Origin of the sequence: Pseudomonas jinjuensis (assembly GCF_900103845.1) — a bacterium.
Taxonomy (GTDB): Bacteria; Pseudomonadota; Gammaproteobacteria; order Pseudomonadales; family Pseudomonadaceae; genus Pseudomonas; species Pseudomonas jinjuensis.
Genome location: NZ_FNIJ01000004.1, coordinates 337,255 through 393,861, shown reverse-complemented (window position 1 = coordinate 393,861; position 56,607 = coordinate 337,255). Strand labels below are relative to the sequence as shown.

Below are 56,607 nucleotides of genomic sequence, written 5' to 3'. Positions count from 1 at the left end.
GATCCCGATCCAGGCCGTGCGGTTGTGGCTCTCGTCGAGGTAGCCGGCGAACAGGTTGGGTCCGCGCAGGACGACGACGCCCACCTCGTCGATGTCGGCGTCGCGCAGGTAGCGGCCGTCGTCGTCGAGGATCACCGCGCGCATCGGCTGGTAGGGCAGGCGCAGGCCGATGGAGCCGATGCGCCGGTCGCCGCTCACCGGGTTGCACGACGACACGCAGGTGCCTTCGGTCAGCCCGTAGCCTTCCAGGATGCGCACCCCGCTGACCCGCTCGAAGTCGCGGAACAGCTCGACCGGCATCGGCGCCGCGCCGCACAGGGCGTAGTTCAGGCTGGAGATGTCGGCGGCGCCGACCGGCTGCTGCAGCAGCGCGGCGTAGACGGTGGGCACCCCGGAGAAGAAGCTGATCCGGTAATGCTCGACGATCTGCCAGAAGCGCTGGATCAGCCCCGGGCTGCGGTATCCCTGCGGCGTGCCGAGGATCACATGGCCACCCTGCAGCCAGGGCCGCAGGCCGGTCACCAGTTGCGCGTTCACATGGAACAGCGGCAGGCCGCAGAAGTAGCGTTCGCTGGTGGGGTCGCCACCGAGCATGGCGCCGAACGCCCAGGCGTCGAAGACCTCGGCGCCCTGGGTGCGCACGGCGATCTTCGGCAGGCCGGTGGTGCCGCCGGTGCAGAAGTAGGAGGAGTGGTCCGTGGCGCGGATGGTTCGTCCGCTGGCGAGGCGGTCGTCCGGCTGAGCGGCGAGCAGCTCGTGCAGGTCATGGATGCGGCGCTGCGGGAAGCGCTGCCGTTCCTCGTCTGCGCATGCACGCGCCGCATGGGCGCTCCGGGCATCCAGATAGGGCGCGCTGCTGACCCAGACCAGCTCGCGGATGGCGGGCAACCGCTCCAGCTGCGGAGCGATCCGTTCCCAGGTGTCCTGGCCCGGGGTCGGCGCCAGGGTCACCAGCACGCTGGCATTGGCCGCGCGCAGCAGCTCGGCGATCTGCGCGCCGTCGAGCAGGGGGTTGATCGGCATGACGATGCCGGCCGCTTCGCCGCCCCAGGTGCAGAAATGGGTTTCCGGCAGGTTGGGCAGCACGAAGGCCACGACGTCGCCGGGACCCACCCCCAGGGTGTGGAAGGCGTTGGCTGTGCGGGTGATCGCGGCGAACAGCTCGGCATAGCTCCAGTGCCAGGCCTGCTGGTAGTGTTCGGCGTCGAAGAAGAAGCTCAGCGCGGGAGCCTCGGGGCTCTGCCGGGCGCTGCGCTGCAGGGCGGCGTAGGTGCTTTCCGGCAGGTCGTGGCGGGCGAGCGGAGTACTTTCGAGGTGCACGATATTGGCAAGGGCACGGAGGCCTGAACTTGGCATTGGCTGCCTGCTCCATTGTTATTGTTTGTAAGCTGGAAATGAAGGTATTTCAAAAATGAAGGATTTTCAATAGCTGATCGAAAAGCTATTCTTCGCCCTACGCAGACGGAGCATTTATGGCCATTGGCAAAAGAGACAGGACGCGCAGCAAGCTGCTGGTCGCAGCGCAGGAACTGGCCGTGGAAGGCGGCGTGGGCGCCCTGACGGTGTACAACCTCACCGAGCGGGCCGAGGTGGCCCTGGGGACTTTCTACAACTACTACCGGACCCGCGAGGACGTCCTCGACGACGTCTGCGACCTGCTGGTGATGGCCTGCCGGGAGCCCATCATCAAGGTCACCGAGGGCATGACCGACACCCAGGGGATCGTTGCCACCTCGGTACGGCAGATGTTGCGCCTGGGTGCGCCGGAGGAGGGTATCGGCCACCTGCTGTTCGATTCCGGCCTGCCGACCCAGCGCTTCGTACTGGGCTTGCGGCAGTTCTTCAAGGACGACGTCGAAGCGGGCATGGCGAACGGCGCGTTTCGCGTGGACAACGAAGCGGCGGTGATCTCCATGGCTTCCGGCAGCAGCATCGGGGTGATGCTGGACCTCTACCAGCGCAGGCTGCCGCTGGAAGTGATCGAGGACGTGGCGGAAATGACCCTGCGCCTGCTGGGCGTGGAACAGTCCATCGCCGCGGTCCAGGCGCGGCTGCCGGTCGACTTCTGTGCACCGCCGGCGCTGCCGCTGCTCGCCACCGAACTGCTTCCGCCGCTTGGAGCTGCTGCGCGATAGGGAACCAGCCAGCCGGTGCCACGAATGCGGATCGGCGCCGGCAGCTCAGGCATGGGCGGTTCCAACCGGCGCTTCCTGCAACCGGGCTGGCGGAACTCCATGTCTTCGGTCTCCAAAGCACATCGGCTGGCCGGACCCGCGCGCCGGCCATCTTCGACGATGCCCTGAATGCCGCGGGTTGCGCCGTCACCATTTGCCCGAAGGAAACCCCGATGAAACTCGACCACACCCATGACAGTTCCCGCCGCAGCTGGCTCGAACAGGCCAACCTCCCTGGCTGCGACTTCCCGCTGCAGAATCTTCCGCTGTGCGTCTTCCGCCGCAGGAACACGGCGGAGGCCTGGCGCGGTGGCGTCGGCATCGGCGACCAGATCGTCGATCTCGCTGCCCTGCAATGGACCGGCTGTCTGGAAGGCCTTGCCGCCGAAGCGCTGGCGGCGGCTTCCGCGGCGGAGCTGAATCCGTTGCTGGAACTCGGTCCGGAGGCCTGGAGCGCATTGCGCAGGGGGCTTTTCGACCTGCTGGAAAGCGGCAGTGCCTGCGAGGAGCGGGTGCGCAGTACGCTCGTTGCGCAGGCGGATGCCGAATACCGGGTGCCGGTGCGGATCGGCGATTACACCGACTTCTATACCTCCCTCGACCACGCCGTGAATTGCTGCCGGCAGTTCGGGCAGGAGGTGTATCCGAATTTCGACTGGCTGCCGATCGCCTATCACGGCCGGGCCTCGTCCATCGGCGTGAGCGGGCAGCAGGTCTTCCGTCCCGGAGGACAGGTCCGGCCGACGCCGAACGCCGATCCCGTGCATGCACCCTGCCGGGGCCTGGATTACGAACTGGAAATCGGCGCCGTGATCGGCGTCGGCAATCAGCGCGGAACCACTATCCCGCTGGCCGGCGCCCAGCAGCATATCTTCGGCCTGTGCCTGCTCAACGACTGGTCGGCACGTGATATCCAGGCATGGGAAATGCACCCGCTCGGACCGTTCCTGGCGAAGAACTTCGCCACCACCCTGTCGCCCTGGATCGTCACTCTCCAGGCCTTGCTGCCCTATCGCACGCCCTGGAGCCGCTCCCCGGAACGGCCACAGCCGCTGGAATATCTCGCCGCGCCGGAAAACGAGCAGTCCGGGGGATTCGATATCCAGCTGGAGGTGTCGATCCAGAGCGCGGCGCAGCGCGCTGCGGGGCGGCAGCCACGGCCGCTGACGCGCACCAGCTTCCGCCACCAGTACTGGACCCTGGGCCAGATGATCGCCCACCACACGATGGGCGGCTGCAACCTCCAGGTGGGCGACCTGCTGGGCAGCGGGACGATTTCCGGGTCTGCCGCAGAGGAGGCGGGGGCGCTGATCGAACTCACCCTGGCGGGCTCCCGGCCGGTTGATATCGGCGACGGCGAACGGCGCGGCTTCCTCGAGGACGGCGATACCGTGACGTTCCGCGGCTGGTGCGAGCGCGAGGGATTCGCGCGCATCGGCTTCGGAATCAACTCCGCGACCGTATTTCCCTTCCCGACGCCGGCCTGACGACGGATAGCTGACGCCCTGGCTGGCCTCACCCGAGGGGCGCTGGAGAGGCCGGTGGCAATCATCAGGACCATCGGCGGATCGAACCAGAGGGGGGGCCGCTTGGAGCCCTTCGCCCACGTCCGCCGGCAGGTCCGGTGCTCGCACGATGCCGGCGCGCTATGCTCAGGTGAACCGGATCTGCCTCGATCGCATCGCGCAGATCGGTTGCGGGTTGCCCGTGATCTCCCTGGAACGGGCCGCGGGGCAACCTTTCAGCCACTCCAGATGCCTGTCGGATGGTGGTCTTCTTGCGCAGCCTGCAATCGCTCGAAGCCTTCCTGTGGAAGGTCGCGACCTGGCCCATTGCCTTTCCGCGAACGCTCTGGCGAGTGCTGCGCAACCCCCTCGACGTTTCGCTCTATACCCGCCGACAGCTCGAGCAGCAGCCTGACCGGCGCTTCAGCGGCATGCTCAGCCCGCCGCTGATGCTGATCCTTTCCATCGTCCTTGCCCATCTCGTCGGCTTCGCCATGCCGGATCGGCCTTCGCCACTGGTTTCCGGCGAGTTGCCGAGGCTGCTGGTGCGCAGCCTCGGCTACGGCCTGTACGCGCTGATGCCGGCCATGGCCATGCTGCGGGTGCGGCGAGTCCGCGTGAGCCGCACCGCCCTGCGCGAACCCTTCTACATCCAGTGCTACCTGGCCTCGCCGCTTTCCATCGTGCTGATCGCGGCCAACCTGCTGGCGGGCATCCAGGTGGCGCTGGCGATGTCGCTCACCAGCGTCGCCTGCATCTGGTACCTGTTCTCGCAGATCGCCCTGCTGCGCCGGTTCCTCGACCTGCCACTGCTGCCGGCCACCTTCATCGCCATTTCCAGGTTCATCGTCGCCACCCTGATCATCCTGGCTCTGATGGATCTGCTGCGGACCACGCCGGTCGCAGCGTAGCGGCCGATCCATCGTTCGGCCGCGCCCGATTGCCGCCGGCGACGACGCGCGATTGCCTGCCCGCGACCCGCGCCGCCGGACCCCGGGCGTTGCGGGCCGGGGGTATGGTTCAATGCATGCCCTACGCTCCCGCCAGGAGACCCGGATGCAGGTCGAGTTGATCGAAATACGCGACCACCTGAGTCGCTTCGCCCCCTTCGACGGGCTGCCCGACGAAACCCTCGACGAGATCGCCCGGCAGGTCGAGGTCGGCTATTTCAAGGCCGGTAGCGACATCCTCCGCTATGGCGAAGCGATCGGGGAGCTGCACTACATCCGCAGCGGCGCGGTGGAGATCTACCGGCGCAACGGCGAGCTGTACAACCGCCTGGCCGAGGGCGAGGTGTTCGGCCAGTTCGGCCTGCTGCGCGGGCACAAGGTGCGTCTGCCGGCACGGGCGATCGAGGACAGCCTGATCTACTTCATTCCCGGCCAACTGTTCGAGCAGCTGTGCGAGGCACATGACGCCTTCGCCGACTTCGTCGAGGCCGAAGGCCAGTCGCGCCTGAAGGTGGAGGAGCCCCAGGGCAAGGCCAGCAAGCTGATGAAGATCAAGGTGCGCAAGCTGATCACCCGGCGCACCGTCAGCGTGCCGCTGGGCACCAGCGTGCAGGAGGCGGCGCAGGTGATGACCGAGCATGGCGTGTCCTCGCTGGTGATCCTCGGCCCGGCCGAGACGCCCCAGCGGCAGATCATGGCCGGCATCACCACCGACCGCGACCTGCGCATCCGCGTCCTGGCCGAAGGCCTGGCGCTGGATACCCCGGTCGACCGGGTGATGTCGCCCAACCCGGTCACCATCCAGGCCGACGACTCGGTGTTCGAGGCGATGCTGTGCATGCTGCGCCACAACATCCATCACCTGCCGGTGGTGCATCGGCAGCGCCCGGTCGGGGTGATCAACCTGTCGGACATCATCAAGTACGAGTCGCAGAGCAGCCTGTACCTGGTCAACAGCATCTTCAACAAGCAGTCGGTGGCCGAGCTGCAGGCCTTGCTGCCGGACCTGCGCGCCACCTTCCTGCGCATGGTCAACGAGGAGGCCACCGCGCACATGATCGGCCGCGCCATGTCCGGGATCGGCCGCAGCCTGACCCAGCGCCTGCTGGAACTGGCCGAGCAGCAACTGGGCCCACCCCCGGTGCCCTACTGCTACATGGTCCTGGGCTCGATGGCGCGCGACGAACAACTGATCGTCACCGACCAGGACAATGCCCTGGTGCTCGACAACCGCTTCGATCCGCGGGTCCATGACGAATATTTCCTCCAGTTGGCAAGCTTCGTCAGCGACGGCCTGGCGGCCTGCGGCTACAGCTACTGCAAGGGCGGGATCATGGCCAGCAACCCCAAGTGGCGCCAGCCGTTGCGGGTCTGGAGGAGCTATTTCACCCAGTGGATAGATCAGCCCAACCCGGAAACCCTGCTCAACAGCTGCATCTTCTTCGATCTCGACGGCATCTACGGCGAGGCCGAACTGGTGGAAAGCCTCAAGGACCTGGTCGCGCAGAAAGCCGGCAGCAACCCGCTGTTTCTCGCCAGCTTGGCGCGCAACGCGCTCAACCGCACTCCGCCGCTGGGCTTCTTCCGCACCTTCGTGATGGAGAAGGACGGCCAGCAGAACAACATCATCAACCTCAAGGGCCGCGGCACCGCACCATTGACCGACCTGATCCGGGTGCATGCCCTGGCCGCCGGCTCCAAGGCGCAGAACTCGCTGGAGCGCCTGGACGCCATCGCCGCCACCAAGCTGCTGACCGAAGACGCCATCACCCAACTGCGCAACGCCCTGGAGTTCCTCTCCATCGTGCGCATCCGCCATCAGGCCATGGAGCTGCTGGAGGGGCGCGAACCGGACAACTACATCGAACCGGAAAAGGTTTCCGCCAACGAACGGCACAACCTCAAGTCGGCCTTCCAGGTGCTGAGCAATGCGCAGCAGTTCCTGCGTTTCCGCTACCCGGCGCACGTGCCGGGCCGGCCGCTATGAAACCGTTCCGCGCCCGGCGCCAGGCCTCCACCGCGACACCCGACTGGCCGGCGCTCTTCGCCCAGCTGGCGCAGAGCGCCCGCGACCCGCGCCTGGTCGAGTTCTATCGGGCCGGCACGGTAAGCGCCGACACGCCGCTGGAGCGGGTGCCCTTGCTGGCACTGGACGTCGAGACCACCGGCCTGGACAGCCGCCGCGACTCGATCGTCAGCCTTGGCCTGGTGCCCTTCGACCTGCAGCGCATCCGCTGCCGCGAAGCCAGTTACTGGGTGGTCAAGCCGACCTGCGAACTGAGCAGCCAATCGGTCACCTTCCACCACATCACCCACTCGGCCGTCCACGATGCACCGCGTCTGGACGTCGTGCTCGACGAACTGCTGGAGAGGATGGCCGGCAAGGTCATGGTGGTGCACTACCGCCACATCGAGCGCAGCTTTCTCGACCAGGCCGTGCGTGAGCTGCTCGGCGAAGGGTTGCTGTTCCCGCTGATCGATACCATGCAACTGGAGGCGCGCCTGCACCCGCGCCAACGCCGGCCCGGCTGGCTGCGCCAATTGCTCGGCAAACCCTCGGTGTCGATCCGCCTGGCCGACAGCCGCCTGCGCTACGGCTTGCCGCTGTACCAGTGCCACCATGCCCTGAGCGACGCCCTGGCCACCGCCGAGCTGCTGCAGGCGCAGGTGGCCAGGCACTATCCGCCGAGCACGGCGGTGGGCAATTTGTGGATTTGAGCCCTTTCGGGGACGAGCGTCATGGCTCCGGCGCGGGATCGCGCCGGAAGGACGTCAGCGCGGCTCGCTCAGCAGGCCCTTGATGATGGCCACGCAGCCCACCAGCAGCACGATGGTGAACGGCAGGCCGGTGGATACCGCCATGGCCTGCAGGGCGACCAGGCCGCCGCCGAGCAGCAGGGCGATGGCCACCACGCCCTGGAGGATCGCCCAGAAGGCCCGCTGCGGCACCGGTGCGTTGATCTTGCCACCGGCGGTGATGGTGTCGATCACCAGGGAGCCGGAGTCCGACGAGGTGACGAAGAACACCACCACCAGGACGATGCCGACGAAGGAGCTGATCTGGGTCAGCGGCAGCTCGCCGAGCATGGCGAACAGCTTGAGTTCCAGGGCGGCCTCCTGCACCCCGGTGAAGTCGTCGCCGATGAGCTGGCCCAGGGCGGTGCCGCCGAACGCGGTCATCCATAACACCGAGACCAGCGACGGCACCAGCAGCACGGCGATCAGAAATTCACGCACGGTGCGGCCGCGGCTGACCCGGGCGATGAACATGCCGACGAACGGCGACCAGCTAATCCACCAGGCCCAGTAGAACGCCGTCCAGCCCTGGCTGAAGTTGGCGTCGGCGCGGCCGATCGGATTGGACAGCGCCGGCAGGTAGGTCAGGTAGCTGCCCAGGTTGCTGAAGAAGCCGGTGACGATCGCCAGCGTTGGCCCCGTCACGACGATGAACAGCAGCAACAACAGGGCCAGCACCATGTTGATTTCCGACAGGCGCTTGACCCCCTTGTCCAGGCCGGCCAGCACCGACATCAGGGCGATCGCGGAGATGCCGACGACCAGCAGCACCTTGCTGGTGTCGTTGGCGGGGATACCGAACAGGTAGTCGAGCCCGGCTGCCGCCTGCTGGGCGCCCAGGCCCAGCGAGGTGGCCAGGCCGAACAGGGTGGCGAACACCGCCAGGATGTCGACCACATGCCCCGGCCAGCCCCAGACCCGCTCGCCGAGCAACGGGTAGAAGATCGAGCGGATGCTCAGCGGCAGCCCCTTGTTGAAGGAGAACAGCGCCAGCGCCAGGGCGACGATGGCGTAGATCGCCCAGGGGTGCAGGCCCCAGTGGAAGATGGTGGCAGCCATGCCCAGGCCGACGGCCGTCTCGGCATCGCCGGCGGCCGCGCCCAGCGGCGCCCAGTCGCTGCGCGCACCATCCTCGCCAATGCCGATGCCGCCCATGGCCGCGGAGAAATGCGACATGGGTTCGGCCACCCCATAGAACATCAGGCCGATGCCCATGCCGGCGGCGAACAGCATGGAGAACCAGCCGGAATACGAATAGTCCGGCCTCGCTTCCTTGCCGCCCAGGCGCACCCTGCCCAGGGGCGAGACGATCAGGCCCAGGCAGAGCAGGACGAAGATGTCCGCCGAGCCGAGGAAGAACCACGCCAGATTGCCGGTCAGCCAGCCGCGCACGGCGGTGAACAGCGGCTCGACCTCGCTCTGCAGGGCCAGGGTCAGGACCACGAACAGGACGATGGTCAGCGCGGAAATGCTGAACACCTTGCCATGGATATCCAGGTTGAAGAGAAAGCGTCCCTTGATGTTGTCCTGGCCGACCACGTAGTCGGTGTCGATCAGGTTGGCCGCGCCGCTCGGCGCGGGGATGCTATTCGCGCTCGGGGACGTAGCCGCTCCCCGTAGGGAATCGTTCGCCATGTGCTGGTCTCCTTGTTCTTGGTTCGATGTGCCTAAACAACGGGCTGAAGGACGGGGACGCCCTCCGATCTGGAAACCGGGCTGACTCCGCTCTGCTCAATGCTAATAGCCAGGGCATCGGGCGCCGGTCCGCAGACCGGCATCGACCGATCCAGAACCGCCATCGGCGCGTTTCCCGGCGGCATTCCCATGACGGTGCGACGCCGCAAGCGTGCCGAGGTTTGCTGGTGCATTCGCCTTTCATGAGGTGCTATCAGGGTTCAGGTAACCGGCAGTGGCGTCCGACGCGAGTGTGGGACGCCGCGCTGCCGCCGCAGGGCGAACTAGGGTTTCGACTTGACGGGCTGGACGAGCGCCTCTTCGCCGTCGGACAGTAGCCAGGCCACCAATGAAGCTGGCTCCGAAGCGCTGGCATTGCGGGTGATGCGGTGCAACTGCATGGGGCTTTCGTACCATGCGTCGCCTGCCTTGAAGCGCCGTGGAGCCTGGCCGTCGAGGGCAGATTCCACTTCACCGCTCAGCACTACCACGAAGACGTGTCCGGGGTGGCGATGGGGCATCGAGGTGGCGCCGGGGGCAAAGTCCACGCGGAGCGCGGTGGCTGTCCTGTATTGCTGAGGCGGCAGTGCGGTCTGCGCGAGCGATGTGACGACTTCTTCTCCGGCACCGCCGCTCCCGTGGGCTTGGGCGGCTGCACTGAGAAACGCCATGAAGGTGATTCCGATGGCCTTGGCGAGCAGGTTCATGGCTCTTGCTCCGGTTGCACCGCAAAGCCGACGCCGAAGCGGTTCCAGGCGTTGATCGCGGCGATGACGAAGGTCAGTTCGGCCAGTTCCTGCGTGGTGAAAACAGCGGCCACTTGCTCGTAGATCTCATCCGGCGCATGGCGAGTGGCGACCAGGGTCAGCGTCTCGGTCCACAGCAGGGCAGCGCGTTCGCGCTCGTCGAAGAACGGCGTTTCCTTCCAGGTACTCACTGCCATCAGGCGGCGGAGACTTTCGCCTTCCCTGGCCGCATCGGTGCCGTGCATGTCGACGCAGTAGGCACATCCGTTGATCTGCGAAGCGCGAATCCGCACCAGTTCACGCAGGGAACGCGGCAGCACCGATTCGGCGGCGGCCTTCTCGAGGCCCAGCATGGCCTTCATGGCTTGCGGGGCGGCCTGGTAGTAGTTGAGGCGCTTGGAACTCATCGTTGGTTTCTCCAGATTGGCCGAAGGCTTTCGGCTCTGGAGTGAACTTTATTGGTCGAGTATTCATGGATAAACTGGCTTTATTCGTTTTCATTGTGCGAAAAGCGGGACAATAATGGCCTTCGATCGATTGGAAGCAATGCGGGCCTTCTGCCGGATCGTGGAGGTGGGAAGCTTTACCCGGGCAGCGGAGGCGTTGAACGTGGCGAAGACCACGATCTCCGGCCAGATTCAGGGCCTGGAATCGCTGCTGGGCGTGAAGCTGCTGCACAGGACTACGCGACGAGTCACGCCGACGACCGACGGCGCGGCCTACTACGAGCGTGCACGTGCGGTGCTGGACGATCTCGATGAGCTGGAGGCCTCGGTTGCCCAGAGCCGCAGCGTGGCACGTGGCAGGGTAAGGGTTGAGATGCCTTCTGCCGTCGCGACCTGCCTTGTGATTCCATCACTACCGGAGTTCACGGCACAACATCCGCAGATTCAGCTGGATATCGGGTGCAGCGAACGGGTGGTCGATCTGGTCCAGGAAGGCATCGACTGTGCCTTCCGGGGTGGTCTGGTCGCGGATCAGGACCTGGTGTGCCGCCCTGTGGGGCTGATGCGCTTCTGCCTCTGCGCTTCGCCTGTGTACCTGATGAACGCCGCGCGCATTCTCAAGCCCGGCGACTTGCTCCATCAGCGGTATCTCGGCTTCACGTTTCCCGGCTCAGGCAAACAAATGATCCCGACGCTACGGCGAGGCGACGACAGCTTCAGGATCGAACAGATGCCGACAATGCAGTTCAATAATGGCGGCGCATACATCGCGGCCGGGTTGGCAGGACTTGGCATCGTTTCGGTTCCACGCGCGGAGGCGAGCCCCCATTTTCAGTCGGAGACCCTGGTTGAGGTCCTACCTGACTGGGAGATGGATGGCATGCCGATCAACCTCGTGTATCCCCCGACACGACATTTGTCTGCGCGGGTCCGCGCATTCGCGGAGTGGGGGGCGGCGCTAATGGCCAACGATCCGCTCTGGACGACGAAACGCTAGTGTGGTGGATCGCCATATGGCGATCTCGCACAGGCAATATCAGGGTCGCACCGGCGCCACTCGAGATGATCCGATCCGCGTTGCCACCCATGTGCTCCGCCACGAATGGAAGCCAGGAAGGCGAACCGCCGCCGGCGGATCCAGGCAGCCGGAAGGTTCGGCGGTTCCCATCGGCGAGTTCGGGAGGGGACAGGCCTTGAATTCAACAAGGGCGCGATGCGTTTCTCCACTGCTGTGGGGAGCATCCGGTCCAGACCTTGAAGGCGCGGGAAAAGGCGTTCGGATCCTGATACTGCAAAGACTGGGCAATGACTGAAACTGACAGGTTCGTGTGCGCAAGGAGCTGAATGGCGAGGCTCTGTCTGGACTCGCCCGCCAGCAACAAGGAGTGAAGCTGGTGTCGGATCAGTTCCGAAGTCGTCACACACTCGCGTTGAACTGTACCGGGCAGCGAAACGCCCGGGTGTAGAGCGCGGTGTCGGCTGGCTTGTGGTAGGCCAGCTGCACTCGGACGGGGGGCCAGTGGGGGCCTATCAGCTCCCCCAAGATCTGCAAGCCAATCATGACCGCCGTATCAATGAGTGGCCTGGGATCGGTCAGGTCGACGAGATCGTGCAGGGCCTCTTCCGCCGTGGCGGCGCATTGCATGAGCTGGCCAACCGGACCCAGGTCTTTGAGGCAGGGGCGTCGACCCACCAGAATCCCGAGATGGGTGCATTGCGCATGTTGATTCGCGTCGGGCTCAACCATGGGAAGCGGCTGGTCGAGTGCCTTCGGCTGGGAGCCTTTTTCAGTGAGGATCATTTGTTAATAAATGATTGTCAACCATCAACCATGGTGGTAGGTTTTGCTCATTCCGCCGAGAGAGCGGACCTTTGAGCAACAATAAGTGGAGGAATAATCGATGGCAGAGTTCGAACGGGCCACGTCGGCCAAGCCGCGTTTTACCCAGGAAGAATGGGATGTCCGTGTGGACCTGGCGGCAATGCACCGTCTGGCGAACGTGTACGGGTACGACGACATCGTCTGGAACCACATTACCGCGCGTGTGCCGGGAACCGATCATCACTTCCTGATGAACCATTTCGGTCTGCACAACACCGAAATCACCGCATCGAACCTGATCAAGATCGACGAACACGGCAACGTGCTGGATGGTCCGCCCGAAGTGAACACCGCCGGCTTCGTGATCCACCGCGGCATCCACATGACCATCCCGAATGCCTTGTTCGTGTTCCACTCCCACGCTCCTGCCGGGCTGGCCGCCACTGCGATTCGCGACGTGGTCCACTACGTGCAGGACTCCTCGATGCTCTACGGCAAGATCGGCTACCACGACTGGGAAGGCCTCTCCGTGGATACCGACGAGAGCCTGCGGATCGCCGACAACCTGGGCGACAACAAGTGCCTGATCATGCGCAACCACGGTTTCCTCACCGTAGGTGAGACCGCTGGCGAGGCCTTCATGAACATGCACTACCTGGTGCGTGCCTGCGCCAACATGCTGCAGGTCGCCGCTACCGGCCTGCCGTTGGCCGAGACCAGTCCGGCCATGTGGGAGAAGGCTGCCAGGCAGTACGCCGCCTTCGTTCCGGGCAAGTACGAATGGCCGGCACTGCTGCGCCAGATCGACCGAATCGATCCGTCCTACAAATACTGATCAACGAAAACCGGCAGTCCGATTCCTGAGAGAGCGCGTTATGAAAATCGCTTTTATTGGTCTGGGTAACATGGGCGGGCCGATGGCCGCCAATCTGGTCAAGGCTGGCTTCAACCTCAACGTCCATGACGTCGACCGCGGCAAGGCGGAGAAGCTGGAGCAGGCAGGTGCGCAATGGGCCGACAGCATCCAGGCTGCCGTTCGCGACGCCGACGTGGTGATGACCTCGTTGCCGTCGCCCAGCATCATCAAGCAGGTTGCCGGCGGCCTGGTGGACAGCATGCGCGAGGGCGCCATCTGGATCGAGCTGAGCACCAACAACCTGGATGTCTGGCGCGAAGTGCGTGCGCTGACCGATGCGAAAGGTATCCGCACGCTCGACGCGCCGATTTCCGGTGGCTCGGAAGGCGCCGCCGCCGGCACGTTGACCATCCTGGTCGGTGGCGACAAGAAGGTCTTCGAGGAGTGCAAGCCGATCTTCGCGGCCATCGGCAAACGCATCGACTACCTGGGCGACTCCGGTGCCGGCTATGTCGCCAAGATCGCCCAGGTGGTGCTCTGCTACCTGCATTCCGTGGCGCTGTCCGAGGCGCTGATGCTCGGGGTGAAAGGCGGCGTACCGGCCGACAAGATGCTCGCCATCATCCAGAACAGCACCGGCCGCAGCTATGTGGCCGACCGTTATGGCCCGTGCATTCTCAATGGCGACTACGACCCGACCTTCGATCTGGGACTGGCCCTCAAGGACATGCGCCTGACGCTGGAACTGGCTGGCCAGGTCTCGGCCCAACTGCCGATGTGCGAGCAGGTCGAGAAACTCTACGAGGAGGCCGTCGGCCAGTTCGGCGAGAAGGCGCCGCACCTGATGGCCGTCAAGTTGCTGGAGATTGCCAACGACAAGCCGCTGCGTGGCTAGAACACAGCATGAGCCGCTCGTTGACACCACGTGAGTGGCGGTCATGCGTTTCAAGCCCTGGGTAGCCAGGGCTTTTTTTATTTTGATCGTGGCAAGGGCTGTGTTTGGATCGTACCTCTTGCATTTTTGACACGCTGGATGACAATTGTTGACAATCATACGATAATGATCGCTGTAGAATGTGCTTGCGGGGATCGCGGTTTTTCCAGCTCGACGCCCCTCATATCGATCACTGCCGCCTAAGACGACCATCCAGTTCCTGGCGCTGGGTCGTCCTGGTGAAAGTTCCGTTTACTGCCTTTTCATTGGAGTGACCAAATGCCTGGAAGCAGTGCGATTTCAAAGGAAAGCTTTGATGTGCAAACGGCCAATATCCTTCGCGAGATGATCGTGACGGGGAACCTGGAAGCCGGCTCCCGATTGGTCGAGGCCAAGCTCACCGAACAGTTCCACGTATCGCGGGGCACCATCCGCGCCGCCTTGCAGAAGCTGCACAACGAGGGACTGGTATCCCAGGTTCCCTACACCGGCTGGCATGTCATTGCCATCGATGCCCAGGATGCCTGGGAACTGCACAATCTCCGTCGCGTTCTGGATGGTCTGGCTGCGCGCCTGGCGGCGGAGAGAATCGATCCGGCGGGAGCCAAGCTGCTGAAAGCGGCGTACCAGCGTCTTTGCCAGGCCTGCGAAGTGGGTGATGCCAAGGAAATCGCCGACGCGGACTTCGAGTTCCACAAACTCATCGTGTCCCTTTCCGGTCACCGTCGGCTGCAGGAACACTACAAGCTGACCGAGCAGCAAATTCGCGTCTTCATCGCATCCTGCGATTCCGAATTCTCCGACTATCAGAATATCGGCCACCGCCATGAGGGGCTGGTCGAGGCCATCCTGGCCGGCGATGCGGACGGCGCGGAGCGCCTGGCCAAGGAACACAATGCCACCCATGGCGACGCGCTGATCAACAGCTTGCGGCAGATGGAAAGCCAGGCGTAACGCACCCGCACCATCGCTTGCCTATCCGGCAAGCGTGGCAGCGGAACACACCTCAAGGCCGCATCTGCGGCCTTTTGTTTCAAGGACCACCATCAGGTCCTGAACCGCATGACCAGTTGGTTCAGCTCTTCGCTCAAGCCGGTCAGGCTCTTCGCGTCGCCACTGGTGGAGTCGGCCAGCTCGGCTACACGCTGTGCGTCCGTGTGGATACGGGCGATGTGGCGGTTGATGTCCTCGGCGACCTGGTGCTGCTCTTCCGCTGCGGTGGCGATCTGGCTGTTCATGTCGCGGATCACGTCCACCGACTCGCGAATCCGCTCGAAGCTTTCTCGGGCCTCGTTGATCGAGCCGACGGTCTGCTGCGAGATATCCAGGCTGGCATGCATTTGCCGTCCCATCTCATGTGTCCGGCGGGCTAGATTGCCCAGCAGGTTATCGATTTCCTCGGTGGAACAGGCAGTACGCCTGGCCAAGGCCCGTACCTCGTCCGCCACCACCGCGAAACCCCGGCCTTGCTCGCCAGCGCGGGCGGCCTCGATTGCGGCGTTGAGCGCCAGCAGGTTGGTCTGGTCGGCGATGGCGTTGATGGTGCCGAGGATCGACTGGATGTCGTTGCTGTCCCGTTGCAGCTGCTGCATGGCAGATGCGGAATGCGTGATCTCCTCGCTCAGGCGCTTCACATTGGCCACCGCGTCGTCGATCTGTCGCTGGCCGTCATGGGCCTGTCGCTGGCCGCTGTCGGCAGAATCGGCGGCTTGACTGCAGGAGCGCGCGACCTCATTGGCAGTGGCCACCATTTCGAGGAAGGCGGTGGACACCATGTCCACGGCTTCGCGCTGGCGTGATGCGGCCTCGGCCATTTCCACCGAACGTATGGTGGAACTGCTGGAGGTGTTGTGAATCTGTGCCGCCGCCAGGCCGATGCGCTGGATCAACAGCCGAATGGCGCCGAGGAACTGGTTGAACCAGCCGGCCAGCTGCGCCGTTTCATCGCGCCCCCGTACAGGGAGGCTGCCAGTCAGGTCTCCATCGCCCTGGGCGATACCCTCCAGCCCGCTGGCCACGGCACGAATAGGGCGGACGATCAGGCTGGCGAAGAACGCTCCAACGAAGGCAAAGGCCGCTGCACCGAGTACGGCGATCAGGCCGATCAGCCAGGTGAGTCGGTTGGCGCCGGCGATTACCTCACCTTCGCGGATCAGGCCGACGAACTTCCAGCCCAGCTTCTCCGAGGAATAGACATTGGCCAGGTAGCGTTCATCGCCCAGTTCTACTTCCACCAGCCCCTGCTTCGCCGCTACCAATTGCCCATAGCCTTCGCCCAGCTCCGCGAGCTTCCTGAAATTGTGGCCCGGGTCGTTCGGGTCCACCAGCACGGTACCGTTGCCTTCCATGAGCATCAGGTAACCGCGGTCACCCAGCCTGATCTGCCGAACCATGTCGGTGAGCTGCTTGAGCGATACATCGATGGTCACCACGCCGCCCTGGGCTCCCAACCGGTTGGAGACACTGCGCACAGTGCTCACCAGCACCACATCGTCGGCCTCCCAGTAATAGGCCTCGCTGCGCAATGTCTTGCCTGGTTGAGTCATGGCGCGCTGATACCAGGGGCGGCTTCGAGGGTCGTAGTTGGCCAGGCGCCGGTCGACTGGCCAGACGCTGTAGCCGCCTTCCCGGGTGCCCAGGGCAAGATAGGCATACGCTGGATGGCTGGCCTGCAGGCTGCCGAACAGTTGCTGCAGGGCGCGGTCCTGCTCGCCTTCCGGGATATGCCTGGGGTCGGCGCTGGTATAGCGCTTGAGCCCCGTATCGACACTCTTCATTAGTGGATGGTTGGCGAGATAGTCCACGTCTTGCGAAATGCCCTCGAAAAACAGCTGCATGGCGTTGTCCACCTGGCGGATTTCGCGGCCGCTGCTATCGAGAAAAGCCTGCCTCGCGTCGTCGCGAAGATTGAGGATTACCAGTAGCGCAACCAGCAGCACCGGAACACTGGCGATCAATGCGAACGCCACGGTGAGTTTGCGTTTGATGTTCATCTTCTCTCCCTGAAGGTTGTTGTTCTGGTGGCGAAAGCGCTTCACGTGCTTCGGCGGGCTGGGGATGGCTGTACAGGGAAGGGCGCTGAAGGGCGATGACTGGAGAGCATGTTCGAGGCAGCTCGGCATTCGACGGGGGGCGGAACAGAATGTCGGCCGGACTCCAACGCACTCCCATCGGGAAGCTTCTGAACCGTCGATATCGGGCCAGGGCCTGTTCAGTGCCTTGTCTTGATGGGGCGGCGGTTTCGCTCAGCGAATGCTCCCGCCGCTGAAGGCCTGGCCTTTCGGAATATCGCGGTACTCGGCGAAGACCTGTTCGAGCGGCACCGCAAGGGCATCCGCGACCACGTTGGCGGTGGCGCGCAGAACCGCTGCCTTGAGTTCCGCGGTGCGGCCTTCCAGGGCGGTGATCGAAGTCCACCAGCGCCTGGAATCGCCGGCGCTGGCCACATCCGCCCGGAAGAACAGGGCTCCGCCGTCGACGCCATGCGCCCGGGTTCGCTGCGTCCTGCCACCGCCACGCGTGCTCCCTCGGCCAGGAAGCGTCCGGCGATGGCACGACCGATACCACGGGTGCCGCCGGCGACTATCGCGACCTTGTCCGTCAATCTGCCGTTCATCTCGTTCTCCCGGGCTCAGTAGCCGCGCACCGGATCATAGATGGGGAAGGGCGGCTCGCCGGACTCGACCCGCTTGATGTTGTCGGCCATCAACCTGGCGGCGGAGTGGGCGTAGTTGATACCGGCGATATGGGGCGTGACGAACACCCTGGGGTGATCCCAGAGCGGACTGTCCGCAGCCAGGGGTTCGCTGCAGAACACATCCAGCGCCGCGGCTTTCAGGTGGCCGCTGTCCAGGGCTTCCACCAGGTCCTGTTCCACGAGGATCGGCCCGCGGCTGATGTTGATCACGCAGGCATCGGCCGGGAGCTGCGCGAATCGCCTGGCATCGAGCAGGCCTTCGGTTTCCGGGGTGAGCGGCAGCACGTTGATGAGGATGTCCGTCCGCTGCAGGAATTCCTCCAGGCAGTCGTCGCCATGGTAGAACTCGACGCCCTCGATGCTGACCGGATCGCGCGCCCAGCCGGCTACCGGGAATCCCAGATCGCGAACGAATTTCGCCGCTACCGCCCCCATCGCGCCCATGCCCAGGAAGCCGACCCGGCGCTGGCTCGGGGCCAGATGCGGGTGGCGGCGCCAGTGCTTCTGCGGCTGGTCCTGCTGGTAGAGGTGGTAGTTGCGATGGAAATGAATCACCCAGTGCACGGCATGCATGGCCATGTCGCGTACTACCAGGTCGTCCACCAGGCGCACGATCGGCACGCCCTCCGGCAGATCGGGGTCGCGAATGATGTGCTCCACGCCGGCGCCGAACGACAGGATCATCCTGAGGTTCGGGTAGCGGCGAAGATCGCCCAGCGGGTGCATCCACAGCGCCACGTACTCGATCTCGGCCGGGTCCCCGACTTCGGGAAAGACGCGGAAATCCAGATCGGGAAGATGCTTCTCGAATTCGCGCCGCCAGGTTTCGGGGTCGGCGCCTGCGTAACTGAACAGCAATGCCATATGAGCCTCCGCTGCTGGTTGTCAGGTTGAAATCAGCGGACGCGGAAGCGATCCACGGCATCCGGGTCGAAGGTGAAGCCCAGGCCCGGGCGCTGGGGAATCTCGATCCTGCCCTCGACGATTTCCATCTTTTCCTTGTAGAGCGGCGAGAACCAGGAAACGTGCTCGACGGAAATGCAGTTGGGGGCCGAGCCGGCGATGCTGAGGCTCTGTTCGGTAAAGATGTGGGTCGAAACGGGCAGGTTATGGGCTGCCGCCAGATTGGTGGCGCGGCGGAACTCGGTAAGCCCGCCAATCCGTTGCAGGTCGGGCATCAGGATGTCGGCCGCCTTCGCCTCGATCATCGCGCGCATGCCGTGACGGGTATATTCGGTCTCGCCGGAAGCAACCGGTATGTCCAGCGCGGCAGCCACGGCCGCGTGACCCTGGTGGTCGTAGGACGCAACAGGCTCTTCCAGCCAGCCCAGGTTGAACGGCTCCAGCATGCGCCCCAGGCGAATCGCGGCATGGGTAGTGAAGGCCTGGTTGCCGTCCGCCAGAAGCTCGATGTCCGGGCCGATCGCTTCACGCACCGCGGCGACGCGAGCCAGGTCTTCTTCCGCGCTCGGCTTGCCCAGCCGGATCTTCATCGAGCGGAAGCCCTGGGCGAGGAATCCCCTGGCCTCGTCGACCAGTTCATCGATGCTCTGCGAAAGCCACAGGCCGCTGCTGGCATAAGCCTTCACCGAATCGCGGTAGGCGCCGAACAGCTTGTAGACCGGCTGGCCGGCGGCCTTGCCGATGAGGTCCCAGCAGGCGGTGTCCAGCGCCGACATGGCGCCGATGGTGATGCCCTCGTGGCCGATAGGATTGATCTCGCGCCACATGCCATCCCACATCCGTTCCACGAAGTGAGGGTCCTGGCCCACCACGTGGTGCGCGAGGGTCCTGATCATCGTGTCGAAGATGCTGAGGCGGGCCGAATTGAGGGAGAAGATGTAGTTCTCGCCCACCAGGCCGGTGTCGGTTTCCAGATAGACCAACACACAGCCGATCGACCGGGTCTCGTGGATGGCCGTGATCATCGGCTTCTCCAGGGGCACCTCGACTAGCACGGTACGCAGATTCGTAATCTTCATTTTCTTGTTCCCGATTCCTGGTTTTGAGCGCACCACCGCGGCGGAGCATCTGCCATGCAAGGGGCTCTGGCGTCCGCGAAACGGAGCCGAGGAGCAAACCCGGTTGCCTGCGGTCGCAGAATAGCTCCGTTGATAATGGTTGACAATCATCTATCATCGATCTACAAAAGTACTGTCGATGCACCGACTGCGCCTCTACGCGACGACGGGAGCCCGGCTTGCTCACTCACCAAAAAAATAACTAGGGCACTTCAGGTGCTGGAGGAGGGTTCGAAGATGATGTCCACCGCTCCCGCGGCGACGGCGATCGAATGTCGCAACGTCTGGAAGATTTTTGGCTCTCGGGCCAATGAGGCTCTCGCCGCCATCAAGTCCAAAGGGCTGGGCAAGGAGGAAGTCCTCGATCAGTACGGATGTGTCGTTGGGGTGGCCGATGCCAACTTCAGCGTCAGGGAAGGCGAGATCTTCTGCATCATGGGGCTGTCCGGCTCGGGCAAGTCGACCCTCGTCCGCCACATCAACCGGTTGATCGAGCCCACCGCCGGCGAGATCCTGATCGATGGCACGGATATCAACCGGCTGAACGCCAGGGCGCTGCGCAAGGTGCGCGCCGAGAAGATCGGCATGGTCTTCCAGCACACGGCCCTGCTTCCCCACCGCACAGTGCGAGACAACGTCGCGTTCAGCCTCGAACTGCGCGGCGTGGACAAGGCCACCCGCGACCGCATCGCCCGGGAGAAATTGGCGCTGGTATCGCTGACGGGTTGGGAAGACCGCTTTCCTACCGAGCTTTCCGGCGGGATGCAGCAGCGTGTCGGACTGGCACGCGCGATGGCGGCGGACCCCCGCGTCCTCCTGATGGACGAACCGTTCAGCGCCCTGGACCCGCTGATCCGCCGACAGCTCCAGGACCAGTTCCTGCAGCTTGCCGCGGTGATGAAGAAAACCACGCTGTTCATCACCCATGACCTCGATGAAGCCATCCGCATAGGCAACCGCATCGCCATCATGAAGGACGGACGGGTAGTGCAGATCGGCACCCCCGAGGAAATCATCACCTGCCCGGCGGACGACTATGTCGCCCGTTTCGTCGAGGGCATTTCCCGTCTCCATCTGGTTTCAGCCAGCTCGGTCATGCAGCCGGTCGAGCGCTATCGCGCCGCTCACGGCGAACTTCCCGCGGACTGCCCGATAGCCGCCCCGGACTCCGATCTCGGAGAACTGATCCGCCTCGCGGTATCCGGCGACAGGCCGATCGTCATCGCAGCCAATGGCCGGACCCTCGGCGTAGTCACTACCCGGGACCTTTTGCGCGGCATCCAGGGCAACGACTGCTCCGAGCCCGACATCTCCCAGGCGTCAGTGGACTCGGCAGCCGCGAAAGTCGCCGCCGCGTCATCCGAACGGTGACCGGGAAAAAGCCGGAATCCAGTTCACACCGAATCTGAAACAGGAAATTCCCCATGAGCGCGTCCGACAAAATCCCCAACCCGTTCGACTATGTATCGATCCCTCTCGGTGAGTGGGTCGCATCCGGCGTCGACTGGATGGCCGAGCACTTCAGGCCCTTCTTCCAGGTGGCGAGGGTGCCGATCGATTTCATGTTGAATGGCATCGAAAGCAGCCTGCTTTCCGTTCCGCCGCTGATCATGCTGATCTTTCTCGGCCTGCTTGGCTGGCAGGTATCGGGGCCCCGCCTCGGGATCACCCTGTTCGCCCTGATGTTCGGCGTGGGCGCCATTGGCGGATGGGACCCCGCCATGACGACCCTGGCCCTGGTCATCACGTCCGTGCTGCTGTGCATTTTCATCGGCATCCCGCTCGGCATCCTGATGGCCAAGAGCGATCGCCTGGAAGCTCTGGCACGCCCGGTTCTCGATGGCATGCAGACCATTCCCGCCTTCGTTTACCTGGTGCCCATCGTCATGATCATGGGGATCGGAAACGTCCCCGGTGTGATCGTCACCATCGTCTTCGCCATGCCGCCGCTGATCCGCCTGACCAGTCTCGGGATTCGCCAGGTTCCCAGCGAGGTGACCGAAGCCGGGGCGGCATTCGGCGCCACCCCCCTGCAGATGCTGGTGAAGATTCAACTGCCAATGGCATCCCCGACCATCATGGCCGGCGTCAACCAGACCCTGATGCTCTCTTTGTCGATGGTCGTGATCGCTTCGATGATTTCGGTAGGCGGACTGGGATTGATGGTGCTTCGCGGAATCGGCCGGCTGGATATGGGCCTGGCCGCCGTCGGCGGATTGGGAATCGTACTGCTCGCCATCATGCTGGACCGCCTCACCCAGGAGCTGAGCAAACCCTTCGAGAAGAAAGGCCGCAAGCACTGGTACGAAGGAGGCTTCATCGGCCTGATCGTCGCCTGCTTCAGGTTCAAGAAGACATCCACGGGTTTCTGATGGTTGCAAAAGCCGGCGCGCATACAAGTGAACAATAAGCACAATAGCGGGAGAGCACGATGAAAGATGTCATTGCTTCAGCACTGAGTTTGAAGAAGGGCCTGCTCCTGGTTGCGGCCATTGGCGCAACTACTCTGTCGTACGGCGTCATGAGTGCCGACTTGCCGGGCAAGGGGCGTACTGTTTCTCCCGTGGGCATTCCGCTCGATGAAGAGGTTTTCCAGTATCAGATCGTCACCATCGGCCTGGAAAAGCTCGGTTATAAGGTCAACGAAGTAAGTCAGGTACAGACTCCGATTGCCTACCTGTCGGTCGCCAACGGCAATGTCGACTTCAATGCCGATGCCTGGCTTCCGCAACATACCGCGTTCTACGAAAAAGCCGGTGGCGACTCGATGATGGCCAAGTTCGGTCCTTTCTCGACGGGAGCGCTGCAAGGCTATCTGATCGACAAGAAGACCATGGACAAATACGGGATCAAGAGTATCGATCAACTCAAGGATCCGCAGATTGCGAAACTCTTCGATATCGATGGCGATGGAAAGGCCGATCTGACCGGCTGCGAGCCTGGCTGGGGCTGCGAGAAGATCGTCGAGAAACAGCTGGACGCCTATGGACTCAGGGCGACGGTAAGCCACAACCAGGGCTCCTACTTTGCCCTGATGGCCAACACCATCGCCCGATACAAGGAAGGCAAGCCCATCCTCTATTACACCTGGAGGCCGCTATGGGTGAGTGGGGTGCTGGTTCCCGGCAAGGATGTGGAGTGGCTGACCGTGCCCTTCACGGCATTGCCGGATGATCTGAAGAACATCCCGACCACCTTGCCCGATGGCCGCAATCTGGGCTTCCCGGTCAACGATCAATATATCGTCGCCAACAAGAAGTTCATCGCCGAGAACCCGGCGGCGAAGAAGCTGTTCGAAAGCATCAGGATCCCCGTCGACGATATCAACGCACAGAATCTCAGGATGAGAGATGGCGAGAACAGTCCGGCGGATATTCGCAAACATGCAGAGGAGTGGGTCAGCGCGCATCAGAGTGAATTCGACCAGTGGGTCAGCGAGGCAAAAGTGGCTGTGCAGTAAAACGCACCAAGGATTACACCCCTAACTTCGGCATAGTTTGAGAGATTGTCATGAGCGATAAGAAAACCGTTGGCTTCATTGGTACTGGTCGTATGGGTCGCCCCATGATCCAGGAGCTTCTCAAGAAGGGCTATCTGGTAAAGGTCTACGACAAGTTCAAATCCACCGCCGATTCCGTCGTCGCTGCCGGCGCAGTCTGGGCGGACTCGCCCAGGGAAGCCGCCACCGGCAGCCACATCGTCATTACCTGCCTGCCGCTGCCGGAACATGTCCTGGAAAACATGATGGGTGAGAACGGTGCGCTTGCCGGCATGGCTCCGGGCAGCACCTGGGTGGACACCTCGACCACGGATTATCACAACACGCTCTACCTCGCTGGCGAGGCCAAGGCGCGCGGCGTGTACAGCATCGAAGGCCCGGTCAGCAACCTGTCGCACATGGGCGTGGACTTCGCCAACAGCAGCATCTATTGCGCCGGCGACAAGGAAGGCTACGACGAGGCTTCCGAAGTACTGAACACCATCACCAAGATCGCATTCTTCACCGGTGACAGGATCGGTACCGCGCAAACGACCAAGTTGCTGACCAACCTGCTGTTCTACGGACCGGTCTCGATCGTGGGCGACTGCTTCGCCATCTCGCAGGAAGCGGGCATCCCGAACTACTGGATGTGGGAATTCGCCAAGAAGTCCAAGGGGCATTCAGTCGCTTCGGGGCAATTCATGCCGTTGCTGCTGGACGGTAGCTATGACTCTTCCTGCACCCTGGAAATCGGCGTGAAGGACATGAGCCTTACCGAGTCGCTGGCCGACGAACTGGGTGTAAGCCTGGAACTCGGCCGCGTCATCAACTGGCGCTACGCAACTGCCGGCCGTGTCTATGACCAGCAGGACAATCACCTGAAGGTCATCAAGCTCACCGAAGACTCCAACGACATCAAGATCCGCATCCCGGATTTCAAGGCGCCTTCGAAGTACGGGATCGACAAGTCCTATGTTCCGTCCGGCGAAGTGGTGGTCGATCAATATGGTCGCCAGACCCCCAGACTGCCGGACTACATCAAGGCTCCGGCGTTCACTCCCACTCCGGAACAGCTTGAACTCGCCAACACCCTGACAGGGTTCATGGAGCACACCAACTACGTCTTCGTAGAGGAAGCTTACGCTCTGGGTCAGGCCATTGGCCTCAGCCGCGAGCTCATCCAGAAGATGATTCTGTGGAGCGTCGGCACCTGCTGGGTCTTCGAAAACTTCGAAGACTACACGCCTTCGTATTCCAACGTGGAAAGGATGAAGAAGGTGTCGACCAGGCTGTACCTGCCCCTGATCAGCGCCTGCATCGAGGCTCTCGACAAGATCGAGGCCAAGCGCTGATCCAATGATGAAGCGAAGCCCGTCAATGATCCTCACGGGAAAGTTGCGGGCTTCCTTTACGCGGAGATGGGAAGACTCCGCGACATGAACAAGCTGTACGTCCCACCCACCTGAAATACAACGACCGTGGCCTGCAGTGGAAATCAAACGATGAGCTCATCTCCATTCTCGATTCCTTCGAACCAGCGCAAGATCGATCCCGGCAAGAGGATTTCCACCGCCCTCAAGGCCGATGGAACAGAGGACAACAACGACCGGGTGGAGATCGGCCCGACGCCTTTGGCCATGGCCGAGTGGGCCGAGCTGAATCTCGAAATTCCCCACCTGCCGACGATGCGCGAATACCGCCTGGAGCGGTTGCGTGAGCAGATCGTGGCTCGCGACCTGGGCGGGATTCTGCTGTTCGATCCGCTGAACATTCGCTACGCCACCGACACCACCAACATGCAGCTCTGGATCACCCACAATCCGGCGCGCGCCTGCTTTGTCTCGGCCGATGGCTACGTGGTGCTGTGGGACTTCCACAACTGCGATCACCTGTCCGCACACCTGCCGCTGGTCCGCGAGCTGCGCGGCGGCGCGGCCTTCTTCTACTTCGAGTCCGGCAATCGCACGGAAGAGCACGCCAGGAAATTCGCCCAGCAGGTCGATAGCGTGTTGCGGGAGCACGCGGGGAACAATCGCCGCCTCGCGGTCGACAGAATCGAGATGGCCGGTCTGCGCGCGCTCGAGAAGCTGGGCATCGAGGTTTCCAATGCCCAGGAAGTGACCGAATTCGCGCGGGTCATCAAGGGACCGGACGAGATCAAGGCCATGCGCTGCGCCATCGCCTCCTGCGAAGCGTCGGTGGCGGAGATGCACAAGGCGCTGCGCGCCGGGGCGACCGAGAACGACGTGTGGGCGGTCCTGCACGCCGAGAACATCCGCCGGGGCGGGGAGTGGATCGAAACGCGCATCCTGAGTTCCGGCCCCCGCACCAATCCCTGGTTCCAGGAGTCGGGGCCGCGGATCATCGGCGACGGCGACCTGGTTTCCTTCGACACCGATCTGATCGGCGTCTACGGCATGTGCGTCGATATCTCTCGCGCCTGGATCTGCGGAGGCCGGGAGCCGACCAGGGAACAGAAGCGGCTCTACCGGATCGCCCACGAGCACATCACCACCAACGCCAGCCTGGTCAGGCCGGGCGTCAGGTTCACCGAGCTGACCGCCAAAGGCCACCGGCTGCCGGAAGAGTTCCGGGCCCAGCGCTATGGCGTCATGTTCCATGGCGTCGGGCTGTGCGACGAGTACCCCTGCATCCGCTATCCCGAGGACGTGGAGTCCTACGGTTACGAAGGCGAGTTGCAGCCCGGGATGGCGCTCTGCGTCGAGGCCTATGTGGGGGCGGTGGGCGGCAAGGACGGGATCAAGCTCGAGAACCAGATCCTCGTCACGGAGGACGGTTGCGAGAACCTGACCTCGTATCCCTTTGACGAAAGCTTCCTTGTCGACTGACGCGTTCGGCGAGATGGGAAAGCTCGCAAGACTGGGTTTTCTCCGAGCGCCTCGGGTTCTTTTCGCCTGGAGGAAAAATGTCGCCAATAGTGCAAGGGAAAGAGGGTGCGAAGTTTCAACTGAGTCCGGCGTGAAACTCCCTGCCGGAATGGATGTTGAAGTAACGAAGTGTTCATGTCTTTCCCATGGCCCCAGATCTGTATTTAGCCAGCAAAGCCGATTCTGGGGAATCTGACGGGACGTTCATCCTGGAGAATTATCTTGTTCGCCCTGACTAGGGAATTTGGAGCACTCTACGTTGCAACCATGTCGATGCAACTTGGATTTACACTGCTGATCACTTACTTCGCCTTGCGCCTGGAAGCTGACGGCGTGGGAGAAGTCTGGGGCGGCGCCCTCATGGCTGCGAGCGCCTTGGGAATGGTTGCCGGAGCTCGCGTGGGTTACTGGCTGATCGACCGCGTGACCCACATGCCGGCATTCGTCGCGAGTGCTGGAATCATTGTCAGTACCGTCCTCTGCCTTCAGCTCAGTGACTGGCTGCCACTGTGGCTCATGCTGAGATTCGTTTTCGGATTGGCAATAACCTGTCAGTTGATGGTTATGGAAAGTTGGCTAAACGACTGTGCACCTAGTGGTCGTCGTGGCAGTGCGATGTCGCTTTATATGGTGGCTGTCTACGGTGGCATGATCGTGGGACAACTGTTGCTCAGCATCGGTGATGGTCTCGATGCTCGCATCTTGACTGGAATAGCGATTGCCTATGCGATCGGCATGGTTCCTCTGGCACTGCATCGAGGCGTCCGGCCGAGGATTACCAGCCAGCAACGAGTTCGTCCTTCGACGTATTTGAATCGTCTCAGGCAATCGTTGGGCACCGCTCTGGTGTCTGGAATCCTAAATGGCAGTTTCTTCAGTCTGACCCCTGTATTCATCGCGCAATTAGGGTATGCCCCTGCACAGGTAGGCCAGCTCATGGCTCTGACTGTTGCGGGCGGCTTACTTGCCCAATTCATCTTGGGCAGACTGTTCGATCTGTATTCTCGTGTTGCGCTAATTCGATTGATTGCGACTCTTTTGGCCCTCGCTTATGCGCCGTTGGCTTTCCTGGATATTTCAGGATACGCCCATCTGTTGATCGCAGGAGGCGTCATCGGATTCTTGCAATTCTGTTTCTACCCACTGGGTGTTGCGCATGCGAACGAAAACCTGGAGCAAGAGCTCAGGATTTCTGTGGCCGGTATGTTGATAGTGATGTTCGGCATTGGAGCCACCATTGGTCCATTGGTAGCAGGGGCGCTAATGGACTATGTCGGACCACAGGCACTCTATCAGTTCGGAATTGCAGTGACAGTCACATTGGCAGTGCTGGTGGGAATAACACCACACGCAGTGAAAACAGGGCGTCGCTCACTGGAATGCGCAGATTAGATCCGGAGTATCTGCCGTGATTGGTGAATAACAGCATGCCTCGATTTGACGTTGCATACCCTGCTTACCTTGAGGGCCGAAAGATGACACAGATGGACCAGAAGACAGATTCCCTCCCGATGGGCTGCGGGCCACAATCCATCGGGTTCCTCTTGTTGGATGACTTCACCCTGATTTCACTGGCCTCCGCGGTGGAGCCATTGCGCATGGCCAACCAGCTGTCGGGCAAGGAGCTGTACCGCTGGTTCACCCTGAGCAGGGACGGCAGGCCGGTAAGTGCCAGCGACGGCCTGCAGATCACCCCGGATGCCAGCCTGGATACCGCTCCGACCCTGGATACGGTGATCGTTTGCGGCGGCGTGGACATTCAGCACCGGGTAAGCCGCGAACATGTGAACTGGCTGAGATTGCAGGCCCGCCATGGCCGCCAGATTGGCGCCGTCTGCACCGGCAGCTGGGCGCTGGCCGAGGCCGGGTTGCTCGATGGCCACCTGTGCAGCGTCCACTGGGAGTGTCTGGCCGCGCTGCAGGAAACCTTCCCGCGCACGGCAGCCTGCACCCGTCTGTTTTCCATCGACCGCAACCGCTATACGGCGTCGGGCGGTACCGCGCCGATGGACATGATGCTGCATCTGATTGGCCGCGCCCATGGCCGGGACCTGTCGGCGGCCATCTCCGACATGTTCATCTACGAACGCATCCGGAACGAGCAGGACCAGCAGCGTGTGCCGCTCAGGCACACGCTCGGCACCAACCAGCCGAAGCTGCAGGAAATCGTCATGCTGATGGAAGCCAACCTGGAGGAGCCCATCGACCTCGACGAGCTGGCCTGTCACGTGGGCGTTTCACGCCGTCAGCTGGAGCGCCTGTTCCACAAGTACCTCCAGTGTTCGCCGTCGCGCTATTACCTCAAGCTGCGGTTGATCCGGGCGCGCCAGCTGCTGAAGCAGACGTCCATGTCCATCCTGGAAATAGGCTCGGTGTGCGGCTTTGTTTCCACTCCGCATTTCTCCAAGTGCTACCGCATGCATTTCGGCATCTCGCCACGGGAAGAGCGCGCCGGGCAGGAGGCCAATGTGGTGGCATTGCTGCCTGTTCCGGAAGGCCTGGCCCATAACGCGGCCTCCGCGGCGGGCGTGGCCCTGAACCGTGCACAGGGCGAACCCACCTTTGCCAGCGTGAAGATTTGAGAAACGAGCGCTCCCAGGCCTGGTCAGGTGCGCTGTGCTCATGACGTGTTACTGATGATCAATGGTCATCAATCGAGCCGAAAAAATCGTTTGTCGACCGCGGCGCCTCTTGCTGGAATCAGGCGCCGTGCGCCAGGCAGCAGCGCGCCGGAATTTCGTTGGTGACGCCCAATCCTTTCCTCAGATACAGAATTCAGGAGATTGCCTTGGCATATCGAACAGCAGGGGAGGCCTTCTGGGACGGCGTCCGTGTTCTGGGGTCCTCGATGCTGGGGATCATTCCCTTCGGCCTGGTTACGGGCATTACCGCAATCGAAATGGGGATGTCGCCCGGCACCACCATAGGCATGACGTTGCTGTTCTATTCCGGCTCCGCCCAGATGGCCGCCTTGCAACTGCTGCGCAGCGATGCCTTCGGTCTCGTCATCATCCTCACGGCGCTGGTGATCAACCTGCGCTTCGTGATGTACAGCGCCTCGCTGGCGCCGCATCTGAACCATCTGCCGCGTCGCTGGACGTGGCCGCTTTCGTACATGCTCGCCGATCAGTCCTACGCCCTGAGCATTTTCAAACTCTCCTCCGGAGAACTGGGAAAGTTCGGGCATCACTACTTTGCCGGTGCCACGCTGAACATGTGGCTGACCTGGCAACTGTCGGTGGTGGCTGGCGTCTGTCTGGGGACCGGCATTCCCAGCGACTGGTCGCTGGATTTCGCGATACCGCTGGTATTCCTGGCATTGCTGATACCCGCGATACGCAACTCGGCGAGCCTTTGCGCCGCACTGGTCGGCGGGGGAGTGGCCGTGCTGGCGGTGGACATGCCCTATAACCTGGGGCTGGTCATGGCCTCGCTATGCGGCATTGCCGCCGGCCTTCTCGCCGAACGTTTCAACAGCGCGCGCTCGGCGTCGACCGAGCCCCGGCTGAAGGGAGGAGCCACCGTTGATTGACTGGTCGCTATGGGGATTGTTCCTGGCTGTTGGCGTGGGGACCTTCGTTCTCCGGCTCTCCTTCATCGAGCTGTACGGGCGGCTGTCGATTCCGCCGGTCCTGCAGCGTGCCCTGGTTTACGTACCGGCCAGCGTGCTGGCGGCGCTGGTATTGCCCGCCGTCACTCTCTCGCATGAAGGCGGCGAGTTCTCGCTCGATAATCCGCGACTCTATGCAGCGGCAGTGGCCGCTCTCGTGGCCTGGACAAGCCGCAGCACTATCCTGACCCTGGTGGCTGGGATGGGCGCCGTATGGGGGCTGCAGTATCTGGGCTGGTGATGGCCGCAGCGCTTTCGCTGTGTCAGGGCAATCACCGACCCTTATGCCTCGAGATGGTCATCGATCCGATTTGTGGTATTCCTGGCCGCCGAGCTCTTCCCAACTCATCTTCGGTGAGCGCCCATGCCAACTGAGTCCACCGCGCCGTTTTCGCTCCTGATCGTCGTCTTCCCGCACTACAACCTGGCGGCGACGACAGCCTTCATCGATCCTTTCCGGGCCGCGAACTACCTGAGTGGGCACGCCCATTTCCATTGGGAAATCGTGTCGATGACAGGCGGTCCGGTCGTGGCCAGCAATGCCATGACCACCGACACCAGGGCGCTGGCAGAAGTCCAGGGCAGGCCGAGCCTCGTCATGCTGTCCTCGAGCTGGAATCCCGAAACGCATAACAGCCCGGCGCTGCATGCAGCGCTGCGGATGTGGGCGCGGGACGGCGTAGTCCTTGGCGCGCTCGACACGGGCACCTATCTGCTTGCGGAGGCCGGACTCCTGAACGGGAAGCGTGCCACCGGCCATTACGAGCACATCGACTCGTTGAAGGAACTCTACCCGGACGTCGATATCTGCGAGGACATGCTGGTGATGGACGGCAAGCGCATCACCTGCTGCGGTGGCGCTGCATCTGCCGACTGCGCCTTGCACATCATCCGCTCCCTGCATGGCGATACCCTCGCCAACGAGACGGCCCGCTATCTGTTCCACGAGCGCTTGCGTCCTCTGGGAACCCGGCAGAATCCGGAAACGCCGCAACCCTTGGGCAACACGGTGCCGGTCCTGGTGAAGCAGGCGATCAGGATCATGGAGGAAAACCTGGAAGAGGCGGTGAGCATCCCGGAAATCTGCAGGCGCATCGGCATATCCCAGAGGCAACTCGACCGGCTGTTCGACCAGATCGTCCAGAAGAGCCCCGCGCTCTATTACCGCGACATTCGACTGGATCGCGCGCGCTGCCTGGTCACCCAGACCGACATGTCGCTGATGGAAATCGCAGTGGCCTCGGGCTTTCCGAACCAGTCGCATTTCAGCCGGATATATCGCCAGCGCTTCGGCCTGACGCCCCGCCGCGACCGGCTCGACGGGCGTATCCCGTTCGAGTTCAGAGCCTGGCCGATGCACCAGGTCACTCCCTGACTTTCCCCGTCTCCGGCTTCATCCAGTCGCCGCTACGCCGGTCAGGGCTCTCGTCCGGGAGGGCCGGTTCCGCTCGCTCCTCCGGCCCCGAAGGTCGCAATCCAGCACGTCATGCCTGAAAACGACGCTGGCTGAAAAAGAAAAAATCACGGCGAATCCTGCATGTTTCCACCCCCGGTGGAAGACCAATATCGGCTCCGAGACAGGAACAACCATCCAGAAAATTCTTGTATTGGAAGGCCGCCGATATGCCCGAAGTCATCTCCAGAGCGCAGTTCGAAAACATTGCCAGGGGGTATCACCCGGATCCGCTGATCTCGCAATCCCTGCGTGCGGATGCCTACATCGATCCCCAGTGGTTCCAGCTGGACCAGCAGCAGATCATTGCCCGCTCGTGGCAGTGGGTCTGCCATGTGGAAAAGGTCCGGGAGCCCGGCACCTACACCACCACCGAGATCGCCGGAAACCCGATCGCGGTGGTGCGCGATCATGACGGCAACCTGCGGGCCTTCTACAACGTCTGCAAGCACCGCGCGCATCCGGTGCTGCAGGGGGAGGGCAAGGTCAACCGCATCATCTGTCCGTACCACTCCTGGTGCTACGGCCTGAACGGCCAGCTCACCGGCGCACCGCACGTCGGCGGGCTGAAGGAATTCGACAAGAGCGAGATCCACCTGAGTCCGGTCCAGGTGGAAGAGTTCTGCGGCTTCATCTTCGTCAACCTCGATCCCGCTGCGCGCCCGCTGAGCGAGCAGTCCGGGGAGCTGCGGGACGAAATCCTGCACTGGGCGCCGGACATCGCCAACCTGACCTTCGGCCATCGCCTGACCTACCGGATCAGGTCCAACTGGAAGAACGTCGTCGACAACTTCCTCGAGTGCTACCACTGCCCGACGGCGCACAAGGACTTCTGCACCCTGGTGGACATGAACACCTACAAGGTGCAGACCCACGGCATCTACTCCAGCCACATGGCCGAAGCGGGCAACGGGCAGAACAGCGCCTACGACACTTCCCAGGCCAAGGTCCGCACCCATGCGGTCTGGTGGCTGTGGCCCAACACCTGCCTGATGCGCTATCCGGGGCGCAGCTCGATGATCGTGCTGCACATCATCCCCGCCGGCCCCGATCTCACCTACGAAACCTACGACTTCTTCCTCGAGACCCCCGAGGCCAACGAGATGGAGAAGGAAGCCATCCGTTACCTCGACGAGGTGCTGCAGGTCGAGGACATCTCGCTGGTGGAAAACGTCCAGCGGGGCATGCGGACCCCGGCGTTCGAGCAGGGACGCATCGTCACCGACCCCGCCGGCTCGGGGAAATCGGAGCATGCCCTCCATCATTTCCATGGCCTTGTCCTCGATGCATATCGCCAGGGGGTGGAGCAATGAGCCAGGCCCTGGAAGGAAAGGTCGCCTTCGTAACGGGTGGCCTGGGCGGAATCGGCCGGGCCATCTGCGCGCGGTTCGTGAAGGAGGGCGCCACGGTATTCGCGGCGGACCGGGTGGAATCCGCGCCCGTCGCCGGCAGCCGCTTCGTCCCGCTGGACGTGAGCTCGGAGGAGGGCGTTCGTCAGGCCATGTCCGCCGTCCGGGAGCACGCCGGCAAGCTCGACATCCTGGTGAACGCCGCGGGTATCGAGATCGAGAAGACCATCGAGGAAACCAGTCTCGAGGACTGGAACCGGGTCTTCTCGGTCAACGTCACCGGCACCTTCCTCGTCTCGAAGTACGCGCTGCCGCTGTTGCGCAGGAGCGGGTCGGCCAGCATCGTCAATTTCGGCTCCTACGACGGTTTCATCGCCGATCCCGGCCTGGCGGCGTATTGCGCCAGCAAGGGCGCCGTGCATGCGCTGACCCGCGCCATGGCCTGTGACCACGGGCCGGAGGGCATCCGGGTCAACGCGATCTGCCCGGGATATATCGATACGCCCATGCTGCGCAGCTTCTTCCGCGACCACGGCGACATCCAGAGCCTGGAAGCCGCCGTGCGCGATGTGCACCCGGTGCGCCGCTACGGCACCCCGGAAGACGTTGCCAACCTGGTGAACTGGCTCAGCTCCGACGAAGCCAGGTATGCCTCCGGGCAACTGTGGGTCCTCGATGGCGGGCTTACCGCCCAAGTCCAGCAAATGAAACTGTGAGCGCCAGCATGCCTAAATCCGTAATCATCACCTGCGCCTCCACCGGTGGCGTGCACACCCCGAGCATGTCGGAATACCTGCCGATCACGCCGGATGAAATCGCCCTCTCGTCGATCGAGGCGGCCGAGGCCGGCGCGTCGATCATCCATCTGCACGCCCGCCATCCGCAAACGGGAAAGCCGGATCCGCGGCCGGAGCTGTTCCGCGACTTCATGGGCCAGATCAGGAGCCGCAGCGACGCCGTTCTCAACATGTCGACCGGCGGCGGCCTTGGCATGACGCGCGAAGAGCGTCTGCGCGCGGCCTTGAGCCTCAGTCCGGAAATGGCCTCGTTGAACGTCGGCTCGATGAACTTCGGCATCTTCCCGATGAAGGCCAGGTACACCGAGTGGAAGCACGAGTGGGAGCCCGCCTTCCTGGAAAGCACGCGGGACTTCATCTTCCGCAACACCTTCGCCGACATCGAATACATCCTGAAGGAACTGGGCGAAGGGCACGGGACGCGCTTCGAATTCGAGTGCTACGACCTCGGCCACCTCTACAACCTGGCGTGGGTCATCGACCAGGGCTGGATCAAGCCGCCGTTCTTCGTGCAGATGGTGTTTGGCGTGCTCGGCGGGGTCGGCGCCGACCTCGACAACCTGATGCACATGCACACCATCGCCCAGAAGCTGTTCGGCAACGACTACGAGTGGTCCGTCCTGGCCGCGGGCAAGAACCAGATGCAGTTCGCCACACAGGCGGCCCTGCTCGGCGGCAACCTGCGCGTCGGCCTGGAAGACAGCCTCTACATCGGCCCCGGCGAGAAGGCGAAAAGCAACGCCGAGCAGGTGCGCAAGATCCGTTCGATCGTCGAAAGCCTCGGCCTGAAGGTCGCCACTCCGGCGGAAGCCCGTGCGCGCCTGGGCCTCAAGGGCGGCGACAGGGTCGAGTTCTGACGCGGAGGAGTCCCCATGCAAACCCGAATGCTGATCAACGGCGAACTGGTGCCGGGGGAGGGCGAGGCGCTGTGCGTGCTCGATCCCGCCACCGGCGAACGGATTGCCCAGGTGCACGAGGCAAGTGATGAACAGGTCGCCGCCGCCGCCCGTTCGGCTGAGGAGGCCTTCCTCTCCTACTCGCGCTCGACCCCGGCAGCCCGCTCCGCCCTGCTGCTGGAAATCGCCGAACTCATCGAGGCCAATGCCGAGGAGCTGGCCGCGCTGGAAAGCGCCAACGTGGGCAAACCCTGGCCGTCGGCGCTGAACGATGAGATACCGCTGACGGTCGACACCTTCCGCTTCTTCGCCGGAGCGGCGCGGACGCTCTCCGGCGTCGCCGCCGGGGAGTACGTCGCCGGGCATACCAGCCTGATCCGGCGCGACCCGCTGGGTCCGGTGGCCGCCATCGCGCCGTGGAACTACCCCTTGATGATGGCGGCGTGGAAGCTGGCCGCACCGCTGGCGGCCGGCTGCACGGTGGTGCTCAAGCCTTCGGAGCTCACGCCGCTTTCGACCCTGCGGTTGGCCGAGCTGCTGCGGGACATCCTGCCTCGCGGCGTGGTGAACGTGATCAATGGGAGAGGAGGGAGTGTCGGTGATCGTCTTGTCAATGCTGCTGGCATGGAGGGAATCAGCATCACCGGCTCGCCCGCCACGGGAGCCGCTGCCATGCGCGCGGCGTCGCGACAGCTGCGCCAGGTTCATCTCGAACTGGGCGGCAAGGCGCCGGTGATCGTCTACGCCGACGCCGACATCGAAAAGCTGGTCGCCATACTCCGCGGAACGGCGTTCTTCAATGCCGGGCAGGATTGCGCCCAGCCGTGCCGCCTGCTCGTCGCCGACGAGGTCTACGAGCACGTGGTGGCCGACCTGGCGGATGCCGTGAGTTCGATCCGCACAGGTGCGCAGCGGGAAGAAGGCGCCGAGATGGGACCGTTGATCAGCGAGTCGCACCGGCAGCGCGTGGCGGGCTTCGTCGAGCGTGCGCGTAGCCGTGCGGAAGTCGTTACCGGCGGGATGGCGGGGGATCGCCCGGGGTTCTTCTATCGCCCCACGGTGGTCGCCAACGTCGACCACGATGCCGAAATCGCCACGAGCGAAATCTTCGGCCCGGTGATCACGGTGTCGCGCTTCAGCAGGGACCAGGACCCGGTGGCGATCGCCAACGCCGGCCGCTACGGACTGGCCTCGTCCGTGTGGACGCGGGACAGCGCCAGGGCGATGGAGGCCACCAGCCGCCTGCGCTACGGCTTCACCTGGGTGAACACCCACGGTGTGGCGACGCCGGAGATGCCCTGGGCCGCCATGAAAGGGTCGGGCCACGGCTGCGACATGTCGGTGTTCGCGCTCGATGCCTACACCGCCGTCCGCCACGTCATGTTCGCTCACGGGTAACGCGTATGACTGAAGACATTGTGATTGTGACTGGCGGTGGCCGGGGAATCGGCCGCGCAATAGTCGAGAAGTTCCTCGGCCAAGGTGCGCGAGTGGTGACCTGCGGTCGTGGTGCTCGCCCTGACGATCTTGGCGGTGAGGTCATGTGGCTCCAGGCCGATGTCTCCAGGCCGGAGGACGCCACGCGCATTCTGGAGCGAACCCTCGAACGCTTCGGCATGCCGACGATCCTGGTCAACAACGCAGGCGTGCAGGTCGAGAAGACCCTGATCGACACGACCGACGAGGACTGGGATCTGCTCATGGGCGTCAATGCCAGGGGCACTTTCAACATGTGTCGCGCGGTATTGCCGGGCATGCGGGCAAGCGGCGGCTGCATCGTCAACCTGGGCTCGATTTCCGGCCTGAACGCCGATCCCTCGATGGCCCTGTACAACGCCTCCAAGGCCTTCGTCCATGGCCTGACGCGCTCCATCGCCGTGGACCATGGCCCGCGCGTGCGCTGCAACGCCGTGTGCCCGGGCTGGATCATGACGGCCATGGCCGAGGACGGTTTCGCCCTCGCCAGGGACCCCGAAAAGGCCAGGGCCGATGCCCTTGCCAGGCACCCCGCCGGCCGCTTCGGCCGACCGGAGGATGTCGCCGAACTGGTGGCCTGGCTCGCTTCCGCACAGGCCGCGTTCATCACCGGCCAGTGCTATGTGATCGACGGCGGTCTGACTGCCGCTTCCCCACTCCAACCGAGGTTTTTCTGATGAGTGAATTCCAGAATGTTGCGGTATTGGGCGCCGGCGTCATCGGTGCCAGCTGGACGGCGTTGTTCCTGGCCTCCGGCCGTAACGTGGCGGTATTCGATCCCGCCGAAGGGATGGAAAAGGATGTCCGCGAGTATGTGAAGAGCGCCTGGTCGACCTTGCAGGAACTGGGGCTGGTGAAAGAGGGCGCGCCGGGCGAGCTGAGCTTCCATCGCACCGCCGCCGAGGCGGTGAAGAACGCCGACTTCATCCAGGAAAGCGTGCCCGAGCGCATCCGGATCAAGCATGCGCTCTACGCGGAAATCGAACCGCTGCTCAAGCCGGGCGCGATCATCGCCTCGTCCGCTTCGGGCCTGCCGCTGAGCGAGATGCAGGCCGGCTGGATCGATCCGTCGCGCTTCGTCCTCGGTCATCCGTTCAACCCGCCGCACCTGATTCCGCTGGTGGAAGTCATGGGCAACCAGCGCACTGCGCAGGATGCCGTCGAGGGCGCGGAGCGCTTCTACGAACTGGTCGGCAAGGTGACCATCCGCGTACAGCGTGAAGTCCCCGGCCATGTCGCCAACCGGCTGCAGGCGGCGCTCTGGCGCGAGGCCATCCATCTGGTGAAGATCGGCGCGGCCAGCGTCGAGGACGTGGACACCGCCGTGTGGGCAGGGCCCGGTCTGCGCTGGGCGGCCATGGGGCCCACCATGCTGTTCCACCTCGGGGGCGGTCCGGGCGGCCTGAAGTCCTTCTGCGAGAAGTACACCGAGAGCTTCCACCGCTGGTGGGAGGACCTGGGCGACCCGCGTCTGGATGCCGAGACCGCCGCGCTGCTGGTGCAGGGCGTGGCCGCCGAGTCCGCCAACGGCAGCCAGGCGGAACTTTCGCAGGCACGGGACGACCTGATCAAGGCGATGCTCAAGACTACCGCGCACCTGCGGCGCAAATGATGTTCTGGATGCCGGCAGGGGAGCACCGCTCCCCACCGGCTGGTGATGGGCAGGAAGCCCCAACCCTGGATGCAGAGGTAATCATGTCGGTCGAACGTCTGACACTGCGGGTAGCGAACATCGCCAGCGCCGCCAGGGACGCACTGGTCATCGAGCTGTGCGATCCATCCGGCGGCGAGCTGCCGGCATACACAGCCGGTGCGCACATCGAGCTGCACCTGCCCAACGGACTGGTGCGCCAGTACTCCCTGTGCGGCGATGCCCGGCAACGGGATTGCTACCGCGTCGGTGTGGGACTGGCGCCGGCCAGCCGGGGCGGTTCGCGCTACATCCACCAGTCGCTGCGCGTCGCCGACCTGATCCGGGTGACGCCGCCGCGCAACAACTTTCCGTTGTTCGAGGATGCCGTCGAGTTCGTCTTCTTCGCCGGTGGCATCGGCATCACGCCGATCCTTTCGATGATCCAGTGGTGCGAGGCGAATGGGCGTCCCTGGCGCCTGTTCTACCTGGTGCGCAACCGCGAGCGGGCCGCCTTCCTGGAACAACTGGAAAGCTACGGTGACAGGGTCACGCTGCATGCGGACGAAGAGGCCGGAGCCCTGTTCGATGTCGCCGCTGCCGTGGCCCGCTTGCCCGGGCGGGCGCATCTCTACACCTGCGGGCCGACGCCCCTGATGCTGGCGGTGGAGGAGGCGGCGAAGTCCTTTCCCGCCGGGCAGGTGCACTTCGAATGGTTCGCTCCCAGGCAGGTGGAGAAGACCCGGGCCGATGGCGCCTTCACCCTGAAGCTCGCGCGCAGTGGCAAGTGCCTGGAGGTGCCGGCCGACAGGAGCATCCTGCAGGTGCTCGAAGCCAATGGCGTGCGGGTGGAAAGCTCGTGCCGCGAGGGCACCTGCGCCTCCTGCGAGACCCGCGTGCTGTCCGGCACGCCGGACCATCGCGACAGCGTGCTGAGCGAGGCCGAGAAACGCTGCAACAACACCATGATGGTCTGCGTTTCCCGGGCGCTGTCCGGCACGCTCGAACTGGACCTCTGACGCCATGATCTCCGACTGCGGGGGAATCACCCGATGCTGACCTACCGAACGCCGGTCCTGCGCGAATGGATCGATTACAACGAGCATCTGCGCGATGCCTTCTACTTCCTGATCTTCAGCTACGCCACCGATGCCCTGATGGATCGCATCGGCCTGGACGAGGCGGGGCGCGCCGAGACCGGGCACACGCTGTTCACCCTGGAGGCGCACATCAACTACCTGGCGCAGGCGAAGCTGGGCGACCCGCTGGCAGTGCGCACGCGGTTCATCGATCGCGATCCGAAGCGCCTGCACATCGTGCACGACCTTCATCTGGAGGGCAGCGATGAGCCGCTGGCAGTCAGCGAGCAGATGCTGATGAACATCGATTTTCAGGCCGGCAAGGCCTGTGCCTTCGCCGACGCGGTGGACGCCCGGATATCCGAACTCTTCAGGCAGTACCAGGGCGCCAGCCATCCTGGCTACTGCGGGAGAACCATCGCCATTCGCCGGTGATGCGGGCCTCTGTTTCGGGGGCACAACAAGAAGCAAACAACAACGACTGCCTTGAGGATTCACCAGATGAGAGCTTCATCCTTCCTGTTCCTGGGCGCACTGGCTTGTCTTCCCGTTCTGACCCAGGCCGCCGAGCCCGCCCAGTGCCACACCGTCAGGATGTCCGACCCCGGCTGGACGGACATTCAGTCCACCACGGCCATCGCCAATACCCTGCTCAAGGGGCTGGGCTACAAGACCAAGGTCACCCTGCTGGGCGTTCCGCTGACCTACAAGGCGCTGGCCGAAGGCAAGAACATGGACGTCTTCCTCGGCACCTGGATTCCGACCATGGAACCGGACCTCAAGCCCTACCGCGACGCCGGCAGGATCGACATCGTGCGGGCCAATCTGCAGCACGCCAAGTACACGCTGGCGGTGCCGGAAGAGTTGTGGAACCGGGGGCTGAAGGACTTCGCCGATATCCCGAAATTCAAGGACGAGCTGAACAGCAGGATCTACGGCCTGGAGCCGGGCGATGGCGGCAACAAGGCGGTGCTCAAGGCCATCGAGCAGAATGCCTTCGGCCTCGGGGACGCCGGCTTCAGCGTGGTGGCGTCGAGTGAATCGGGCATGCTGTCCCAGGTCGAGCGGGCCATCCGGCGTAACAACGCCATCCTGTTCCTGGGCTGGGAACCGCACCCCATGAACACCCGCTTCAAGATGAAGTTCCTGACCGGCGGCGATGAGTTCTTCGGGCCCGACTTCGGCGATGCAACCGTCTACACCAGCACCCGCAAGGGCTATGTGGGCGAGTGCCCGAACGTCGGCCAGCTCCTGAAGAACCTGAGCTTCACCCTGGACATGGAGAACAACATCATGGGCTCGATCCTCGAAGACAAGATGGAGCCCGAGGATGCCGCGCGGGCCTGGCTGAAGAAGAACCCGCATGTCCTGGAGGACTGGCTGGCAGGCGTCACCACCCGTGATGGAAAGCCCGGCCTCGAGGCTGTCAGGCAGAGCCTTTAGTTCGGTCTGGAGGCGCTGCCGGGGGCAGGCTCGATGGCCGTCCCCTGGCAAGCGCAGCACGTCCTTCACCCAGAGATTCAGACCGCCCGGGTGATTCCGCCATCGACGCGGATGTTCTGCGCCGTGATGTAGGCGGCGCCTTCCGAGGCCAGGAAGGCGATGGTCGCGGCGATCTCTTCACTGGTTCCGTAGCGCTGCAGCGGCACGCTGTCACGCCGTTCCTCGGTGGCCGGCAGGCTGTCGATCCAGCCGGGGAGGACGTTGTTCATGCGGATGTTGTCGGCGGCGTAGGTGTCCGCGAAGATCTTGGTGAAGGACGCCAGGCCCGCGCGGAACACGGCGGAGGTGGGGAACATCGCGCTCGGCTCGAAGGCCCAGGCGGTGGAGATGTTGATGATCACGCCGCTCTTCTGCCGCTGCATGAGTGGCGTCACCAGGCGGGTCGGGCGGATCACGTTGAGCAGGTAGGTGTCCATTCCGCGATGCCAGTCCTCGTCGCTGATCTCGAGGATGGGCGCGCGCGGGCCATGGCCGGCGCTGTTCACCAGCACGTCGATGCGGCCCCACTGTTCGCTCACCGCGTCGACCAGGCGCTTCAGGTCGTCGTTCGACTGGTTGCTGCCGGTCACGCCGATACCGCCGAGCTCCCGGGCCAGCGCCTCGCCCTTGCCGGAGGAGGAGAGGATGCCGACCCTGAAGCCGTCCGCCGCGAGGCGCCGGGCTGCGGCCGCTCCCATGCCGCTGCCTGCGGCGGTGATGATCGCTACTTTTTCTACTGACATCGGGCGTTCTCCCGGGCTGGCTGAGTGAGTCCCGAGCCTAGCACCGCGTAGCGCCGGCAGAGAGTCAGCCGGGGTTTCGCGATGCAGTAGACAAACTATCGATAGAGCGGGTGGCCTGGTCGATCAGCCATTGGCGCACCAGCGCCTGTGCCGCCGGGTGTCGGGACTTGCGCGGCCAGACGAGGTAGAAGCCCGTATCCACCCGCAACTCCCGCGCGGCGACGCAGGCGAGGCGCCCCGCGCGGATGTCGTCCTGGACGAAGAAGTGGCTGGCCAGGGCCAGGCCCTGGCCGGCGATGGCGGCCTCGATCGCCAGCGAGGTCTGGTTGAAGCGGACGTTCTTCGGGGCGACCTGCACCGGGTGGTCGAAGACTTGCGCGATGAACTGCGGCCAGAAGTTGTGGGCGTCGTGCAGGAGCATGAAGCCTTGCAGCTCGGCGAAGCTGCGGGGCGTTCCCATGGCCTGCAGCAGCGCCGGGCTGCCCACGGCCACGATGCGCTGTTCGAACAGCAGCTCGGCGTTCAGCCCGGGGCCGAAAGGCGGGCGGCCGTAGCGGACGGCGATGTCCACGCCATCGGTCTGGAAGTGCGACAGGCGCTCGGTGGCGAGCACCCGCAGATCGATTTCCGGGTGGGTCCCGGTGAAGTCGGCCAGTCGGGGGATCAGCCACCTGGAGGCGAAGCTGGGCGTCACGCTGACGGTCAGGTGCGTCGGCTCCGGGCGCAGCGAGCGGGTGGCCTCGTCGATGAGTTCGAACGCCTTGCGGACGCTGACCACGTAAGCCCGTCCCGCCTCGGTCAGGGCCAGCCCACGGGGCAGCCGCTCGAAGAGCTTCAGCCCGAGGCTCGCTTCCAGGCCGCGAATCTGCTGCGCCACCGCAGCCTGGGTGACGCCCAGTTCTTCGGCGCCGAGACGGAAGTTCGAATGGCGCGACACGACTTCGAACACCCGAAGCGCATTCAGCGACGGCAGGCTCTTGAACAGCTCCGACATGGCGATGGGATTTCTACTGGCTCACGGTGAGTCCGAAGCTACTGCTCCCGGGGAGAAAAGGAAACCGGAGGCAATGGACGTCGGCCGGTTTCAACCCCGCCCGTCGCCACCATCCGTCGGCACGGCAAGCCCCGTCTTCACGTTGCTCATGGACACCAGCGTCCTGAAGCGCTTGACGTTGTTGCTTTCGAAGAACAGTTCCCGGGTCAGCTGGGTGTACTGCTCCATGTTCCTGACCAGCATGATCAGCACGAAGTCGCATTCGCCCGCGACGTAGTAGCACTGCTGGACCTGGGGGCACGCCAGGAAGGACCTTTTCATCTCGTCCAGCAGATCCAGGCGCTCGCTTTCCACCTCCACTTCCGCGATCACCGTGAGCGTGTAGCCAAGCGACGCAGGATTCACCTGGGCGACGGTGCGCTGGATGACGCCGTCGGCGCCCATTTTCTTCAGTCGCCGGTTCACCGCGGCGGACGACAGGTTCACCCGTTCCCCCAGCTCGAGCTGGGAGGTCGTGGCGTCCTGCTGGACGGCTTCCAGCAGCGCGCGGTCGAACTGATCGAGATTCATCGGGGCGCTCGTAATGGAATGACGGTTGGCTGGCCAGAAACGAAATGAAAATACGCAATTGGCGGTGAAAACAGGATTTCGCTGCAAGTCACAGGAATAAGATTTACACATCCACCACCAGAGTGCGACCGGATGCGCTTCCTTCCCGCATCCGTATCGTCGCGGAGAACCGATGAGCAAGTTGCCTGAGCTGCGTTTGAACGGCCCGATCCTGCTGCAGCAGATTCACGTTCTTGGCGGGATTGGCGTCGACCCCGTCAACGGCGGAAGGACGCGCATCGCGCTCACCGATGCCGAGAAGGCGGGCCGCGACCAACTGGTCGCCTGGATGCGCGAGCTGGAACTGGAGATTCGCTTCGATCGCATCGGCAACATCTTCGGCACCCTGCGCTCCGCAGGCGATAAGGGTGACCAGGCGCCCCTGATGATCGGCTCGCACATCGACAGCGTGACCAACGCCGGGGCCCTGGATGGCTGCTACGGAGTGCTGGCGGGGCTGGCCGTGCTGCGTGCGTTTCGCGAGGCCGGGGCGCTGCCGGAACGCTCCATCACGGTGGCCGCCTTCACCAACGAGGAAGGCGTTCGCTACCAGCCGGACATGATGGGTTCCCTGGTATATGCCGGCGGTCTTCCGCTGGAGGAGGCGCTGGCCAGCATCGGCACCGACGGCACGCGCCTGGGCGATGAGCTGCGGCGCATCGGCTATGCCGGCGATCTGGAGCCGGGCGCCATGGTCCCGCACGAGTACCTCGAACTGCACATCGAGCAGGGGCCGGTTCTGGAAGCCGGGAACACCCTGATTGGCGTGGTCGAGAACCTCCAGGGCATTTCCTGGCAACAGGTCACAGTGCAGGGCAACGCCAACCACGCAGGCACCACCCCGACTCGCCTGCGGCACGATGCCGGCTACGTGGCCGGCGCTGTCGTCGCCGAGTTGCGCCGCATCGCCCGGGAAAGCGGGACCACGCTCGCCACCGTCGGCTGCATGAACTTCGAGCCCAATGTCATCAACGTCATCCCGCGGCGCGCGACCTTCACCGTCGACCTGCGCGATCCTGACGAGGGCAAGCTCGTCCAGGCGGAGGCGCGCCTGGCGCAATTCCTGGAGCGGATCGCCGGGGAGGAGGGCGTCACCATCGGCACGGAGCGGCTGGCGCGCTTCCAGCCGGTGACTTTCGATGCGGAGCTGGCCCGGGAGATCGAGTCCTCCGCCCGGCGCCTGGGTTTCAGCCATCGCCGCATGACATCGGGCGCAGGGCACGACGCCCAGATGATCGCCCGCATCGCGCCTGCGGCGATGATCTTCGTCCCCAGCCGTGGCGGCATCAGCCACAACCCGCGCGAGCACACCGACGACGACCAGTTGCTGAAAGGCGCGGAGGTGCTGCTCGACGTCGTCGTCCGGCGCCTGAACCCGGCCCGCTGATTCCTTCGCCCTTCATCCCGCCGGTACGCTGCCGGCCCTGCCACCGGAGCCCGACATGCTGATTGCAAACCCCAACGCTACCCGCCAGCCCTATCCCGACGCCCTGCGGAACATCATGAGCATCCGCAAGGCCGACGAGAGCCGTCAGTGGCTGGCGCAATGGCCGCGTCTGAACGGCGGGGGAACGCCGCTGTACTCGCTGCCCGACCTGGCCAACGAACTGGGCGTGGCTGAAATCCTGGTCAAGGACGAATCGGTACGTTCGGAGCTGGGCAGCTTCAAGGCGCTGGGTGCGCCGATCGCCCTGGTTCGCCTGATCCTGCGCACGTTCCCGCAGCACGACTTCACTGCCCGCGACCTGCTCGCCGGCCGGCACGCCGCGGCCCTGGCGCAGTTCACCGTGATCAGCGCAACCGACGGAAACCACGGCCGCGCGCTGGCTGCGGCTGCACGGAGCGTCGGTTGCCGCTGCGTGATCGTGCTCCATGCCAATGTCAGCATCGAGCGGGAAGCGGCCATCGCCGCCTATGGTGCGGAGATCGTCCGCATTGCCGGCAACTACGACGATTCCGTCGAGGAGGCGGCGGCGCTGGCCGCGAAGAATGGCTGGCGGGTCGTCTCGGACACCTCCTACGACGGCTACGAGGAAATCCCGCGGGATGTCATGCAGGGTTACGGCACCATCGCCGCCGAAATCGTCGAAGCGGCCGTGCCGGCGTTCACCCATGTGTTCCTGCAGGGCGGCGTGGGCGGACTCGCCGCCGGCATCGCCAGCTACCTGTGGGAGCTCTGCGGGGAACGCCGGCCGACCTTCATCGTGGTCGAGCCGGAGCAGGCCGACTGCCTGTACCAGAGCGCCATCGCCGGAAAGGCCGCCAGCGCCACCGGCTCGGTCGACTCGCTGATGGCGGGCCTGGCCTGCGGCGAAACCTCGCCGCTGGCCTGGAAGTTCCTGCAGCCGAGCGTCGACTTCTTCATGACCATCCGGGACGACGAGGCCGTTGCCGCCATGCGCCGCCTGGCCGTTGGCAGCGGTCGCGACATCCCCCTGGTCGCGGGCGAGTCGGCCGTAGCCGGCCTCGCCGGGCTGACGCGGCTGGTTGCCTCGGGCAGCCAGGCGACCGACGTCGGCCTCGACGGGAAGTCCCGCGTCCTGCTGATCAGCACCGAAGGCGACACCGCGCCGGGCGTGTACGCCGGGCTGGTGGGCGAGTCCGGCGAGTCGGTGCGGGCTCGCCAGGAAGCCTGGTCGCCTCGAGCCTGAGCGCTCAGCCTTGCAGTGCGCGCGGCCGCTGGCTGCGCTGCTCGTCGGCTGAGTTGCCGGCCTTCTGCAACTGGAAGCTGAACTCGATTTCGGCGAAGCGGCCACTCACGCCGCGTTTGGCGCACTCCGCCGCGTCCTCGACGAAGTTCACCTCGCCGACCAGTCCGTCGCGGGTGGCGTAGGCGAAGTCGTCCCACAGGTACTGGTCGCCGGACAGGTTGATCTGGGTGGTCAGGTGGCGATAACCCGGCGCGGAGATGAAGAAGTGGATGTGCGCCGGGCGCTGGCCGTGGCGGCCCAGCTGGTCCAGGCACTCCTGGGTCGGGCCGTCCGGCGGGCAGCCGTAGCCGCTCGGCACGATGCTGCGGGCGCGGTAGCGGCCGTCGGCGTCGGTGAGGATGCGGCGGCGCAGGTTGTATTCGGACTGGCTCTGGTCGAAGTAGGAGTACAGGCCCCTGGTGTTGGCGTGCCAGAGATCGACGGTGGCGCCGGCGACAGGGTTGCCGTCCAGGTCGAGGACGCGGCCTTCGAGGAACATCACGGTGCCCGGGTCGCTGCCGTCGTCCATCCGCGCCTCGCCTTCGCTCAGCGGCGCGCCGGCCACGTACAGCGGGCCTTCGATGGTGCGCGGGGTGCCGCCGGTATGGCCGCTTTCGGCGTCCCTGGCGTCGCTCAGCAGGTCGAGGAAGTGCTCGATGCCGAGGCCGGCCACCAGCAGGCCGGCTTCGCCGCGCCCGCCCAGGCGGTTCAGGTAGTCCACCGCGGTCCAGAACTCGTCGTCGCTGATCTCCAGGTCTTCGATCAGCTTCGCGGTGTCCTGCAGGACGCGCAGCATGATCTGCTTCACGCGCGGGCTGCCCTGGTTGTTGCCGAAGCCGGCGGCTTCCTCGAAGAACTTCCGGACGTCGGCAGAGTGGGAAATCCTGACAGTCATGTGGCACCTCATCGGTCGTTGTTGTTATGCGGGGTGCAGACCCTTGAGCAAATCTGGTGCCACTCTCTCACCGCATTGATATTCAAGGGATTTTTCGTGAACAGGGATAAGGGAGGCGGCGCGCGATCGATCATTTGATCAATGCGCGCCGCAGGGATTGAGCAAATGCTCAAGGCTTGCCGGCGGCGCCTTCGCCCGGAGATTTCTTCAGCCGGTAGGCCAGGGCAGGGCGGGTCATGCCGAGCAGGCGCGCGGCCTCCGAGACGTTCTGCTTGCAGCGCGCCATCGCCTCCTGCATCAGGGCGTCTTCCACGGCATCCAGGCTGGTGCCGCTGTCGATGATCTGCGCGATCCACCCCGGGGCGGCCTGCTCGGCGGAAGCCACCAGGCGGCCGTCGCTGGCCAGGCCGATGCTGTCGGCCGGCGGCGGGGCGTGGGGGAAGAGGGCGTCGAGGCCGATGCTCTGGTTCTCGTCGGTGATGATCACGCCGCGCTCCATGAGGTTTTCCAGCTCGCGGATATTGCCCGGCCAGGCGTACTGCAGGCAGGCCTCCAGCGCCCGGTCGCTGAGGCCCAGGGTCTTCTTGCCGTAGCTCTCGTGCAGCCGGGCGAGGAAGTGTTCGATCAGCAGCGGGATGTCCTCGCGGCGGTCGCGCAGCGCCGGGATGCGCACCGGGAATACGTTCAGGCGGTAGAACAGGTCGGCACGGAAGCGTCCCTGCCTGACCGCCTGCTCCAGATCCTCGTGGGTCGCGGCGATGACCCGTACGTCGACCTCGCGTGTGCGCGTGTCGCCGACGCGCTCCAGTTCCTCTTCCTGCAGTACACGGAGCAGGCTGGCCTGTGCGCGGGGCGTCAGTTCGACGATCTCGTCGAGGAACAGGGTGCCGCCGTTGGCGCGCTCGAAGCGGCCCATGCGTGACTGCTGGGCGCCGGTGTAGGCGCCTTTCTCGACGCCGAACAGCTCGGCCTCGATCAGGTCCGGGGGAATGGTCGCGCAGTTCAGCGCGACGAAGGGCCCGCCGGCGCGCTCGCTGCGCAGGTGCAGGCTGCGGGCGATGACTTCCTTGCCGACGCCGGTTTCGCCGAGCAGCAGCACCGAGGCCTTGCCGGAGGCGACCTTGTCGATCAGCGCGCAGCAGCGCCGATACACCGGCGACTGGCCGATCCCGTAGAACTGCCCGGCCTCCTGCTGCAGGCGCTGGCGCAGGTTCGCCACCTGCACCTGCAGGGACTGCAGCTCGTCGATGATCGGGTCGCTCTGGAAGTAGCGCATGAACTCCTCGGCGTCCTCCCACTGCTCCACCGGCTTGCCGATGATGCGGCACTCGGCATCGCCGCAGCCGCGGCAGCTGACCTCCTTGTAGAGCACCTGGCGGCCGAGGAAGAACGAGCTGTAGCTGATCGCGTAGCCCAGCAGCATCCAGCAGATCGGTTGTTCGGAATGCAGGTTTTCCAGCTGGCAGTTCTCCACCTCGAAGGAATCCTGCCACTCGATGTCGGCGTAGAAATGGCCGCTTTCCAGGTCGATTTCCAGCTGCTGCGGGCGGACCTTGACCATGCCCTTGAGCGAGTGCAGCTGCGGGCCGATGAAGAACATCTCCACCGGGTTGCCCTGCGGGCGCAGCTTGCGCGCCAGCTCCGCATCCTTCAGCCCGGACTGGTAGCCCATGCGCAGGAAGAAGCCCTTGGCGCGCTCGACGCCGAGCATCTCGACCAGCTCGCGGCGCATGCTCGCCATCATCGCCGCCTGGACCAGCAGCATGCGCTGCTCGTCCAGCCAGATCTTGCCTTCGGTGCCGAGGAAGCGGACCTGCTCGGTGAGGTCCTTCAGGGCCGGTGCGGGTTCCGGCGCCTTGTACTGCGTAATCATTCGGTTGCGCCCCTGGTTGTATTTGTATGGGGGATGCGGCGCGTCCCGCCCAGGCTGTGGCGGGTTCCGGTCGCGCCGGGACGACCTCGGCGGTTCATGCAAGGCACGGGTCGTTTTTCTTTTTCTAGGCCGCCTGAAACGCCGGGAAAAGTCAATCGCGTCGACTTTCGCCATTTGCTCCATGGCGCCCCCGGCGATTGAGCAAATGATCAATCGGCCATTCGACGGCGATGCGCCGGGAGTCGTCCCGATGTCTCCGGGGCGCCGATAGAACGCCTTTAAAATCAATTGCTTGTGATAAATCCGCGAGCCTCGCCAGGCTCCTGGCACAGCCGTTGCTCCTGCCCCTTCGAGCCAACGGGAGCAGCAAGCATGAACCAGGCAGCAACCCCCTTCGAACAGATGCCCCGCTATGTGCGGGTGCGCAGCGAGCCCGACGCCGCCTTCGTCGAGTTCGACTTCGCCATCGGCTACCCGGACCTCTTCGTCGAGCTGGTCCTGCCGCGCGCGGCGTTCGCCAGCTTCTGCGCAAGCAACCGGGTCCGGCACATGGACGCAGCGATGGCCGCGGCCATCGACGCCGACATGGAGAAATGGCGCTACGGCGAGAGCCGCGGCCAGGACGACTGACGCGCCCGGCGAGGACGCGCGCATTCCCCACAACAACAACTACAGGACGCCTTGCATGACTATCGAGATCAAGACGGCGACGGTCGAACCGATCCGGCAGACCTTCAGCCACATCCGCCGGCGCTTCGGCGACAAGCCTGCCAGCCGCTACCAGGAGGCCAGCTTCGACATCGAGGCGGCCACCAACTTCCACTACCGTCCGCTGTGGCAGCCGGACAAGCTGCTCAACGACCCCACCCGCACTGCCGTGCGCATGGCCGACTGGTACGCCGTCAGCGATCCGCGCCAGTACTACTACGGCGCCTACGTCCAGGCCCGCGCGCGGATGCAGGAGAACGCCGAGCACGACTTCGCCTTCTGCGAGAAGCGCGACCTGCTGGCCGGCCTGCCCGCGGAAATCCGTGCGCTGATCGCCCAGCTTCTGCTGCCGCTGCGCCACGCCGAGCTGGGCGCGAACATGAACAACAGCGGCATCGCCGCCGACGGCTTCGGCACCAGCCTGACCCAGATGCACATGTTCCAGGCCATGGATCGCCTGGCCATCGCCCAGTACCTGTCGCGCATCGGCCTGATGCTGGAGGACGACGGCCTGGCGCTGCTCGCCGAGGCCAAGCAGCGCTGGATGGCCGAGCCGGCCTGGCAGGGCGTGCGCCGCTACGTGGAAGACAGCCTGGTGCTGCGCGACTGGTTCGAGCTGAGCCTGGCGCAGAACCTGGTCAGCGACGGCCTGCTCTATCCGCTGCTGTTCGAACGTTTCGACGCACAGCTCGTGGCGAAGGGGGCAGGGCAGGTGGGCATGCTCACCGAGTTCATGCGCCTGTGGTTCGCCGAAAGCCAGCGCTGGGTCGACGCCATGGTCAAGACGGTGGCCGGCGAAAGCGCCGAGAACCGCCAGCTGATCGAAGGCTGGGTCGCCCACTGGCGCGTCCGCGCCCTCGAAGCCCTGGCCCCGCTCGCCGACATCGGCCCCGGCCGCGAAGCCCTCGATGCCATCGACAGCGCCTTTGGCGCCCGCCTGAAGAAACTCGGCCTGACCGGAGCAGCAGCATGAATTCCCTCGTCTACATCGCCTTCCAGGACAACGACAGCGCCCGCTATATCGTCGAGGCCATCACCCAGGACAACCCCCACGCCGAGGTCCAGCACCAGCCCGCGATGATCCGCGTGCAGGCGGAGGGCCGCCTGGAGATCCATCGCGCCACGGTGGAGGAGAAGCTCGGCCGCGAGTGGGACGTGCAGGAAATGCTGATCGACGTGATCACCCTCGGCGGCAACGTCGAGGAGGACGAGGACTGCTTCGCCCTGCACTGGAACTGATCCGCACAACGACAAGAATCCGGAGATCGACCATGGCCGCCAAACGCCTGAACCAGAAAGACAAGTACCGCTGCCTGACCCGCGACCTCGGCTGGGAGCCGAGCTACCAGAGCAAGGAAGACATCTACCCCTACGAGCGCTTCGAAGGCATCAAGATCACCGACTGGGACAAGTGGGAGGACCCCTTCCGCCTGACCATGGATGCCTACTGGAAATACCAGGCCGAGAAGGAGAAGAAGCTCTACGCCATCTTCGATGCCTTCGCCCAGAACAACGGCCACCAGAACATTTCCGACGCCCGCTACGTCAACGCGCTGAAGCTGTTCCTCTGTGGCGTGACGCCGCTGGAGTACCAGGCCTACCAGGGCTTCGCGCGGGTCGGCCGGCACTTCGGCGGCGCCGGCGCGCGGGTCGCCTGCCAGATGCAGGCCATCGACGAACTGCGTCACGTGCAGACCCAGGTCCACGCGATGAGCCACTACAACAAGCACTTCAACGGCCTGCACGACTTCGCCCACATGCACGACCGCGTGTGGTTCCTCTCGGTGCCCAAGTCGTTCTTCGAGGACGCCCGCACCGCCGGCCCGTTCGAGTTCCTCACGGCCATCTCGTTCTCCTTCGAATACGTGCTGACCAACCTGCTGTTCGTGCCCTTCATGTCCGGCGCGGCCTACAACGGCGACATGGCCACCGTCACCTTCGGCTTCTCGGCGCAGTCCGACGAGGCGCGGCACATGACCCTCGGCCTGGAGGTGATCAAGTTCCTGCTGGAGCAGCACGAGGACAACGTGCCCATCGTCCAGCGCTGGATCGACAAGTGGTTCTGGCGCGGATACCGCCTGCTGACCCTGGTCGGGATGATGATGGACTACATGCTGCCGAACAAAGTGATGTCCTGGGCCGAGGCCTGGGAGGTCTACTTCGAGCAGGCCGGCGGCGCGCTGTTCAAGGACCTGGAGCGCTACGGCATCCGCCCGCCGAAGTACGTCGAGCAGACCGCCATTGGTAAAGAGCACATCAGCCACCAGGCCTGGTCGATCTTCTACCAGTACAGCCAGGCAACCAACTTCCATACCTGGATGCCCACCGACGAGGAACTGGACTGGCTCTCGGCGAAGTACCCGGACACCTTCGACAAGCATTACCGCCCGCGCTACGAGTACTGGCGCGAGCTGCAGGCGCGCGGCGAGCGCTTCTACAACCCGAGCCTGCCGATGCTCTGCCAGGTGTGCCAGATCCCGCTGTCGTTCACCGAGCCGGACGACGCCACGCGCCTGAGCCACCGCAGCGTGGTGCACGCCGGCGAGCGCTATCACTTCTGCTCCGACGGCTGCTGCGACATCTTCACCTTCGAGGCGGAGAAGTACGTGCAGGCCTGGCTGCCGGTGCACCAGATCCTGCAGGGCAACTGCGGCGGCGGCGACGTCGAGTCGGTGGTGCGCGACTACTACAACATCGCCCCCGGCGAAGACAACTTCGAATACCAGGGCTCCCCCGAGCACCAGCGCTGGCAGGAACTGCATCGCGCCGAGCGCAAGGCCGGCTGAGCCAGAGCGGGCGCATTCCCCGCGTGCAATGCGCCCATCGTCCCCCCGACAAGAACAAGGAACACCGCCATGTCCGTGACCGCCATCGGTACCTACACCGCCGAACCCCTGGATCGCCAGGCCAACTTCCACGGCGCCCAGCTGGTCTACCTGTGCTGGGAAAACCACCTGCTGTTCTGCGCGCCCTTCACCTTCCCGCTGGACCCGGCGCTGCGCTTCGCCGACTTCATCGAACAGGTCGCCAGGCCGGCCATTGCCCTGCATCCGGATGCCCGCCAGGTGGACTTCGCCACCGCCCAGTGGCGCCTCGACGACCAGCCGTTCAATCCCGACCCGGCGCGCAGCCTGGTGGACAACGGCATCGGCCACAAGAGCCTGCTGCATCTGCACACCCCCGGCCTCGAAGGCCTGGGCGGCAGCCGTAACTGAGGAGCGCCGCCATGAGCTACCAAGTCACCATCGAACCCATCGGCGAGCAGATCGAGGTGGAAGAGGGCCAGACCATTCTCCAGGCCGCGCTGCGCCAGGGCGTCTGGCTGCCGTTCGCCTGCGGCCACGGCACCTGCGCCACCTGCAAGTGCCAGGTGCTGGAGGGCGAGGTGGACGTCGGCGCGGCATCCTCCTTCGCGCTGATGGACATGGAGCGCGACGAGGGCAAGGTGCTGGCCTGCTGCGCCATCCCGCAGAGCGACATGGTCATCGAGGCCGACATCGACGTCGACCCGGACTTCGCCGGCCATCCGGTGCAGGACTACCGCGCCGTGGTCACCCGCCTGGTCGACCTGTCGCCGACCATCAAGGGCGTGCACCTGAAGCTCGACCGGCCCATGGCTTTCCAGGCCGGCCAGTACATCAACCTGCAGTTGCCCGGCATCGAGGGCACCCGCGCCTTCTCCCTGGCCAACCCGCCGAGCCGCGCCGACGAGGTGGAACTGCACGTGCGTCTGGTGGAGGGCGGTGCGGCCACCGGTTTCATCCATGACCAGTTGCAGGTGGGGGACGAGGTCGAGCTGTCCGGCCCCTACGGGCAGTTCTTCGTGCGCGGCTCGCAGGCCGGCGACCTGATCTTCATCGCCGGCGGCTCCGGGCTGTCCAGCCCGCAGTCGATGATCCTCGACCTGCTGGCCCAGGGCGACACGCGCCGCATCACGCTGTTCCAGGGCGCGCGCACCCGCGCCGAGCTGTACAACCGCGAGCTGTTCGAGGAACTGGCGGCGACGCACGAGAACTTCGACTACGTGCCGGCCCTCAGCCAGGCCGCCGAGGACGGTGGCTGGAGCGGCTTCCGCGGCTACGTGCACGACGCGGCGAAGAAACACTTCGACGGCCGCTTCTCCGGGCACAAGGCGTACCTGTGCGGCCCGCCACCGATGATCGACGCCGCCATCACCAGCCTGATGCAGGGCCGCCTGTTCGAGCGCGACATCTTCATGGAGCGCTTCCTCACCGCCGCCGACGGCGTCGGCGAGGGCCAGCGATCGGCCCTGTTCAAGCGCATCTGAAATCACGCATTCCCGGCACCTCGCCAGCGCGCGGGGCGCCGGAGTGCGCCCGACCGATAACAAGAACAAAGGTTGACCCCATGAACCACACCCTTGCGAACCTGCTCCGTTTCACCGCCTGCGTCCTGCTGTTCGGCTTCGCCAACCTGTCCCGCGCCACCGAAGGCGGCGGCACCTCCTATCCGCTCGGCGCGGAGAACTACATGTCCGGCGCCATGCCGCCGCCGGGCTTCTACGGCCAGCTGTTCGTCAACCACTACGAGGCCGACAACCTGCGCGGCAACGATGGCGACAAGCTGCCGGTGGACTTCCGCGTGCGCGCCAACGCCATAGTCCCGCGGCTGATCTGGGTGAGCGACTACACATTGTTCGGCGGCAGCTTCGCCCTGCACGCCATCGTTCCGCTGGTCGACCTGAAGGTGAAGCTCAACGGCCAGTCGCAGAGCAAGCAGGGCCTGGGCGACGTAATCTTCGGCCCGGCGCTGGGCTTCCACCACAGCGACAAGTTCCACAGCATCCTGGCCTTCGACATGATCGCGCCCACCGGCCGCTACGACAGCGACGACCTGGCCAACACCGGGCGCAACTACTGGGTGTTCGAGCCGGTGTACGCGATGACCTACGTCGACCCCGACGGCCTCAACCTCGACGCCAAGCTGATGTACGACTTCAATCGCCGGAACCCGGACACCGACTACCGCTCCGGCCAGGAATTCCACGTCGACTACGCCGCCGGCTGGGGCTTCGGCAATGGCTGGGTGGCAGGGGTGGGCGGCTACTACTACCGGCAGACCACCGATGACCGCCAGGACGGCGAGACCGTCGAGGACAACAAGGGGCGCAGCTTCGCCATCGGCCCGTCGATCAAGTACAGCGGGGAGGGCGGCTGGTTCCTCACCGCCAAGTGGTCGCAGGAGATGGGCGTGCGCAACCGCGCGCAGGGGGATGCCTACTGGATCAAGCTGACGGTGCCTTTCTGAGCGAAGGGGCGGGGTTCGCTGGCGGCAGCAGGATCGACGCCGCCTAGTCCAGCAACCCCTTACTCCTGGCGATGGCGACGGCTTCCGTGCGGCCGCGGGCGCCCAGTTTGTTGTTGATCTTGCGCAGATGGGATTTCACCGTGAGTTCGGACAGGAACATCTTCTCGGCGATTTCCCGGTTGCGGTAACCGAGTTCGAGCAGCCGCAGGACCTGCAGCTCGCGGGGGGTGATGACTGCCGGCGAATCGGCTTCCACGTCCTCGCAGGACACGGGGCGAGGAGCCATGTGCTGCTTCAGCGTGGCGAGGAAGCCGGGTTCGATGCCGAGGGCGTCCTCCTTGCCGTGCAGGGTCACCGACCAGCGTTCGAGAAGGGCGGCGAGCCTGGCGCCTTCGTCGAGGAAGGTGCGCAGGAAGCCGACATGGCTGGCGAAGCGCAGCGCCTGGGTGAGTTCCTCCAGCGCCTCGGCGTGCTGGCCGGCCCCGTCCAGGGCCATGGCCAGCAGCAGGCGCAGCTTCAGGGTCCGGCGCAGGCGCTGACGCTGGCGGGCGTCGTCGATGGCGCTGCGCAGTTGCGCCACGCCCTGGAAGTCGCCCTGGGCGATGCGCAGGCGTTGCCGCGCCATGAACGGGGTATCCACGTCGTTGCTGTAGAACAGCACGTCGGGGTTTTCCCAGTCGGCGACCTGCTCGGCCGAGCGCAGGGCATGGGATGCCGTTTCGAAGCGGTTCTCGAGAGTCGCCACGCGGGCGCGTTCCAGCCAGGCCGAACAGAGGATGCGCAGGGAGCCGGCCTGGTGGCCGAGCTGTTCCAGCTGGCCCAGGTGGCGCATCCAGGCGTCGCGGTCGCCGCGCAGGTGGGCCATGCGCGCGAGCAGTACGTGGCAGGTGATCAGCGCGTCGGGCGAGCTCATCTCCTTCGCGTGGGGCAGGATGTGCGCCAGGCGCTCCTCGGCCTCGGTCAGTTCGTCCGCCTCGTACAGGGCGAGCCCGAGGCAGGTCTGCAGCGACGGCGATCCCGCCGGCGTGCTACCCACGCCCTCGGCGCGGTTGCGCTGCTCGGCGGCGCGCAGGCGGGTCAGTGCGCTGTCCAGCTGGCCCTGGATCAGGTCGAGGATGGATTCGACGCCATCCGCGCCACTGCGCAGGTAGCTGGACTGCCTCGGCAGCCTGGCGAGCATCCGGCGCGCCTCGTCGTGGCGGCCGGTGCAGACCAGACAGAACGACAGGTAGTACGAAACCAGCACGTACTCCGCCTCGTCCTCGGTGCGGGACAACCGCTCCAGTTGCACCATGCCGGCCTGGCAGGCCGCCTCCATCTGGTCGGTGAACGCCAGCAGCTGGACGCGCAGGGTTGCCGCCTGCGCGGCCAGGGCCGGCCGGCTGATCAGTCGCTGCACGTCGTCGTAGCGGCGCGCGTGCATCAGCGTCCAGGCGTAGGCCAGGCCAAGCGCGGAAGTTTCCTCCAGGGTCCGCTCCGGCAGCTGCTCCAGCCAGTTCAGCAGCAGCCGGGCGTTGCCGCCGAGCATCCAGCGCTTGGCGTGCAGCGCCAGTTGCCGGGCCGCCTCGTCGGTTTCGCCGGCGGCGAGGAGTTGTTCGATAGCGGCCTCCGGGCGGTCCTCCGCCAGGTACCAGCGCGCCGCCTTCACCCGCAGCTCGCGCGCGAGGCCGGGCTGTTCCCGTTCCAGGACGCCACGCAGGAAGCCGGCGAACAGGTTGTGATAGCGGAACCAGCGGTGTTCGGAGTCCAGCGGGATCAGGAACAGGTTGGCCTGCTCCAGCTGGTCCAGCATGGCCTGGCTGCCGCCGCGCCCGGTGAGGGCATCGCAGAGCGGCGCGCTCAACTGGTCGAGGACGCTGGTCTGCAGCAGGAAGCTGCGGGTGTCTTCGGTTTGCCGGTTCAGCAGGTCTTCGGCGAGAAATTCGGCCAGGTCCAGGTTGGAGCCGGAGAACGAGTTGACGAAGGCCGAGCGGTCGTCGTGCCAGCGCAGCGACAGCGTGGCGAGATAGAGCCCGGTGACCCAGCCTTCGGTGCTGCGGGCCAGGGTGTCGATGTCGCTGTCGCTGAGTTCGAGCCGGCATTGGTCGAGGATGTAGCTGCGGGTTTCCTCCCGGCTGAAGCGCAGGGCGTCGGGGGTGATCTCGAACAGCCGGCCCCGGGCGCGCAGCCTGCCGAGATCGAGCCCGGGCATCGTTCGCGTGGCGATGGCGAGGGTGCCGTGGGCGGGGAGGGCGTCCAGCAGGTGCTGGATGAATTCGAGCACCGCTGGATTCTGGATGATCTCGAACTCGTCCAGCAGGATGGCGAACGGCCGGTCCCAGCCTGCGATCCGCTCCAGCAGCGGCGGCGCCGAACCGCTGTCGAGGGGCTGGTCGAAGAAGGGCTGCAGGCCTTTCTCCAGGACCCTGATGAAGCGGTTGAGGTCGTTGTCCGTGGCGTCCAGGTTGCACCACAGCGACTGGCGGCCCTCGGCGACGCAATGCGCGTGGAATTGCTGGAGCAGGGTGGTCTTGCCGAATCCGGCCGCGGCGCGGATCAGCAGCAGCCGTGGCGCCGCCCGGCCGATCTGTTCGAGCAACCCTTCGCGGCGGATATGGTTTTCGCCTGTCGCCGGCACCGTGAACTTGGCGGCCGGAATGCTGGATGCCACCGGATCGACCGGTACTCCGCCCAGTTCGGATGCGTAAGGGAGCAGCGGGGTGATGTCACGGCTTCGGGTCACACGAACTCTCCAGCGAAAGGGTAATCCGCTTCCATTATTGCCGGCTCCGCGCCGCCGAAAACAGAGCCATGTTGCGTCGCGCCGTGCATCGCCGCCCTGTACGGGGCGTTCCTCCCCCTGTTGCGCCTTTCGAACCAGGGTGGCGATCCTCCCTCCTTCCTACCTTTGGCGGTCGCCACCTCGGTGACCCCTTCCTAGTATCGGGCGAAATGGCTGGAAGCCCCCGTGTCCGGCCAATCGACAAGACCACTGGTGTGGCGCCGCAAGGGCGGCTCTCCTTGAACTGGGAAACAGACATGACAGTGAACGAAAAGAACGACACCTCACTCATCCGCGCGATCCT

At 64.5% G+C, this 56,607-nt stretch carries 54 protein-coding genes and 1 pseudogene (2 of these 55 cut by a window edge); 38 read left to right on the top strand and 17 right to left on the bottom strand.

Annotation, left to right across the window (positions count from 1 at the left end):
* Positions 1 to 1,356, bottom strand: the 5' portion of a protein-coding gene (locus tag BLR75_RS08155) for an acyl-CoA synthetase (protein WP_084314444.1). It extends 549 nt beyond the left edge of the window; 1,356 of the gene's 1,905 nt are visible here — the first part of the coding sequence; its start codon is at positions 1,354 to 1,356; its stop codon lies off the left edge, out of view.
* Between the two features lie 116 nt (positions 1,357 to 1,472).
* Between BLR75_RS08155 and BLR75_RS08150 the strand changes: the two genes are divergently transcribed.
* The 5 genes from BLR75_RS08150 (at position 1,473) to BLR75_RS08130 (ending at position 7,347) form a co-directional block, all read left to right on the top strand.
* On the top strand, positions 1,473 to 2,135 hold the full coding sequence (locus BLR75_RS08150) for a TetR/AcrR family transcriptional regulator (RefSeq protein ID WP_084314443.1): 663 nt from the start codon (positions 1,473 to 1,475) through the stop codon (positions 2,133 to 2,135).
* A 212-nt stretch (positions 2,136 to 2,347) separates the two neighbouring features.
* Positions 2,348 to 3,661, top strand: coding sequence for a fumarylacetoacetase (fahA, locus tag BLR75_RS08145; RefSeq protein ID WP_084314442.1), 1,314 nt, complete (start codon positions 2,348 to 2,350; stop codon positions 3,659 to 3,661).
* Between the two features lie 290 nt (positions 3,662 to 3,951).
* Positions 3,952 to 4,590: a hypothetical protein gene (locus tag BLR75_RS08140; RefSeq protein ID WP_139207000.1), complete on the top strand. Its 639-nt coding sequence runs from the start codon at positions 3,952 to 3,954 to the stop codon at positions 4,588 to 4,590.
* Between the two features lie 145 nt (positions 4,591 to 4,735).
* Positions 4,736 to 6,616 carry a DUF294 nucleotidyltransferase-like domain-containing protein gene (locus BLR75_RS08135; RefSeq protein WP_084314440.1) on the top strand — a complete coding sequence of 627 codons (1,881 nt, stop codon included), beginning with the start codon at positions 4,736 to 4,738 and terminating at the stop codon, positions 6,614 to 6,616.
* Entirely contained in the window at positions 6,613 to 7,347 is a 735-nt protein-coding gene (locus BLR75_RS08130) for a 3'-5' exonuclease (protein ID WP_084314439.1), read from the top strand. The genes BLR75_RS08135 and BLR75_RS08130 overlap by 4 nt, the downstream gene beginning before the upstream one ends.
* A 54-nt stretch (positions 7,348 to 7,401) precedes the next feature.
* Here the strand turns inward: BLR75_RS08130 and BLR75_RS08125 are convergent, their stop codons facing one another.
* The 3 genes from BLR75_RS08125 to BLR75_RS08115 form a co-directional block, all read right to left on the bottom strand.
* On the bottom strand, positions 7,402 to 9,060 hold the full coding sequence (locus BLR75_RS08125) for a BCCT family transporter (protein WP_084314438.1): 1,659 nt from the start codon (positions 9,058 to 9,060) through the stop codon (positions 7,402 to 7,404).
* A 323-nt stretch (positions 9,061 to 9,383) separates the two neighbouring features.
* Positions 9,384 to 9,806, bottom strand: coding sequence for a cupin domain-containing protein (locus tag BLR75_RS08120; protein WP_084314437.1), 423 nt, complete (start codon positions 9,804 to 9,806; stop codon positions 9,384 to 9,386).
* Entirely contained in the window at positions 9,803 to 10,252 is a 450-nt protein-coding gene (locus BLR75_RS08115) for a carboxymuconolactone decarboxylase family protein (protein ID WP_084314436.1), read from the bottom strand. The genes BLR75_RS08120 and BLR75_RS08115 overlap by 4 nt, the downstream gene beginning before the upstream one ends.
* Before the next feature lie 115 nt (positions 10,253 to 10,367).
* Between BLR75_RS08115 and BLR75_RS08110 the strand changes: the two genes are divergently transcribed.
* Positions 10,368 to 11,288, top strand: a complete 921-nt coding sequence (locus BLR75_RS08110) for a LysR family transcriptional regulator (RefSeq protein ID WP_084314435.1) — start codon at positions 10,368 to 10,370, stop codon at positions 11,286 to 11,288.
* Positions 11,289 to 11,490: 202 nt separating this feature from the next.
* Here BLR75_RS08110 and BLR75_RS27325 read toward each other — a convergent pair whose 3' ends face one another.
* Complete coding sequence (locus BLR75_RS27325; protein ID WP_169720288.1) at positions 11,491 to 11,712, bottom strand: helix-turn-helix domain-containing protein; 222 nt, start codon at positions 11,710 to 11,712, stop codon at positions 11,491 to 11,493.
* Entirely contained in the window at positions 11,709 to 12,092 is a 384-nt protein-coding gene (locus tag BLR75_RS08100) for an AraC family transcriptional regulator ligand-binding domain-containing protein (RefSeq protein WP_084314433.1), read from the bottom strand. The genes BLR75_RS27325 and BLR75_RS08100 overlap by 4 nt, the downstream gene beginning before the upstream one ends.
* Before the next feature lie 100 nt (positions 12,093 to 12,192).
* Here BLR75_RS08100 and BLR75_RS08095 point away from each other — a divergent pair, with 100 nt between their 5' ends.
* From BLR75_RS08095 to BLR75_RS08085, 3 genes are all read left to right on the top strand, one after another.
* Positions 12,193 to 12,948 carry a class II aldolase/adducin family protein gene (locus tag BLR75_RS08095; protein WP_084314432.1) on the top strand — a complete coding sequence of 252 codons (756 nt, stop codon included), beginning with the start codon at positions 12,193 to 12,195 and terminating at the stop codon, positions 12,946 to 12,948.
* Complete coding sequence (locus BLR75_RS08090; protein WP_255312847.1) at positions 12,854 to 13,864, top strand: NAD(P)-dependent oxidoreductase; 1,011 nt, start codon at positions 12,854 to 12,856, stop codon at positions 13,862 to 13,864. The genes BLR75_RS08095 and BLR75_RS08090 overlap by 95 nt, the downstream gene beginning before the upstream one ends.
* Before the next feature lie 318 nt (positions 13,865 to 14,182).
* Entirely contained in the window at positions 14,183 to 14,857 is a 675-nt protein-coding gene (locus BLR75_RS08085) for a GntR family transcriptional regulator (protein ID WP_084314430.1), read from the top strand.
* A gap of 92 nt (positions 14,858 to 14,949) precedes the next feature.
* Here the strand turns inward: BLR75_RS08085 and BLR75_RS08080 are convergent, their stop codons facing one another.
* The 5 genes and pseudogenes from BLR75_RS08080 to BLR75_RS08065 all read right to left on the bottom strand — a co-directional run bounded on the left by BLR75_RS08080 (position 14,950) and on the right by BLR75_RS08065 (position 19,582).
* Positions 14,950 to 16,896, bottom strand: a complete 1,947-nt coding sequence (locus BLR75_RS08080; RefSeq protein WP_084314429.1) for a methyl-accepting chemotaxis protein — start codon at positions 16,894 to 16,896, stop codon at positions 14,950 to 14,952.
* A gap of 252 nt (positions 16,897 to 17,148) precedes the next feature.
* Entirely contained in the window at positions 17,149 to 17,349 is a 201-nt protein-coding gene (locus tag BLR75_RS26970) for a tautomerase family protein (protein WP_245726119.1), read from the bottom strand.
* Between the two features lie 92 nt (positions 17,350 to 17,441).
* Positions 17,442 to 17,519, bottom strand: a pseudogene (locus tag BLR75_RS26965) (dehydrogenase); the annotation flags it as partial.
* 15 nt (positions 17,520 to 17,534) lie between these two features.
* A complete protein-coding gene (locus tag BLR75_RS08070; RefSeq protein ID WP_084314427.1) occupies positions 17,535 to 18,464 on the bottom strand; it encodes a 2-hydroxyacid dehydrogenase in 930 nt (309 codons plus the stop codon).
* Between the two features lie 32 nt (positions 18,465 to 18,496).
* The gene (locus BLR75_RS08065; protein WP_084314426.1) at positions 18,497 to 19,582 is read right to left on the bottom strand and encodes a mandelate racemase/muconate lactonizing enzyme family protein; all 1,086 of its coding nucleotides are present in this window, start codon (positions 19,580 to 19,582) and stop codon (positions 18,497 to 18,499) included.
* 279 nt (positions 19,583 to 19,861) lie between these two features.
* Here BLR75_RS08065 and BLR75_RS08060 point away from each other — a divergent pair, with 279 nt between their 5' ends.
* The 19 genes from BLR75_RS08060 to BLR75_RS07970 all read left to right on the top strand — a co-directional run bounded on the left by BLR75_RS08060 (position 19,862) and on the right by BLR75_RS07970 (position 39,723).
* Positions 19,862 to 20,992 carry a quaternary amine ABC transporter ATP-binding protein gene (locus BLR75_RS08060; protein WP_084314465.1) on the top strand — a complete coding sequence of 377 codons (1,131 nt, stop codon included), beginning with the start codon at positions 19,862 to 19,864 and terminating at the stop codon, positions 20,990 to 20,992.
* 53 nt (positions 20,993 to 21,045) lie between these two features.
* Positions 21,046 to 21,993 (top strand): ABC transporter permease subunit, encoded by a 948-nt coding sequence (locus BLR75_RS08055; protein ID WP_084314425.1) that lies wholly within the window; start codon positions 21,046 to 21,048, stop codon positions 21,991 to 21,993.
* A 59-nt stretch (positions 21,994 to 22,052) separates the two neighbouring features.
* Positions 22,053 to 23,081 carry a glycine betaine/L-proline ABC transporter substrate-binding protein ProX gene (gene proX, locus BLR75_RS08050; RefSeq protein WP_084314424.1) on the top strand — a complete coding sequence of 343 codons (1,029 nt, stop codon included), beginning with the start codon at positions 22,053 to 22,055 and terminating at the stop codon, positions 23,079 to 23,081.
* Positions 23,082 to 23,131: 50 nt separating this feature from the next.
* Positions 23,132 to 24,454: an NAD(P)-dependent oxidoreductase gene (locus BLR75_RS08045; RefSeq protein ID WP_084314423.1), complete on the top strand. Its 1,323-nt coding sequence runs from the start codon at positions 23,132 to 23,134 to the stop codon at positions 24,452 to 24,454.
* A gap of 126 nt (positions 24,455 to 24,580) precedes the next feature.
* Complete coding sequence (gene dddP, locus BLR75_RS08040) at positions 24,581 to 25,951, top strand: dimethylsulfonioproprionate lyase DddP (RefSeq protein ID WP_245726115.1); 1,371 nt, start codon at positions 24,581 to 24,583, stop codon at positions 25,949 to 25,951.
* 261 nt (positions 25,952 to 26,212) lie between these two features.
* Positions 26,213 to 27,382 carry an MFS transporter gene (locus BLR75_RS08035; protein ID WP_084314421.1) on the top strand — a complete coding sequence of 390 codons (1,170 nt, stop codon included), beginning with the start codon at positions 26,213 to 26,215 and terminating at the stop codon, positions 27,380 to 27,382.
* 92 nt (positions 27,383 to 27,474) lie between these two features.
* A complete protein-coding gene (gbdR, locus tag BLR75_RS08030) occupies positions 27,475 to 28,572 on the top strand; it encodes a choline metabolism transcriptional regulator GbdR (protein ID WP_090416030.1) in 1,098 nt (365 codons plus the stop codon).
* A gap of 206 nt (positions 28,573 to 28,778) precedes the next feature.
* The gene (locus BLR75_RS08025) at positions 28,779 to 29,522 is read left to right on the top strand and encodes an AzlC family ABC transporter permease (protein WP_084314419.1); all 744 of its coding nucleotides are present in this window, start codon (positions 28,779 to 28,781) and stop codon (positions 29,520 to 29,522) included.
* Positions 29,515 to 29,841, top strand: coding sequence for an AzlD domain-containing protein (locus BLR75_RS08020; protein ID WP_084314418.1), 327 nt, complete (start codon positions 29,515 to 29,517; stop codon positions 29,839 to 29,841). Before BLR75_RS08025 ends, BLR75_RS08020 begins: the two co-directional genes overlap by 8 nt.
* A gap of 123 nt (positions 29,842 to 29,964) precedes the next feature.
* Positions 29,965 to 30,975: a GlxA family transcriptional regulator gene (locus BLR75_RS08015; protein WP_084314417.1), complete on the top strand. Its 1,011-nt coding sequence runs from the start codon at positions 29,965 to 29,967 to the stop codon at positions 30,973 to 30,975.
* Positions 30,976 to 31,223: 248 nt separating this feature from the next.
* Positions 31,224 to 32,366: an aromatic ring-hydroxylating oxygenase subunit alpha gene (locus BLR75_RS08010; protein ID WP_084314416.1), complete on the top strand. Its 1,143-nt coding sequence runs from the start codon at positions 31,224 to 31,226 to the stop codon at positions 32,364 to 32,366.
* Positions 32,363 to 33,118: an SDR family NAD(P)-dependent oxidoreductase gene (locus BLR75_RS08005; protein WP_084314415.1), complete on the top strand. Its 756-nt coding sequence runs from the start codon at positions 32,363 to 32,365 to the stop codon at positions 33,116 to 33,118. The genes BLR75_RS08010 and BLR75_RS08005 overlap by 4 nt, the downstream gene beginning before the upstream one ends.
* Positions 33,119 to 33,126: 8 nt before the next feature.
* A complete protein-coding gene (gene kce, locus BLR75_RS08000; protein WP_084314464.1) occupies positions 33,127 to 34,056 on the top strand; it encodes a 3,5-dioxohexanoate:acetyl-CoA acetone transferase in 930 nt (309 codons plus the stop codon).
* A gap of 15 nt (positions 34,057 to 34,071) precedes the next feature.
* Entirely contained in the window at positions 34,072 to 35,493 is a 1,422-nt protein-coding gene (locus tag BLR75_RS07995) for an aminobutyraldehyde dehydrogenase (RefSeq protein WP_084314414.1), read from the top strand.
* Between the two features lie 5 nt (positions 35,494 to 35,498).
* Entirely contained in the window at positions 35,499 to 36,248 is a 750-nt protein-coding gene (locus BLR75_RS07990) for an SDR family NAD(P)-dependent oxidoreductase (RefSeq protein ID WP_084314413.1), read from the top strand.
* Positions 36,248 to 37,183 (top strand): 3-hydroxyacyl-CoA dehydrogenase NAD-binding domain-containing protein, encoded by a 936-nt coding sequence (locus BLR75_RS07985; protein WP_084314412.1) that lies wholly within the window; start codon positions 36,248 to 36,250, stop codon positions 37,181 to 37,183. Before BLR75_RS07990 ends, BLR75_RS07985 begins: the two co-directional genes overlap by 1 nt.
* Positions 37,184 to 37,266: 83 nt before the next feature.
* Positions 37,267 to 38,220, top strand: a complete 954-nt coding sequence (locus BLR75_RS07980) for a PDR/VanB family oxidoreductase (RefSeq protein ID WP_084314411.1) — start codon at positions 37,267 to 37,269, stop codon at positions 38,218 to 38,220.
* 33 nt (positions 38,221 to 38,253) lie between these two features.
* A complete protein-coding gene (locus BLR75_RS07975) occupies positions 38,254 to 38,715 on the top strand; it encodes a thioesterase family protein (protein WP_084314410.1) in 462 nt (153 codons plus the stop codon).
* A gap of 66 nt (positions 38,716 to 38,781) precedes the next feature.
* Positions 38,782 to 39,723, top strand: a complete 942-nt coding sequence (locus BLR75_RS07970) for a choline ABC transporter substrate-binding protein (RefSeq protein ID WP_084314409.1) — start codon at positions 38,782 to 38,784, stop codon at positions 39,721 to 39,723.
* A 77-nt stretch (positions 39,724 to 39,800) separates the two neighbouring features.
* On the opposite strand, the gene BLR75_RS07965 is transcribed toward BLR75_RS07970, so the two are convergent.
* From BLR75_RS07965 to BLR75_RS07955, 3 genes are all read right to left on the bottom strand, one after another.
* Positions 39,801 to 40,505 carry an SDR family oxidoreductase gene (locus tag BLR75_RS07965; protein ID WP_084314408.1) on the bottom strand — a complete coding sequence of 235 codons (705 nt, stop codon included), beginning with the start codon at positions 40,503 to 40,505 and terminating at the stop codon, positions 39,801 to 39,803.
* 64 nt (positions 40,506 to 40,569) lie between these two features.
* Positions 40,570 to 41,499, bottom strand: a complete 930-nt coding sequence (locus tag BLR75_RS07960; protein ID WP_084314407.1) for a LysR substrate-binding domain-containing protein — start codon at positions 41,497 to 41,499, stop codon at positions 40,570 to 40,572.
* Positions 41,500 to 41,589: 90 nt separating this feature from the next.
* Positions 41,590 to 42,069: an Lrp/AsnC family transcriptional regulator gene (locus BLR75_RS07955; protein ID WP_084314406.1), complete on the bottom strand. Its 480-nt coding sequence runs from the start codon at positions 42,067 to 42,069 to the stop codon at positions 41,590 to 41,592.
* 172 nt (positions 42,070 to 42,241) lie between these two features.
* On the opposite strand from BLR75_RS07955, the gene BLR75_RS07950 reads away from it, so the two are divergent.
* Both BLR75_RS07950 and BLR75_RS07945 read left to right on the top strand, forming a co-directional pair.
* The gene (locus tag BLR75_RS07950) at positions 42,242 to 43,495 is read left to right on the top strand and encodes a Zn-dependent hydrolase (protein ID WP_084314405.1); all 1,254 of its coding nucleotides are present in this window, start codon (positions 42,242 to 42,244) and stop codon (positions 43,493 to 43,495) included.
* A 55-nt stretch (positions 43,496 to 43,550) separates the two neighbouring features.
* Positions 43,551 to 44,759, top strand: coding sequence for a diaminopropionate ammonia-lyase (locus BLR75_RS07945; protein WP_084314404.1), 1,209 nt, complete (start codon positions 43,551 to 43,553; stop codon positions 44,757 to 44,759).
* A gap of 4 nt (positions 44,760 to 44,763) precedes the next feature.
* On the opposite strand, the gene catA is transcribed toward BLR75_RS07945, so the two are convergent.
* Positions 44,764 to 45,693, bottom strand: a complete 930-nt coding sequence (catA, locus tag BLR75_RS07940) for a catechol 1,2-dioxygenase (protein ID WP_084314403.1) — start codon at positions 45,691 to 45,693, stop codon at positions 44,764 to 44,766.
* Between the two features lie 169 nt (positions 45,694 to 45,862).
* Positions 45,863 to 47,566, bottom strand: a complete 1,704-nt coding sequence (locus BLR75_RS07935; RefSeq protein ID WP_084314402.1) for a sigma-54-dependent Fis family transcriptional regulator — start codon at positions 47,564 to 47,566, stop codon at positions 45,863 to 45,865.
* A 372-nt stretch (positions 47,567 to 47,938) separates the two neighbouring features.
* On the opposite strand from BLR75_RS07935, the gene BLR75_RS07930 reads away from it, so the two are divergent.
* The 7 genes from BLR75_RS07930 to BLR75_RS07900 all read left to right on the top strand — a co-directional run bounded on the left by BLR75_RS07930 (position 47,939) and on the right by BLR75_RS07900 (position 53,542).
* A complete protein-coding gene (locus tag BLR75_RS07930; RefSeq protein ID WP_084314401.1) occupies positions 47,939 to 48,196 on the top strand; it encodes a phenol hydroxylase subunit in 258 nt (85 codons plus the stop codon).
* A gap of 55 nt (positions 48,197 to 48,251) precedes the next feature.
* Positions 48,252 to 49,247, top strand: a complete 996-nt coding sequence (locus tag BLR75_RS07925; protein WP_084314400.1) for an aromatic/alkene monooxygenase hydroxylase subunit beta — start codon at positions 48,252 to 48,254, stop codon at positions 49,245 to 49,247.
* Positions 49,244 to 49,513: an MmoB/DmpM family protein gene (locus BLR75_RS07920; protein ID WP_084314399.1), complete on the top strand. Its 270-nt coding sequence runs from the start codon at positions 49,244 to 49,246 to the stop codon at positions 49,511 to 49,513. Before BLR75_RS07925 ends, BLR75_RS07920 begins: the two co-directional genes overlap by 4 nt.
* 32 nt (positions 49,514 to 49,545) lie before the next feature.
* Entirely contained in the window at positions 49,546 to 51,060 is a 1,515-nt protein-coding gene (locus tag BLR75_RS07915; protein WP_084314398.1) for an aromatic/alkene/methane monooxygenase hydroxylase/oxygenase subunit alpha, read from the top strand.
* Positions 51,061 to 51,129: 69 nt separating this feature from the next.
* On the top strand, positions 51,130 to 51,489 hold the full coding sequence (locus BLR75_RS07910; RefSeq protein ID WP_084314397.1) for a phenol hydroxylase subunit P4: 360 nt from the start codon (positions 51,130 to 51,132) through the stop codon (positions 51,487 to 51,489).
* Between the two features lie 11 nt (positions 51,490 to 51,500).
* On the top strand, positions 51,501 to 52,562 hold the full coding sequence (locus BLR75_RS07905; RefSeq protein ID WP_084314396.1) for an NADH:ubiquinone reductase (Na(+)-transporting) subunit F: 1,062 nt from the start codon (positions 51,501 to 51,503) through the stop codon (positions 52,560 to 52,562).
* Between the two features lie 80 nt (positions 52,563 to 52,642).
* Positions 52,643 to 53,542 (top strand): SphA family protein, encoded by a 900-nt coding sequence (locus BLR75_RS07900; protein ID WP_084314395.1) that lies wholly within the window; start codon positions 52,643 to 52,645, stop codon positions 53,540 to 53,542.
* A 43-nt stretch (positions 53,543 to 53,585) separates the two neighbouring features.
* Here BLR75_RS07900 and BLR75_RS07895 read toward each other — a convergent pair whose 3' ends face one another.
* Positions 53,586 to 56,264, bottom strand: coding sequence for a winged helix-turn-helix domain-containing protein (locus tag BLR75_RS07895; RefSeq protein WP_245726114.1), 2,679 nt, complete (start codon positions 56,262 to 56,264; stop codon positions 53,586 to 53,588).
* A gap of 296 nt (positions 56,265 to 56,560) precedes the next feature.
* On the opposite strand from BLR75_RS07895, the gene BLR75_RS07890 reads away from it, so the two are divergent.
* On the top strand, positions 56,561 to 56,607 hold the start of the coding sequence (locus BLR75_RS07890; RefSeq protein WP_084314394.1) for a coniferyl aldehyde dehydrogenase. Its footprint extends 1,366 nt past the window's final position; only the first 47 of its 1,413 coding nucleotides appear in the window; it begins with the start codon at positions 56,561 to 56,563; its stop codon lies beyond the right edge, outside the window.

Coding starts and splice junctions, on each gene's coding strand:
- BLR75_RS08150 (WP_084314443.1), top strand. CDS start 1,473: ATGGCCATTGGCAAAAGAGACAGGACGCGCAGCAAGCTGCTGGTCGCA.
- fahA (WP_084314442.1), top strand. CDS start 2,348: ATGAAACTCGACCACACCCATGACAGTTCCCGCCGCAGCTGGCTCGAA.
- BLR75_RS08135 (WP_084314440.1), top strand. CDS start 4,736: ATGCAGGTCGAGTTGATCGAAATACGCGACCACCTGAGTCGCTTCGCC.
- BLR75_RS08130 (WP_084314439.1), top strand. CDS start 6,613: ATGAAACCGTTCCGCGCCCGGCGCCAGGCCTCCACCGCGACACCCGAC.
- BLR75_RS08125 (WP_084314438.1), bottom strand. CDS start 9,060: ATGGCGAACGATTCCCTACGGGGAGCGGCTACGTCCCCGAGCGCGAAT.
- BLR75_RS08120 (WP_084314437.1), bottom strand. CDS start 9,806: ATGAACCTGCTCGCCAAGGCCATCGGAATCACCTTCATGGCGTTTCTC.
- BLR75_RS08115 (WP_084314436.1), bottom strand. CDS start 10,252: ATGAGTTCCAAGCGCCTCAACTACTACCAGGCCGCCCCGCAAGCCATG.
- BLR75_RS08110 (WP_084314435.1), top strand. CDS start 10,368: ATGGCCTTCGATCGATTGGAAGCAATGCGGGCCTTCTGCCGGATCGTG.
- BLR75_RS08100 (WP_084314433.1), bottom strand. CDS start 12,092: ATGATCCTCACTGAAAAAGGCTCCCAGCCGAAGGCACTCGACCAGCCG.
- BLR75_RS08095 (WP_084314432.1), top strand. CDS start 12,193: ATGGCAGAGTTCGAACGGGCCACGTCGGCCAAGCCGCGTTTTACCCAG.
- BLR75_RS08085 (WP_084314430.1), top strand. CDS start 14,183: ATGCCTGGAAGCAGTGCGATTTCAAAGGAAAGCTTTGATGTGCAAACG.
- BLR75_RS08080 (WP_084314429.1), bottom strand. CDS start 16,896: ATGAACATCAAACGCAAACTCACCGTGGCGTTCGCATTGATCGCCAGT.
- BLR75_RS08070 (WP_084314427.1), bottom strand. CDS start 18,464: ATGGCATTGCTGTTCAGTTACGCAGGCGCCGACCCCGAAACCTGGCGG.
- BLR75_RS08065 (WP_084314426.1), bottom strand. CDS start 19,582: ATGAAGATTACGAATCTGCGTACCGTGCTAGTCGAGGTGCCCCTGGAG.
- BLR75_RS08060 (WP_084314465.1), top strand. CDS start 19,862: ATGTCCACCGCTCCCGCGGCGACGGCGATCGAATGTCGCAACGTCTGG.
- BLR75_RS08055 (WP_084314425.1), top strand. CDS start 21,046: ATGAGCGCGTCCGACAAAATCCCCAACCCGTTCGACTATGTATCGATC.
- proX (WP_084314424.1), top strand. CDS start 22,053: ATGAAAGATGTCATTGCTTCAGCACTGAGTTTGAAGAAGGGCCTGCTC.
- BLR75_RS08045 (WP_084314423.1), top strand. CDS start 23,132: ATGAGCGATAAGAAAACCGTTGGCTTCATTGGTACTGGTCGTATGGGT.
- gbdR (WP_090416030.1), top strand. CDS start 27,475: ATGGACCAGAAGACAGATTCCCTCCCGATGGGCTGCGGGCCACAATCC.
- BLR75_RS08015 (WP_084314417.1), top strand. CDS start 29,965: ATGCCAACTGAGTCCACCGCGCCGTTTTCGCTCCTGATCGTCGTCTTC.
- BLR75_RS08010 (WP_084314416.1), top strand. CDS start 31,224: ATGCCCGAAGTCATCTCCAGAGCGCAGTTCGAAAACATTGCCAGGGGG.
- BLR75_RS08005 (WP_084314415.1), top strand. CDS start 32,363: ATGAGCCAGGCCCTGGAAGGAAAGGTCGCCTTCGTAACGGGTGGCCTG.
- kce (WP_084314464.1), top strand. CDS start 33,127: ATGCCTAAATCCGTAATCATCACCTGCGCCTCCACCGGTGGCGTGCAC.
- BLR75_RS07995 (WP_084314414.1), top strand. CDS start 34,072: ATGCAAACCCGAATGCTGATCAACGGCGAACTGGTGCCGGGGGAGGGC.
- BLR75_RS07990 (WP_084314413.1), top strand. CDS start 35,499: ATGACTGAAGACATTGTGATTGTGACTGGCGGTGGCCGGGGAATCGGC.
- BLR75_RS07985 (WP_084314412.1), top strand. CDS start 36,248: ATGAGTGAATTCCAGAATGTTGCGGTATTGGGCGCCGGCGTCATCGGT.
- BLR75_RS07980 (WP_084314411.1), top strand. CDS start 37,267: ATGTCGGTCGAACGTCTGACACTGCGGGTAGCGAACATCGCCAGCGCC.
- BLR75_RS07975 (WP_084314410.1), top strand. CDS start 38,254: ATGCTGACCTACCGAACGCCGGTCCTGCGCGAATGGATCGATTACAAC.
- BLR75_RS07970 (WP_084314409.1), top strand. CDS start 38,782: ATGAGAGCTTCATCCTTCCTGTTCCTGGGCGCACTGGCTTGTCTTCCC.
- BLR75_RS07965 (WP_084314408.1), bottom strand. CDS start 40,505: ATGTCAGTAGAAAAAGTAGCGATCATCACCGCCGCAGGCAGCGGCATG.
- BLR75_RS07960 (WP_084314407.1), bottom strand. CDS start 41,499: ATGTCGGAGCTGTTCAAGAGCCTGCCGTCGCTGAATGCGCTTCGGGTG.
- BLR75_RS07955 (WP_084314406.1), bottom strand. CDS start 42,069: ATGAATCTCGATCAGTTCGACCGCGCGCTGCTGGAAGCCGTCCAGCAG.
- BLR75_RS07950 (WP_084314405.1), top strand. CDS start 42,242: ATGAGCAAGTTGCCTGAGCTGCGTTTGAACGGCCCGATCCTGCTGCAG.
- BLR75_RS07945 (WP_084314404.1), top strand. CDS start 43,551: ATGCTGATTGCAAACCCCAACGCTACCCGCCAGCCCTATCCCGACGCC.
- catA (WP_084314403.1), bottom strand. CDS start 45,693: ATGACTGTCAGGATTTCCCACTCTGCCGACGTCCGGAAGTTCTTCGAG.
- BLR75_RS07935 (WP_084314402.1), bottom strand. CDS start 47,566: ATGATTACGCAGTACAAGGCGCCGGAACCCGCACCGGCCCTGAAGGAC.
- BLR75_RS07930 (WP_084314401.1), top strand. CDS start 47,939: ATGAACCAGGCAGCAACCCCCTTCGAACAGATGCCCCGCTATGTGCGG.
- BLR75_RS07925 (WP_084314400.1), top strand. CDS start 48,252: ATGACTATCGAGATCAAGACGGCGACGGTCGAACCGATCCGGCAGACC.
- BLR75_RS07920 (WP_084314399.1), top strand. CDS start 49,244: ATGAATTCCCTCGTCTACATCGCCTTCCAGGACAACGACAGCGCCCGC.
- BLR75_RS07915 (WP_084314398.1), top strand. CDS start 49,546: ATGGCCGCCAAACGCCTGAACCAGAAAGACAAGTACCGCTGCCTGACC.
- BLR75_RS07910 (WP_084314397.1), top strand. CDS start 51,130: ATGTCCGTGACCGCCATCGGTACCTACACCGCCGAACCCCTGGATCGC.
- BLR75_RS07905 (WP_084314396.1), top strand. CDS start 51,501: ATGAGCTACCAAGTCACCATCGAACCCATCGGCGAGCAGATCGAGGTG.
- BLR75_RS07900 (WP_084314395.1), top strand. CDS start 52,643: ATGAACCACACCCTTGCGAACCTGCTCCGTTTCACCGCCTGCGTCCTG.